Source organism: Arthrobacter sp. 18067, from assembly GCF_902706295.1.
GTDB lineage: Bacteria > Actinomycetota > Actinomycetes > Actinomycetales > Micrococcaceae > Arthrobacter.
Window position 1 is genome coordinate 173015 of record NZ_CACSJJ010000005.1, and the last position, 55732, is coordinate 228746.

General features: G+C 63.6%; 48 protein-coding genes (1 of these 48 only partly in view). 33 read left to right on the forward strand and 15 right to left on the reverse strand.

Annotated features, from left to right (window positions below; all coding sequences use genetic code 11):
* From GVL04_RS07085 to GVL04_RS07145, 13 genes are all read left to right on the forward strand, one after another.
* Positions 1-852 carry the final stretch of a dipeptide/oligopeptide/nickel ABC transporter permease/ATP-binding protein gene (locus GVL04_RS07085; protein WP_200846774.1) on the forward strand. 1137 nt of this gene lie to the left of the window's left edge, so the window shows 852 of its 1989 coding nt (coding positions 1138-1989); the start codon falls outside the window, past its left edge; its stop codon occupies positions 850-852.
* Positions 849-1838, forward strand: coding sequence for an ABC transporter ATP-binding protein (locus GVL04_RS07090; RefSeq protein ID WP_159701691.1), 990 nt, complete (start codon positions 849-851; stop codon positions 1836-1838). The genes GVL04_RS07085 and GVL04_RS07090 overlap by 4 nt, the downstream gene beginning before the upstream one ends.
* Positions 1835-3850 carry a S9 family peptidase gene (locus GVL04_RS07095; protein ID WP_159701694.1) on the forward strand — a complete coding sequence of 672 codons (2016 nt, stop codon included), beginning with the start codon at positions 1835-1837 and terminating at the stop codon, positions 3848-3850. Before GVL04_RS07090 ends, GVL04_RS07095 begins: the two co-directional genes overlap by 4 nt.
* Positions 3847-4185 (forward strand): hypothetical protein, encoded by a 339-nt coding sequence (locus tag GVL04_RS07100; protein ID WP_159701697.1) that lies wholly within the window; start codon positions 3847-3849, stop codon positions 4183-4185. The genes GVL04_RS07095 and GVL04_RS07100 overlap by 4 nt, the downstream gene beginning before the upstream one ends.
* Before the next feature lie 17 nt (positions 4186-4202).
* The gene (locus tag GVL04_RS07105; protein WP_159701700.1) at positions 4203-5315 is read left to right on the forward strand and encodes a mandelate racemase/muconate lactonizing enzyme family protein; all 1113 of its coding nucleotides are present in this window, start codon (positions 4203-4205) and stop codon (positions 5313-5315) included.
* Complete coding sequence (locus GVL04_RS07110; RefSeq protein ID WP_159701703.1) at positions 5312-6664, forward strand: diaminopimelate decarboxylase; 1353 nt, start codon at positions 5312-5314, stop codon at positions 6662-6664. The genes GVL04_RS07105 and GVL04_RS07110 overlap by 4 nt, the downstream gene beginning before the upstream one ends.
* 542 nt (positions 6665-7206) lie before the next feature.
* The gene (gene pdxS / locus GVL04_RS07115) at positions 7207-8118 is read left to right on the forward strand and encodes a pyridoxal 5'-phosphate synthase lyase subunit PdxS (protein WP_159701706.1); all 912 of its coding nucleotides are present in this window, start codon (positions 7207-7209) and stop codon (positions 8116-8118) included.
* A gap of 393 nt (positions 8119-8511) precedes the next feature.
* Positions 8512-9141, forward strand: a complete 630-nt coding sequence (locus GVL04_RS07120; protein ID WP_159701709.1) for a GntR family transcriptional regulator — start codon at positions 8512-8514, stop codon at positions 9139-9141.
* Between the two features lie 211 nt (positions 9142-9352).
* Positions 9353-10207, forward strand: coding sequence for a CoA transferase subunit A (locus tag GVL04_RS07125; RefSeq protein WP_159701712.1), 855 nt, complete (start codon positions 9353-9355; stop codon positions 10205-10207).
* Entirely contained in the window at positions 10204-10950 is a 747-nt protein-coding gene (locus GVL04_RS07130) for a CoA synthetase (protein WP_159701715.1), read from the forward strand. Before GVL04_RS07125 ends, GVL04_RS07130 begins: the two co-directional genes overlap by 4 nt.
* A 51-nt stretch (positions 10951-11001) precedes the next feature.
* Positions 11002-13251 (forward strand): acyl-CoA dehydrogenase family protein, encoded by a 2250-nt coding sequence (locus GVL04_RS07135; protein WP_159701718.1) that lies wholly within the window; start codon positions 11002-11004, stop codon positions 13249-13251.
* Between the two features lie 120 nt (positions 13252-13371).
* Entirely contained in the window at positions 13372-14130 is a 759-nt protein-coding gene (locus GVL04_RS07140) for an SDR family NAD(P)-dependent oxidoreductase (protein ID WP_159701721.1), read from the forward strand.
* Between the two features lie 10 nt (positions 14131-14140).
* Positions 14141-15337 carry a CaiB/BaiF CoA-transferase family protein gene (locus tag GVL04_RS07145; RefSeq protein ID WP_159701724.1) on the forward strand — a complete coding sequence of 399 codons (1197 nt, stop codon included), beginning with the start codon at positions 14141-14143 and terminating at the stop codon, positions 15335-15337.
* A 61-nt stretch (positions 15338-15398) separates the two neighbouring features.
* Here GVL04_RS07145 and GVL04_RS07150 read toward each other — a convergent pair whose 3' ends face one another.
* The 3 genes from GVL04_RS07150 to GVL04_RS07160 form a co-directional block, all read right to left on the reverse strand.
* The gene (locus tag GVL04_RS07150; protein WP_159701727.1) at positions 15399-15896 is read right to left on the reverse strand and encodes a MaoC/PaaZ C-terminal domain-containing protein; all 498 of its coding nucleotides are present in this window, start codon (positions 15894-15896) and stop codon (positions 15399-15401) included.
* A complete protein-coding gene (locus GVL04_RS07155; RefSeq protein WP_159701730.1) occupies positions 15893-16705 on the reverse strand; it encodes an enoyl-CoA hydratase/isomerase family protein in 813 nt (270 codons plus the stop codon). The genes GVL04_RS07150 and GVL04_RS07155 overlap by 4 nt, the downstream gene beginning before the upstream one ends.
* 81 nt (positions 16706-16786) lie before the next feature.
* Positions 16787-17959, reverse strand: a complete 1173-nt coding sequence (locus GVL04_RS07160) for a CaiB/BaiF CoA-transferase family protein (RefSeq protein ID WP_159701733.1) — start codon at positions 17957-17959, stop codon at positions 16787-16789.
* Between the two features lie 301 nt (positions 17960-18260).
* Between GVL04_RS07160 and GVL04_RS07165 the strand changes: the two genes are divergently transcribed.
* The 5 genes from GVL04_RS07165 (at position 18261) to GVL04_RS07185 (ending at position 24106) form a co-directional block, all read left to right on the forward strand.
* Positions 18261-19406 (forward strand): acyl-CoA dehydrogenase family protein, encoded by a 1146-nt coding sequence (locus GVL04_RS07165; protein ID WP_159701736.1) that lies wholly within the window; start codon positions 18261-18263, stop codon positions 19404-19406.
* A 29-nt stretch (positions 19407-19435) separates the two neighbouring features.
* The gene (locus GVL04_RS07170; RefSeq protein ID WP_159701739.1) at positions 19436-20191 is read left to right on the forward strand and encodes an SDR family NAD(P)-dependent oxidoreductase; all 756 of its coding nucleotides are present in this window, start codon (positions 19436-19438) and stop codon (positions 20189-20191) included.
* A gap of 64 nt (positions 20192-20255) precedes the next feature.
* The gene (locus GVL04_RS07175) at positions 20256-22427 is read left to right on the forward strand and encodes an acetate--CoA ligase family protein (protein WP_159701742.1); all 2172 of its coding nucleotides are present in this window, start codon (positions 20256-20258) and stop codon (positions 22425-22427) included.
* A gap of 36 nt (positions 22428-22463) precedes the next feature.
* Complete coding sequence (fdxA, locus tag GVL04_RS07180; RefSeq protein ID WP_159701745.1) at positions 22464-22790, forward strand: ferredoxin; 327 nt, start codon at positions 22464-22466, stop codon at positions 22788-22790.
* Complete coding sequence (locus GVL04_RS07185) at positions 22787-24106, forward strand: FAD-dependent oxidoreductase (RefSeq protein ID WP_159701748.1); 1320 nt, start codon at positions 22787-22789, stop codon at positions 24104-24106. Before fdxA ends, GVL04_RS07185 begins: the two co-directional genes overlap by 4 nt.
* A gap of 88 nt (positions 24107-24194) precedes the next feature.
* On the opposite strand, the gene GVL04_RS07190 is transcribed toward GVL04_RS07185, so the two are convergent.
* Positions 24195-24986: an HpcH/HpaI aldolase/citrate lyase family protein gene (locus GVL04_RS07190; protein ID WP_159701751.1), complete on the reverse strand. Its 792-nt coding sequence runs from the start codon at positions 24984-24986 to the stop codon at positions 24195-24197.
* A 117-nt stretch (positions 24987-25103) separates the two neighbouring features.
* Here GVL04_RS07190 and GVL04_RS07195 point away from each other — a divergent pair, with 117 nt between their 5' ends.
* The 5 genes from GVL04_RS07195 (at position 25104) to GVL04_RS07215 (ending at position 30887) form a co-directional block, all read left to right on the forward strand.
* Positions 25104-25913, forward strand: a complete 810-nt coding sequence (locus tag GVL04_RS07195; protein WP_159701754.1) for an SDR family NAD(P)-dependent oxidoreductase — start codon at positions 25104-25106, stop codon at positions 25911-25913.
* A gap of 11 nt (positions 25914-25924) precedes the next feature.
* Positions 25925-27184 (forward strand): cytochrome P450, encoded by a 1260-nt coding sequence (locus GVL04_RS07200; protein ID WP_159701757.1) that lies wholly within the window; start codon positions 25925-25927, stop codon positions 27182-27184.
* 42 nt (positions 27185-27226) lie between these two features.
* Positions 27227-28063 (forward strand): hypothetical protein, encoded by an 837-nt coding sequence (locus GVL04_RS07205; protein WP_159701760.1) that lies wholly within the window; start codon positions 27227-27229, stop codon positions 28061-28063.
* A gap of 91 nt (positions 28064-28154) precedes the next feature.
* Positions 28155-29639: an aldehyde dehydrogenase gene (locus GVL04_RS07210; RefSeq protein ID WP_159701763.1), complete on the forward strand. Its 1485-nt coding sequence runs from the start codon at positions 28155-28157 to the stop codon at positions 29637-29639.
* Between the two features lie 9 nt (positions 29640-29648).
* Positions 29649-30887: a cytochrome P450 gene (locus GVL04_RS07215; RefSeq protein WP_159701766.1), complete on the forward strand. Its 1239-nt coding sequence runs from the start codon at positions 29649-29651 to the stop codon at positions 30885-30887.
* A 483-nt stretch (positions 30888-31370) separates the two neighbouring features.
* Here GVL04_RS07215 and GVL04_RS07220 read toward each other — a convergent pair whose 3' ends face one another.
* Entirely contained in the window at positions 31371-31568 is a 198-nt protein-coding gene (locus tag GVL04_RS07220) for a ferredoxin (RefSeq protein WP_200846775.1), read from the reverse strand.
* Between the two features lie 221 nt (positions 31569-31789).
* Between GVL04_RS07220 and GVL04_RS07225 the strand changes: the two genes are divergently transcribed.
* From GVL04_RS07225 to GVL04_RS07255, 7 genes are all read left to right on the forward strand, one after another.
* Positions 31790-33040 carry an ABC transporter substrate-binding protein gene (locus GVL04_RS07225; RefSeq protein ID WP_159701769.1) on the forward strand — a complete coding sequence of 417 codons (1251 nt, stop codon included), beginning with the start codon at positions 31790-31792 and terminating at the stop codon, positions 33038-33040.
* Between the two features lie 29 nt (positions 33041-33069).
* On the forward strand, positions 33070-33900 hold the full coding sequence (locus GVL04_RS07230; protein ID WP_159701789.1) for a mycofactocin-coupled SDR family oxidoreductase: 831 nt from the start codon (positions 33070-33072) through the stop codon (positions 33898-33900).
* A 5-nt stretch (positions 33901-33905) separates the two neighbouring features.
* Positions 33906-35195, forward strand: coding sequence for a cytochrome P450 (locus tag GVL04_RS07235; protein WP_235036210.1), 1290 nt, complete (start codon positions 33906-33908; stop codon positions 35193-35195).
* 2 nt (positions 35196-35197) lie between these two features.
* Positions 35198-37183, forward strand: coding sequence for an ABC transporter permease (locus GVL04_RS07240; protein WP_159701795.1), 1986 nt, complete (start codon positions 35198-35200; stop codon positions 37181-37183).
* Between the two features lies 1 nt (position 37184).
* Complete coding sequence (locus GVL04_RS07245; RefSeq protein ID WP_159701798.1) at positions 37185-38801, forward strand: ATP-binding cassette domain-containing protein; 1617 nt, start codon at positions 37185-37187, stop codon at positions 38799-38801.
* 149 nt (positions 38802-38950) lie between these two features.
* The gene (locus GVL04_RS07250) at positions 38951-40606 is read left to right on the forward strand and encodes a thiamine pyrophosphate-requiring protein (protein WP_159701801.1); all 1656 of its coding nucleotides are present in this window, start codon (positions 38951-38953) and stop codon (positions 40604-40606) included.
* A 147-nt stretch (positions 40607-40753) separates the two neighbouring features.
* On the forward strand, positions 40754-41881 hold the full coding sequence (locus tag GVL04_RS07255) for an Mrp/NBP35 family ATP-binding protein (protein ID WP_159701804.1): 1128 nt from the start codon (positions 40754-40756) through the stop codon (positions 41879-41881).
* Between the two features lie 189 nt (positions 41882-42070).
* On the opposite strand, the gene GVL04_RS07260 is transcribed toward GVL04_RS07255, so the two are convergent.
* Genes GVL04_RS07260 through GVL04_RS07295 form a run of 8 tightly spaced genes read right to left on the reverse strand, consistent with a single transcriptional unit; the run spans position 42071 to position 50235 of the window.
* A complete protein-coding gene (locus tag GVL04_RS07260; protein ID WP_159701807.1) occupies positions 42071-42901 on the reverse strand; it encodes an SDR family oxidoreductase in 831 nt (276 codons plus the stop codon).
* Positions 42902-42955: 54 nt separating this feature from the next.
* The gene (locus tag GVL04_RS07265; RefSeq protein WP_235036207.1) at positions 42956-44014 is read right to left on the reverse strand and encodes a cytochrome b/b6 domain-containing protein; all 1059 of its coding nucleotides are present in this window, start codon (positions 44012-44014) and stop codon (positions 42956-42958) included.
* Positions 44015-44042: 28 nt separating this feature from the next.
* A complete protein-coding gene (locus tag GVL04_RS07270; protein ID WP_159701810.1) occupies positions 44043-45023 on the reverse strand; it encodes an electron transfer flavoprotein subunit alpha/FixB family protein in 981 nt (326 codons plus the stop codon).
* A gap of 49 nt (positions 45024-45072) precedes the next feature.
* Entirely contained in the window at positions 45073-45849 is a 777-nt protein-coding gene (locus GVL04_RS07275) for an electron transfer flavoprotein subunit beta/FixA family protein (RefSeq protein WP_159701812.1), read from the reverse strand.
* A gap of 41 nt (positions 45850-45890) precedes the next feature.
* A complete protein-coding gene (locus tag GVL04_RS07280; protein WP_200846776.1) occupies positions 45891-46664 on the reverse strand; it encodes an enoyl-CoA hydratase/isomerase family protein in 774 nt (257 codons plus the stop codon).
* A 40-nt stretch (positions 46665-46704) separates the two neighbouring features.
* Complete coding sequence (locus GVL04_RS07285; protein ID WP_159701815.1) at positions 46705-47910, reverse strand: acetyl-CoA acetyltransferase; 1206 nt, start codon at positions 47908-47910, stop codon at positions 46705-46707.
* Positions 47910-49376 carry a 3-oxoacyl-[acyl-carrier-protein] synthase III C-terminal domain-containing protein gene (locus GVL04_RS07290; protein WP_159701818.1) on the reverse strand — a complete coding sequence of 489 codons (1467 nt, stop codon included), beginning with the start codon at positions 49374-49376 and terminating at the stop codon, positions 47910-47912. The genes GVL04_RS07285 and GVL04_RS07290 overlap by 1 nt, the downstream gene beginning before the upstream one ends.
* Positions 49369-50235 (reverse strand): MaoC/PaaZ C-terminal domain-containing protein, encoded by an 867-nt coding sequence (locus GVL04_RS07295; protein WP_159701821.1) that lies wholly within the window; start codon positions 50233-50235, stop codon positions 49369-49371. Before GVL04_RS07295 ends, GVL04_RS07290 begins: the two co-directional genes overlap by 8 nt.
* Positions 50236-50917: 682 nt before the next feature.
* Here GVL04_RS07295 and GVL04_RS07300 point away from each other — a divergent pair.
* Together GVL04_RS07300 and GVL04_RS07305 are read left to right on the forward strand one after the other, a co-directional pair.
* Complete coding sequence (locus tag GVL04_RS07300) at positions 50918-53104, forward strand: malate synthase G (protein WP_159701824.1); 2187 nt, start codon at positions 50918-50920, stop codon at positions 53102-53104.
* Entirely contained in the window at positions 53101-53529 is a 429-nt protein-coding gene (locus tag GVL04_RS07305; RefSeq protein ID WP_159701827.1) for a heme-binding protein, read from the forward strand. The genes GVL04_RS07300 and GVL04_RS07305 overlap by 4 nt, the downstream gene beginning before the upstream one ends.
* Positions 53530-53885: 356 nt before the next feature.
* Here the strand turns inward: GVL04_RS07305 and GVL04_RS07310 are convergent, their stop codons facing one another.
* Together GVL04_RS07310 and GVL04_RS07315 are read right to left on the reverse strand one after the other, a co-directional pair.
* Positions 53886-54140 carry a hypothetical protein gene (locus GVL04_RS07310; protein WP_159701830.1) on the reverse strand — a complete coding sequence of 85 codons (255 nt, stop codon included), beginning with the start codon at positions 54138-54140 and terminating at the stop codon, positions 53886-53888.
* Positions 54137-54913: an RNA polymerase sigma factor gene (locus GVL04_RS07315; protein WP_159701833.1), complete on the reverse strand. Its 777-nt coding sequence runs from the start codon at positions 54911-54913 to the stop codon at positions 54137-54139. Before GVL04_RS07315 ends, GVL04_RS07310 begins: the two co-directional genes overlap by 4 nt.
* Positions 54914-55116: 203 nt before the next feature.
* Here GVL04_RS07315 and GVL04_RS07320 point away from each other — a divergent pair, with 203 nt between their 5' ends.
* Positions 55117-55323 (forward strand): hypothetical protein, encoded by a 207-nt coding sequence (locus GVL04_RS07320; protein ID WP_159701836.1) that lies wholly within the window; start codon positions 55117-55119, stop codon positions 55321-55323.
* Positions 55324-55732: the final 409 nt, after the last annotated feature.

Here is a 55732-nt window from a genome sequence, read left to right on the forward strand (position 1 = left end):
AGCGTCAGTGCGTCACGCCTTGAGTTCCTCGGCCAAGACCAACTGTCCAGCCCCTCCAGGGCCCAACGTCAGACACTCGGCACTTCCTTCGCGATGGTGTTCCAAGACCCCATGAAATCGTTCAACCCCACCATGCGGATTGGCGCACAGCTCGCTGAAGTGGCACAGCGGCATTTGGGAATGAACCGCCGCCAAGCGCTGGCCCGCGCGGCGGACCGTCTGCGGGCAGTCAGGGTGCCGGCCGCGGAACGACGCCTGCGGCAGTACCCCCATGAATTCTCCGGTGGCATGCGGCAACGGGCCATGATCGGGATGGGGATCATGGGAAGCCCTGCCCTGATTGTGGCCGACGAGCCCACCACCGCATTGGACGTGACAGTCCAGCAACAGGTCCTGCGGCTGCTGTCAGCCATCAAGGAGCAGGACAACGTAGCGATCCTCTTGATCAGCCATGACCTCACCCTGGTGGGGCAGGTCTGCGAGCGTGTCCTGGTCATGTATGCCGGACGCATCGTGGAGGACCTTCCGGCAACAGAGCTGGCGGAGAGGGCAATGCACCCCTATACACAGGCACTGCTGGCAGCAGTCCCGGACATGGAAACGGATCGGGACCGTCCTCTGGCCGTGGTCCCGGGGCGCCCTGCGGACCCGTCCCGAATACCGGCAGGCTGCGCGTTCGCTTCCCGCTGTCCGAAGGCCGACGAGCATTGCACACGCGAGGATCCGGAACTCCTCCAGCGGGATGATGGGCATCGGGTGGCCTGTTGGCACCCTTCCCGCGGAACAGGCTCCGAACGGGTTCCGATCGAACTCAAACTACATGCTGCGGCACTGCAAGGAGAGGCATCATGAGCGAACTTCGCTTCGAGCAGGTATCGGTACGGTTCGGTGGTCGCCGCGGGATGACTGCCGTGGACGGCGTTGACCTCATCGTGCCAAAGGGACAAGTGGTTGGCCTGGTGGGCGAATCCGGTTCCGGGAAATCCACGCTGGCCCGGGCTGCGGCAGGCCTTACGCCCTTGTCCGGCGGGCAAATCTTGTTCAATGGCCAGCCACTGCGGCCAAAACGGGGCGAGCACCGGCCCCTTCAGATGGTCTTCCAGGACCCGCACTCTTCACTGAACCCGCGTATGAGCATTGGTGACTCCATAGCTGAAGGCATCCCGCGTGCGGGCAGGGGAGGTACCGCAAGCCGGCGCTCCGAGGTCCAACGACTTCTCGGATTGGTGGGCTTGGATCCCCAGCGTGCCTTCAGCTACCCCGGACAGATGTCAGGAGGCCAGCTACAACGAGTCGCCTTGGCCCGCGCTTTGGCGGGACAGCCGAAGGTCATCATCGCGGATGAAATTACCTCAGCCCTGGACGTGTCTGTTCAAGGGACTGTCCTGAACTTGGTGCGGGACCTGCAACGGGACCTCAACCTGTCCATGTTGTTCATTTCGCACAACCTCGCGGTAGTGCGGTACGTGGCCGACGCCATCGCAGTGATGTATCTGGGCAGGATCGTCGAACAAGGTCCGGCAGAACAGATCCTTTCTGACCCACAGCACCCGTACACCAAGGATTTGCTGGCAGCTGTGCCCAGCCAGGGCAGTCCCAGCCTCACCCCGGCTGACATCGACCCGGCGGTACAAGCCGTCAACGATGCCGAGCCAGCGGACCCGCATCACCCCCCCAGCGGATGCCGATACCATCTGCGTTGCCCGATGGGGCCACTCGTGCTTCCAGACCGCGACGTCTGCCGGGAAGTGGACCCCCAGCCCGAGGGACATCGACAGGCCGCAGCATGCCACTTCGCCAATGACTTAACGATCTCCGGAAGGGTGGGACTGCTGTGACCCGGAGGTTACGCATAGACGATCTGCTGGACCTTGCGATCCCCGAGCAGCCCGCTCTCTCTCCCGACGGTCAGCGCGTTGCTTACGTGCTGCGGACTCTCGACGACGTCACGGACAGCACCGAACGCAACATCTGGTCGGTTGAAACTGCGGGCAGATCCGCTCGGCAACTCACGTTTAGCAACGCCGATTCGGCTCCGGCATGGTCGCCCGATGGAGCGCACCTTTCGTTTCTGCGTGAGTCAGGGGGCCAGATCCACCTCTGCATCATGACCCTCGCGGATGAACACGTGAAGCGCCTCAGCAGCCTACCACCGGGAGCCGGTAAACCGACGTGGAGCCCCGACGGGACCAAACTCGCATTCGCTGCCTTCGTCCCTGGGCTTGCCACCGGAGACGTGGCCGCACACGCCTCTGTGTACAGCACCGATGCGCCGGTGGTGACAGACGGCAGGGACTACCAGTCTGACGGCCTTGGTCTGTTGGGAACCATGAAGCGGCAGCTCCACGTCTTTGAACTGGCCACCGGGAAATGTATCCAGCTCACTCATGGCGATTGGCATGCCCGCGACCCGCAGTGGTCGCCCGATGGCAGCTATTTGGCCTTTGCCGCCGGCCCAGCAGCAGACAATGATGCCAGCTTGGCTGCTCCGGCCCACATCATCGCCGTCAACGTTCCAGACGCAATGCCGACTCGGGTAGGACCCACCGACCAGGTGGTCAGCGCTATTGAATGGAGCGCCGATGGGGACGCCCTCTTCGTGGTGACCAGCCGCCCGGTTGGCCACGCACACTTGGTCCGGCTTCCCTTGGATGGGAGTCCCGCCAGAAATCTCGCTGGGGCACTGGACCGCAACGTCATGGCCGGGGCTCCGGCCTATCCCGGGGCGCCGCCGCAGCTAAACCATGACGGCAACGCGCTTATTTTCTGCATTAGGGACCGCGGCTGCACACACCTCTATGAGGTAGACCTCGACGGCGGCGAGCCCCGCCCGATCCTACGGGGTGAGGGGCTGGTTGTCTCAGAGTTGTCAGTCGCAGGCAACACGGCCGTCACAGTCCTGAGGACACCTACTTCCTTTGGCGAGATCGTGAGCGTGGATCTTGCCGACGGCACCTCCAGGGTTTGGACCCACCATGGATCGAATGTCGCGGATACGGAGTTCTTCCCGCGACTGGAGCGCGGCTTTACCATCTCGGATGGCACCGTTGTGCAGGGGTGGATGATCCGTGACCCGGATAGTGCAGGACCCCAGTCCCTTTTGTTGGACATTCACGGCGGACCACATAACGCATGGAACAGTGCAGCTGACGAAGTGAACCTCTATCACCAGGAACTGGCCGCACGGGGGTGGACCGTGCTGTTGCTCAATGTCCGCGGCAGCGATGGTTACGGCGAGGAGTTCTACAAGGCCGCCGTCGGTCGGTGGGGCATCGCGGACGCCCCGGATTTCCTTGAGCCCCTGGACCAGCTTGTGGCCGAGGGTGTGGCAGACCCGGACCGACTTGCCGTGACTGGGTACAGCTACGGGGGATTCATGACCTGCTATCTGACCAGCCGCGACCAAAGATTCGCAGCTGCAGTGGCCGGCGGGGTTGTCAGTGATCTCCGGAGCTTTGCCGGAACCTCCGACAGTGGGCAATTCCTCAGCGACCGTGAACTGGGCGCCCCGGCGCTGCGCGATCACCAGGGGTACGAGGCAATGTCTCCGCTCTCCATGGTGGAACAGGTGACAACGCCGACGCTCATTCTCCACGGCGCGGACGATGTGCGGTGTCCTGTTGGCCAGGCAATGCAGTGGCATGCCGCCTTGCGCGAAAGTGGTGCGGTGAGCCGTCTGGTTCTATATCCCGGCGGCTCCCACCTCTTCACGGATGTAGGGCAGCCTTCACACCGGATCGACTTCAATCGCCGCATCGTCGAGTGGGTGGAGGAACACGCCAATGGTGTGGGCTCCGGGCTAGCGGGGTTGCCTTCCCGCCCCGCCATTGGGGTGGGGTTGAATGGATGACAAGCCTGCCCGCGCCAGCCTTGGCCGCGTTATCGACGACAGCCACGGGCCAGTTCTCTGGTCTCTACGCTTACGACGAGAAGCAAAACCCCAACCTGGTGAACACTCTGCGCACATGGCTGCATGCATTCGGTGACTTCACGTCCGCCTTTTACATCCACCCGAATACTTTCCGAAACAGTCTTCGTCGCCTTGCCATCGTGGGCGTTCTTGACCTCGACGATCCGAAGACAGGGTTGCCGCCATACTTCAGCTCTGCATCTTGGCCGCCCGCTCCGCGTGACCTCGTCATGCGGAAGCGTTCGGCCGTTATTCAGCACACCGCCCCTCACTAGTGGATAGGAAGCCACACTTGAAAATCTCTCGCGCCACAATTAGCTTGATCGACCTTCCACTTTTGGAACCCTTCGTGGTGTCCTACGCGTCCTACATGTCGATGCCCAGCGTGATGCTTACCCTGGAAACCGACGGCGGGCTGGTCGGGTACGGCGAAAGCGTGCCTGACGGTCACATTACCGGCGAGACACCAACTGGCGTGGTCGAAGCGCTCAAAACGGAACTGGTGCCCGCCGTTCTCGGTATGGATCCGCAGGACATCACCGCCATTCACCAGCGTCTCAACACGGTCCTTAAGGGTTGTGGCGCCGCCAAAGCAGCAATCGACATCGCCTGTTGGGACCTCGCAGGGAAAGCCGCGGGGCGCCCTGTCTACTCATTGCTGGGGGGGCGTCGGCCCGAACCGCCTACAATCGCCCGCGTGATGAGTATTCTGGCCCCGGAAGTTCTCGCGGAGCAGGCTATCGACGCTAAAAGCCAGGGCTACCGCCATCTCAAAATGAAACTCGGCGGCGGAGATGGGCAGGACGTCGAGCGAGTACGGGCTGTTCGTGCTGCCATCGGGAATGATCTGGGCATCCGTGTGGATGCCAACCAAGGTTGGGTGGACCCAGCCACGGCACGCAGCATGATCCGCGCATTGGAACCATTTGATATCGACTGGGTGGAACAACCTATCATCGCCGATGACATCGACGGCTTCCGTTTGGTGCGCCAAGACACCGGGATGCGGCTGATGGCCGACGAAGCGGTGGTGGACGCCCAAGATCTTGCCCACTTCGTCCGGGACCGCTCCGTGGACATGGTTAACCTCAAGCTGATGAAGAGCGGCGGCATCACCCCGTGCCATCGTCTGGCAACGCAAGCCGAATTAGGAGGGCTCAAGGTCCAGATCGGTTCAATGTTGGAGACCAGCATTGCCTCTTCCGCAGGCTTCCATTTGGCGCTGAGCCATCCGAATATCGTGTCCACTGAACTCTCCGGCCCACTGAAGTTCGCCAAAGAGCCTGGCGATTTGAAGTACGTGATTCCGGACGTCCACATAACAGAAAAACCGGGTCTGGGCGTGGACGTAGATGTGGATGTGCTGGCCGAACTCACCATCACCGAATGCGAGGTTTCAGCATGAACCAGGGAAAGGGAAATGTTCCAGCCAGTGCTGCAGCTGATCGGCGCGAAGCAATTCTGAGGGCCGCAGTCTCCCAAGGGCTGCTGCATCCGGAAGATGCCCTCGTTGCCGCCTTCATTGATTTGGACGGCGTTGCTGAGAACGTGGCCGCACTCCACCGTGAATTCTCCGACATCCCTGATGTTCTGCACGCCTTTGCAGCGAAAGCCAATTGTCTCGTCCCAGCGCTGGCAGCGCTGAAGGACCTGGAGATGGGCTGCGAAGTGGCCAGCGAAGGCGAACTTGCCCAAGCTCTGGCTGCCGGTTTCCCTCCTGCACGGATCGTGTTCGATTCGCCCGCCAAAACCGTAAGGGAACTTCGTCAAGCTTTGTCCCTTGGCGTTGCAATCAACGCCGACAACTTCCAGGAACTGGATCGAATCTCCCAAATCCTGGAGCATTCTCCCTCAGCATCAACCATTGGCGTGCGCATCAATCCGCAGGTCGGAGTCGGTGGCATCGAAGCCATGAGCACGGCTGGCGCAACGTCCAAATTCGGAATTGCGTTGAACGATGAGGGTAACCGTTCTCGCCTGCTCAACGCCTACAGGCAGTATCCGTGGCTTACCAGTGTGCATGCCCATGTCGGTTCACAGGGTTGCCCTTTGTCATTGATTACAGAGGGCATTTCACGTGTTGTTGAGTTCGCGGATGAAGTCAATACCGTTGCGGGGCGGGATCGGATCTCGACCATCGACATCGGCGGCGGACTACCGGTCGACTTCGAAACAGATGACCTGATTTCCCCGTTCGGGTCCTACGTCGAAGCGTTGCGGCACGAGGTGCCAGCACTGTTCAGCGGTCGATATTCCATAGTTACAGAGTTTGGCCGCACAATTATGGCCAAGTTCGGGTTCATCGCGGCGCACGTGGAATACACCAAGGAAGCCGGCGGCCAACAGATCGCCGTGACCCATGCAGGGGCGCAGGTGGCGATGCGCACGGTCTTCCTACCCGAGGTCTGGCCTGTTCGCGTTGTCGCACATGACGGCTACGGAGGGATCAAGGGCGGCGTCCTGGTCCCCCAGGATGTTGCCGGACCTTGCTGTTTCGCGGGTGATCTCGTGGCGAAGAACCGGCTCCTGCCTGTTCTCGAGCAAGGAGACATCGTGACGTTGTTGGACACTGGTTCCTACTACTTCTCAACACCGTTCAGCTACAACTCTCTGCCTGAGCCCGGCGTCTATGGAGCAACCGTTGAAGCAGACGGAACGGTGCGCTTCACCACGCTTCGCCTGCCCCAGACCATCGCGGACTTGTTGGAGCGCTCGGGGGCAAGCCAGCTTCCGGTTCCGGCTGTCCTGCCCTAATTCGACGAAGACGGTAGCCGGGTTCCGGAGGTTCCATGCGTAGATACGTGAAGACCCCCAGAACCCGGCGGTGGCTCCATCTATAGTGGACAGCTGATGCTTTGCCAGCTGCAGCAGCTGCCGGTTTCCAACTGCCTCGATTGCCACCTAACGCCCCGAATTAGGGGCTCTCCCAGCTTTCAGCCGTCGGAGTGAAGGACCAAGGGCGTCGCAGGCTCCGCAGCGGCTCATGAGGTGGGAGATCGGTTCCGCCTTCATCAGGGTAGGGCCGCCGGCCACCGGCTGGAGTGCGTTCGAGAACTCCGCTGCTGGTTACCTCTAGCAACAGGTACCTGACACCGCTGGCCTTGCCCTCACTTGTGGGTAAGAGCTGCAGCGAGCTCGTCGCTGCCCCGGTTCGGTTGCCAAGGAACTCTCAATAGCCCCGTTTCTTTAAAATATCGCCTAAGACACCCTATTTCGGCGCCTGTTGCAGGAGCCGAGCTAGGCGACCTAGCTTGAAGGCGAAACGCCCGTCAATAGGCCACATCAAAGGAGTATCAATGCAGATCCCCAACACATCGGAGCGAGCAGCGTTCACGGGCAGCAGTCGCGTTAAGCGGGGCATGGCTGAGATGCTCAAGGGCGGCGTCATCATGGACGTCGTTAACGTCGAGCAGGCCCGCATCGCTGAGGACGCCGGTGCCGTCGCCGTCATGGCGCTCGAGCGTGTTCCGGCCGATATCCGCGCCCAGGGCGGCGTGTCCCGCATGTCAGATCCGGACATGATCGATGCGATCATCTCCGCCGTGTCCATCCCGGTGATGGCCAAAGCCAGGATCGGCCATTTCGTCGAAGCCCAGGTCCTGCAGTCCCTCGGTGTGGACTACATCGACGAGTCCGAGGTCCTGACCCCGGCCGACTACATCAACCACATCGACAAGTGGAACTTCACCGTTCCCTTCGTGTGTGGTGCCACCAACCTCGGTGAGGCGTTGCGCCGCATCAACGAGGGCGCGGCGATGATCCGTTCCAAGGGTGAAGCCGGTACCGGTGATGTTTCCAACGCCACCGGGCACATGCGCCAGATCCGTTCCGAGATCGCCAAGCTCGCCGCCCTGCCGGAGGATGAGCTCTACGTTGCGGCCAAGGAACTGCAGGCCCCGTACGAGCTGGTCAAGGAAATCGCTGCCACGGGCAAGCTCCCGGTGGTGTTGTTCACCGCCGGTGGCATCGCGACCCCGGCTGATGCTGCGATGATGATGCAGCTCGGCGCCGACGGCGTGTTCGTCGGTTCGGGTATCTTCAAGTCCGGCAACCCGGCAGAGCGTGCCGCCGCCGTCGTCAACGCCACCGCCTATTACGACGATCCCGATGTCATCGCCAAGGTCTCCCGCGGCCTCGGCGAAGCAATGGTCGGCATCAACGTCGACGACATCCCCCAGCCCCACCGCCTCGCAGAACGCGGCTGGTAATCCTGACGCAAATGCTCCGCTTGAGAAACCCAAGATTAAGAGACCGGGTTCATATGTATCTACACGATATTCCGTTGGTGTTTGGGTGGATCTGTTTGACGGGAGCTGTCAGCTCAAGCAAGGGAAAATTACAGCAGGTACCTTTGACGCTATTTCTTGGGTTCCGGGGGAGGAATTGGCACCCAGAATCGCAGGGCCCCCTTCCACCTCCGGGCTCGTCGTTCGCCGAACCGAGTTCTGAGCAGTTACTTCTACTCACGGTTGCTAACGGGGTGCGCGGTTATTAATTGGACGAGAGTAGCAGAGCTACACGGGCGATCAGGCCGCAGCCAAATAGCCTTCGACGGAAATGTGCTGAGCGCAAGTGCTAAGCGTCCTGGGCTTTCGTCCCAGATGACCCTCCAGGCCGCCGCTCAGATCCGCGGACTCATTATTGATCGGGTGCTGCTACCGGGCGAAAAGATTCTCCAGGTCGAGTTGGCAGAGCAGATTGGCGTCTCGCGAAGTCCACTTCGGGAAGCGCTGCGGACCCTCGAGGCCGAGGACTTGGTTACTTATGAAGCGAACCGCGGCTATGTTGTGGCCAGATTCGATGACGATGATCTTATTCAGATTCTCGGAATGAGGTCTTTGCTCGAGGGCGAGCTGCTCAGGACGGTGGTGCGTCCTACTGCCGACCAGCTTGTAGAGCTTGAACGAATTAATACCAATCTCAAGGTCGCATTGGAGGCTCAGGATGTGACCGAGATTGTCGAGCTTAACCGCAGCTTCCATTTTTCGATTTTTGAGTTGTCGCCTTTGAAAATGGTGCGGCGGGAGGTGCTCCGGCTTTGGCAGTTGTCGGAGGCGCATAGCGCAGCTTGGTGGCGGGGCGTGCCTGAGGTGGTCTCTCGTATCGTTTCTGAGCACGAGGCGATCATCGAGACGTTGCGTCGTTATGACGTTGAGGATCTTGTGGTGGTGTGTGAGGCGCATCGTGTGGGGGGTCATGGGCATTCTCGGAGTGGGATGTTTGTTTCCTGATTTGTTGGTTTTTTGATTGTTCGTTGTTGTCGTTGGCGGGCAGGGGTTTGTCGGTGTGGTTGTTGCCGGTTTGCTCCTGGCCGCTTTCGTGTTGTTGGCCGGTTGTGGTGGGTCTGGCTGCTCTTTGATTGTTGTGTGTTGACGGTCTGTTGGCCCATCAGTATGCTCAAATGCATACAAAACTGTGGTCAAAATGAGGTGGTGGTGTTCCGTGGCGGTATCCGGTCCGAAGGTCACGTCCCTGGAAGCTTTTGAGGCTTCCTTGGGTGGGGTCAGGAGTGTCGCTCTGGGCGGGATGCTGCTGGAGAACCGGCCCAGCGCGCTCGTGCGGGCTCTGCTGCGGTCCGGGGTGAGCGGGCTTTTCCTGACGTCCGCGCCGGCCGCGTCGTGGGATGCGGATGTCCTGATCGGGGCCGGACGGGTCAGCCGTGTCCGTATCCCGCATATCTCGCTGGCCGGGATCGGGCTGGCTCCCGCGGCCCGGCACGCCGAGGGGTCGGCCGGGGTCGAGTATGAGCCGTGTGACGAGGCATTGCTGCTTGGCGGTTTCCTGGCGGCCAACCATCGGGCGCCGGTGCAGCCGCTGGATCATCTTGGCGTGAACGACCTCGTCGAGGGGAACCCGCTGGTCAGAGAGGTCGGGGGTTTCCGGGGCGTCGGGCCGCTGACGGTCGATGTTGCGTTCCTCCACGCTCCCGTGGGTGACCCGGCCGGTAACCTTGTTCACGCAGGCAGCCGGTGGGCTGACGTGCTCATCGCCCGGGCCGCCAAACGCGTCGTGGTCCAGGTCGACCGGCTCGTTCCCCGCGCCGAGCAGGTCGGAACGGTGTCCATCCCGGGGTACCTTGTCGATGAGATCGTGGAGGTCCCTTTCGGCGCCCATCCCCTCGGCAGCGTGGGAGGCTACGTCGCGGACCTGGACCATCTGGGCCGGTACGCCGAGCAGGTCCGTGCCGGGGGTTTCGCGGAGTATCTCGCGGATAACTGTCAGATCAGCCATGAGGACTACTTGGACCGGGTCGGAGACACTGTCCTGGCCGGACTTGTCGCGGAGGCGGCGGCATGAGCGCAACGATCCAGGAGCAGATGGCGATTGCGATGTCCCGCGAGCTGCGGGACAACGAAGTCGTCTTGACCGGGGCGGCCTCGGCGGTGCCCCTTGCCGCGAGCTTGCTGGCGCAGCGTTCCCACGCCCCGGGCCTGACCGTGCTCGGCGCTGGCGTTTACATCAACCCGCAACGGCTCGTTCCTGAGTTCTCCGCGGGATGGGACTGCAGACCGACCGCGGTCGGTGACCTCGGCGACGTCTTCGCGATCACTGAGCTCGGCATCGACGTCATGTTCTACGGCGGGATGCAGATCGATGAATTCGGTTGCGTCAACGTCCACGAAGTCGCCACGCCCAAGGGTCCTCTGCGCGGACCGGGGATGGCAAACACGATGCTCGGACACACCGCGAAGCGCACCATTCTCTTCACTTCACGCCATGAGCCGCGCACGCTCGTCTCGGCCGTCGATTTCGCCTCGGTCATCGGCCACGCCCGGCGTGGCCGGACCAGGTCCGAACTCGGGCTGCCCAACGGCGGCCCGGCAGCGCTGTTCACCCCTGCGGTGCTCATGCGCCCGAACGCAGAAGGTGCTTTCCGTCCGGACCTCACGTTCGATGACCGGCCGTGGCAAGAGGTCCTCGCGGGGACGGGGTGGGCGATCGACGAGCAGCGCCCGCCACGGTTCTACCCCACTGAAGAGGAACTGACGCTGCTGCGCTCCTCTGTTGATCCGGACGGCCTGCTCCGTGCTCAAGGCTGAGACGTTGCCGGCAACATGCCCCCCATCTGATACAACCAAGGAAGGCCCACGATGGTCACCGCTCGAAAACTCGGCTTCCCTCCTGTCGATCTGAGCGAGCACGAGCGCGACCTGGTCCGTTCGGTCCGCTCGTTTGCCCGCGCACGCAAGTTTCCCCCGTCCTCGGCGAGCCCGACCCGGGGAGGGTTCAGCCGGGAGTTCAGTGCCGAGCTCGCCGAGCAGGGCTGGGTCGGGATGACGATCCCTCTGCAGTACGGAGGCACGGAACGGACCACCGTCGAGCGGATACTTGTCGTCTCCGAGCTGCTCGCAGCCGGGGCCCCACTCGGCGCGCACTGGACAGCGGACCGCCAGACGGCACCGAGCCTGCTCATCAACGGCCCCGAGTCGCTGCGCCAGCTGCTCCTGCCGCAGATCGCGGCCGGACGCTGTCTGATCGCGGGCGGATTCAGCGAACCCGACTCCGGATCCGACCTCGCGTCCGTGCGAACCAGGGCCCGTCGCGTCGAGGGAGGGTGGCGGATCACCGGACGTAAGATCTGGACGACCGACGCGGACCAAGCCGACTACATCGAGGTCCTTTGCCGCACCAGCGACGGTGAGCGCAAGCATGAAGGACTGAGCCTCATTGTCGTTCCCATGGACACCCCGGGCCTTGAGGTCCACCCGATCGAGGGGATGGACGGTGAGCGGCACTTCAATGAGGTCATTCTCGAAGAGGTGTTCGCCCGTGACGACTGGCTGATCGGCAGCCCCGGTGCGGGCTGGGAGCAGCTTACTGCCGAGCTTGCGCTGGAGCGGGCCGGGCCCGAGCGTTATCTCACGACGATGCCCTTGTTCGAGGCCTTCGTCGATTCCCGGGCGCTGGCGCCGAACCCGGGCCAGGATTGGGAGCTTATCGGTCGTGTGGTCTCGCAGCAGATCGGGCTTCGTGAGATGACTTTGTCTATCGCCCGTCTCGTCGATGATGGCGGCTCGCCGGTGGCGGAGGCTGCCATGGCCAAGGACCTCGGGACCGAGCTTGAGCAGCTGCTTGTTGACGAGTTGTGGCCCTACCGGGCAGAGCCGCTCGCACCGGGCCCGGAGGGAACCCGGTTCCACGAGTTCCTTGACATCAACCGGCTACGGTCGCCCGTGTTCACCACCGCGGGCGGCACGAACGAGGTCCTCCGGTTGCTCGTGGGACGCCAGTTACGGGAGTGGTCCGACGGCCGGCGTTCCTGGGCTCTCTCATCCGATGTCGCAGCGACTGTTGCCACTGTCGCCGAGGATCTCCTTGAGCAGGGCACCGGTTCGGTGCCTCGCGATGCCGTCGACGCCCACTCGGTCGGGTTCGCTGGGCGGCTGGCGGGCGAGGGTTTCCTTGGCGTTGGCATTCCTGATGAGCTCGGGGGCGGCGGAGGAACGCTGGATGACATCCTGGACGTTATCGCCGCCGCGGCCTACAGCGGGGTGAGCCTGCCCGCTATCGAGGGCCCGCTGACCGCCGGTTGGCTCGCAGCTCAGGCCGGGATTGACCTTGACTGGCTCACCGAGCCGGCGGTCTTCGGCGGTGTCCTGGACTCAGCAGATCCCGCCGGGAATTCAGAGCTCTCCGGTTTGCCCCTGAACGGTCCCGGCGAGATTCCCTGGGCCCACGAGGGCACCCCGGTGGTCTTTGTCAGCGGCGCAGACTCCGGCCCGGTCACCGTGACCGTTGTCCCCGCCGGGGCTCTGGCCGGGACAGCCGGCGCGACGATTGCCGGGGAACCTGTGCTCAGGCAGGCACATCTGGCCGAGATGGCTGCCAGCCGTGTGGGCCGCATCGAGACTCCCGCGGCCGAGGTCATGCGAGAACTGCAGCTCCGCGCGGCCCTCGGGCGGTCGGTTGCACTGGCCGCGGCGATCCAACGAACCGCAGAGCTGGGGATCAGCTACGCCTACCAGCGGGAACAGTTCGGCCAGCCGATCGCCCGTTTCCAGGCCGTCCAGACCCACCTCGTCCGGGTGGCGTGCGAAGCCCAGCGAGTTGCCGTCGCCGTCGACGCCGCGCGCAAGCGTGCTTCGACCGGAATCCTCGACGCCGCCACGACCATCGCCGCTGCCCGCGTCCTGACCGGGGACGCGGCCATCTCCGCGGCCCGCACGATCCATCAGGTCCACGGCGCCATCGGCGTCACGATGGAGTACCCGCTCCAACGGCTCAGCCGCCGCCTGTGGGCGTGGTCCCTCGAAGACGGCGGGACGGCATCCTGGGCGCGCGAACTGGGCCAGGAAGCCTGTGCCCGCGGCGTCTGGGGACTGATCACGGGCGCCGACTGAACAGCGCAGGTGCTGGACGGTCCGGCCGATGACCTGCCCGTCCCGCCAGCGCCACCGGTAGCCCGAGGCGACCGGGGACAGGAACAACTCACTCATCTTTGACTAATGGAGGACAGATACATGGGATTCGAAGGCAAAGTAGTCTTCGTCACCGCAGCCGCAGGGGCGGGGATCGGCCAAGGCGTCGCCCGCGCATTCGCGGCAGAAGGCGCGACGGTAATCATCAGCGACCAGCACGCGGAGCGTACCGCGAAGGTAGCCCAGCAGATCCGCCAGGACACCGGAGCGGACGTGACCGGGGTAGCCTGCGATGTGCGCGACGAGAAACAGATCGACGACGTGATCGCCGACATCGTCGACCGGCATGGCCGGCTCGACGTCGTCGTGAACAACAGCGGACTCAACCAACTCGCCCCGATCCACGAGATGGAGACAGCGACCTGGCAGCTCGTCATGGATGTATCGCTGACCGGCCCCTTCCTCGTGACACGCCGGGCGTTGAACGTTATGCGGGACCAAGGCTCAGGCACGATCGTCAACATGGCCTCGATTGCCGGATGGATGGCTCCGGCCATCGGAGAATCCCACTACGCCGCCGCGAAAGCCGGAGTCATGGGCTTCACCCGGGCCGCCGCGATCGAGGCGGCACCCTTCGGAGTCCGCGTAAACGCGGTGGCTCCCGGACTGACATGGAACCCGTTCCTCGAGAAGATCTACAGCAAGGAATACGTTGACGAGATGGCACGCAAGACGCCGCTCGGCCGGCCAGGAATGCCCGAGGACATCGCCAACGCGGTGACCTTCCTCGCCAGCGACAAGGCGAGCTTCATCACCGGTGAGGTCCTCTGCGTCTCGGGCGGATACCACCTGCACACCTAGGAAACGGACCGTGGCCACACAAGACCTCCCCCTCGCCGGAGTCCGTATCGTCGATCTCAGCCAGATCGCCGCCGGACCCTTCGCGACGTCATTGCTCGGCGACTTCGGGGCCGACGTGATCAAGGTCGAGCCCCCCGACGGGGACCCCCTGCGTCAGGTCGACGAGGCCTTCGGCCCCGGCGAGAGCGCATACTCCTTCGCCGTCAACCGAAGCAAGCGCTCGATCAGGCTGGACCTGAAGACCGCTGACGGCAAGGCCGTCCTCCTCCGACTCCTCAAAACGGCCGATGTACTCGTGACCTCGATGCGGCCAGCGGCCGTGCGCCGGCTCGGACTCGACCACGCAAGCCTCGCCGATTCCTTCCCCGGGCTTGTCGTCTGCTCCATCACCGGCTGGGGCGGCGACGGACCCCTGGCCGACCGGCCCGGCATGGACATCCTCGCCCAGGCCCGCGGGGGCACCATGGGCACGACCGGCGAACCCGGGCGCTCGCCGGTTAAGGTGGCCCCGGCGGTCGCTGACTTCGTCGGCTCGTTCCTGGCCTGTAACGCGATCCTTCTCGGTTTGCGGGTGCGGGACCGTGACGGGGTGGGCCAAGAGGTTTCAGTGAACCTGTTGGATGGCCAGGTTGCGCTGTTGTCCAATCTCAGCGTCGCCTATCACCGGACGGGTACTCCTTTCGCGCCCCAGGGAGGTGCGACGAGCAACATTGTGCCTTATCAGGTCTTCGAAACGGGTGATGGCTGGATTGTCGTTGCCTGCCTGACTGAGAAGTTCTGGGAGGCGTTATGCCGCGCGCTGGAGAGACCTGATCTGTTCGATGATCCTCGGTACCGCACGAACGCTCAGCGGGTTGCCCACCGTGAGGAGCTCATATTCGACTTGTCGGCCACTTTCCGTGCTCAGGCGACGGGGCACTGGCAGGCGTTGCTGGACGCCGAAGATGTGCCGTGCAGCCCCGTGAATCGACTCCACGAGGTCTTCACTGATCCGCAGGTTGTCCACAACCAGATGTCTCTGGTGCTCTCGCATCCGCGTCACGGCGACATCGTGACGGTGAACAACCCGATCCGGATGCATGACACTCCCGCCCGGCCCTGGGGGTATCCGCCGGGGGCGGGCGAGCACACCGACGCTGTCCTGGGCGAGCTCGGCTATACGCCCGATGAAATCGGCCGGCTCCGGGACGGGGGAGCGGCTCTCTGATAGGCAAGGGTCGCCGTCGGGCGACCCTTGCCTATGCCCGGTGTCTTCCCGGGCCGTCAGGCTAGGCGGTTACGTTCCCTGCGTTGCGGGCCACAAGGAGCGACCAGGTGCTCTCAAGGACCACGACACCATCTTGGTTCCTCGCGGTCCGCTGTTCCGTGACCAGACCCTTGGTCCCGCTCCGGGTCACCGTGGCCTCCGTGAAGACGAGGTCGATGGTCAACGTGTCTCCGATCCGGGTCGGCGCGGGCCAGGAGCAGGTCACCGAGGTCATTCCGAGCAAGGCCGGCTGGAGCGCCGCGAACACGGGCAGCCGCGTTGTCATCCCTGAAGCGATGGACAGGACGAGGAGCCCGTGGGCAATACGTCCGCCGAACGGGGTCGAACGGGCGAAGTGCTCATCGACATGGAGGGGGTTGAAGTCGCCGGAGATCCCGGCGAAGCCGATGATATCGGCTTCGGTAATTGTCCTGCCCGGCGTGGTGAAGACCTGCTGGAGCGGGATGTCGTCGAAGTAGATCGGCTGGCAGAGCGCTTCGACGACCGCGTCACCGTTCATCGCTGGAAGGCGGGGGAGTTGCTCGGGAACACGGGACGGCGCTTCTCCTGCATGGCATTGAAGCCCTCGCGGGCGTCGGGACCGAAGAAACCGAGCATCTCCAGGGCAAGCGCAGATTCGAACATCGGAGCCGCCTGCTTGACCCAGAGGTTGAGGGACCGTTTCGTGGCGGTGATCGCGTGGGCGGGGCCGCGGGCGAGCTTCTCGGCGATCCGAAGCGCCTCGGCCTGGAGGTCTGCCGCGGGGACACATTTGCTGACGAGTCCGATCCGCTCGGCCTCGCGACCGTCGATGAAATCGCAGGTCAGCAGGTAGTACTTTGCTTTTGCGAGGCTCGTCAGCAAGGGCCAGATGATCGCGGCGTGGTCTCCGGCGGCGACCCCGAGGCGGATGTGTCCGTCGGTGAACCGGGCATCCTCGGCGATTATGCTGATGTCAGCCATCAGAGCAACCGCAAGGCCGGCACCGACCGCGACTCCGTTGATCGCCGAGATAACCGGCTTCGGGCAGTTCACGATGTCGTAGACGATCTCCGATGCTTCGGCGAAGAGCCGGTGGACGGTGTCGTAGTTGCCGAGGGTGTCCTCAACCATCTCGAAGTCGCCTCCGGCGGAGAAGGCCTCGCCCTCCCCGGTCACAATCACAACCCGGCACATCTCGTCGGCGGCGATGTCTCGCCATACTTTGCTCAGCTCAGCGTGGAGGATCGCGTCCATGGCGTTCTTCCGGTGCGGGCGGTTGATCTTCAACAGGAGAACCCCCTCGGAGGGGTACTCGAAGGTCAACCGGGTGTATGAGGACCAGTCCATGTCACATGCCTTTCGGGGGGCCCACTCGGGTGGGCGCTAGGGTTTGGGGTTCGGGAAGGGGTGGGGTCCCGCGCGACGAGCTCAGGCCCCGTGAACGATCCCCTCGGCGAAGAGATGACCGACCTCTTCGGGCGTCCGGCCGAGCTGGCTCAGGATCTCCCGACTCTGCTCTCCGACCGTGGGCGCCGTAGTGAGGAGCCGGTCGTCGGTGAAGGGTGCCAGAGCCAACGGCCATTCGGCGATTCGGGGTGTGCCGCCTGGCCCGTCGTCGCGGACCATGCCGCGGGCGAGGAAGTGCGGGTCCTTGGCCGGCTCGAGTAAGTCGTTGAGCGGGGCGACAGGGACGTCATGGCCGATGAGCAGCTGGACGAGCTCATCGCGTCCGAACCGGGCCACGCGCGGTCGCAGGATCGCATCGATCGTTGTGACTGCCTCGCGGCGTTGGGCGAATGTGCGGAACTCCTCCGATCGCAGGTCAGGCAGATCAAGGGCCTCGGTGAGACGGACCCAGAAGTGGTCCTCAAGGGCACCTATCGAGACGTACCCACCGTCGGCGGTGGCGTAGATGCCGTAGCCGGGACGGGCCAGGGCCGCGTCATTGGTCATGAGATGGATCGACTCAGCCAGCCGCGGCTCCATCATGGCGAGGGCACAGTCCGCCATCGCGACATCGATGTGCCGGCCGGTGAACCCGGCGGGGTCCTGCTGCTTCTGCAAGAGGGCGAGAACGATGCCGAGACTCGCGTACAGCGAACTGCCCAGGTCGGCAATGGGCAGGGTTGTTGGCACATAGTCCGCCACTGTTCCTTCGGCCGGCCTGGGGATCGCGCCCGCGAGTGCCAAGTATTGGAAGTCGTGTCCCGGTAGGTCACGGTAAGGGCCGAAGGAGCCGTACCCGGAGATCGAGACATACACAATCTTCGGGTTGACCGCGAGAGCGGCGTCGAACCCGACCCCCAAGCGTTCCATCACCCCGGGGCGGAACCCTTCGACGAGGACATCCGCCTGTGCGATGAGATCCAGGGCGATGCCGCGTGCTTCCTGGGTCTTAAGGTCTAGGGCGATGCTCCGCTTTCCGCGGTTCTCGGCATTGAAGATGGCCTCGCGCAGCCGGATCGCGTCGCCGCCTGGCCGCTCCACCTTGATCACATCACAGCCGAGCGCCGTCAGAAGGCGGGTGGTATGGGGCCCTGGCACCTGCTCGGAGAAGTCGACGACTTTCAGTCCGGCCAGAGGGGGAGTGGGGGCAGACATTCAGATACCTCGTACTGTTGGGCGGCGGTGCCGAAGAGTGACGGTCGAGACGCACGCAGTTCTCGTGTTCAAAAGTGTATGTATTATCGCATGCAAAGTTATACCATGGGTACTACCTGATCAATGAGGAGGCAGCGGTGCACGGTAGTCCGCCATCGGATTTGGACTGCCATCCCTCGCATGCGACAGGACATACGGCGGCATCGTCCGCTGGCCCCAACCGGACCTTCCATTGTGAAGACGGCACCTTGATCACCCGAAGTGAAGCGCGCTGCGCCCCTCTTGCCCAAAGGAAGACCTCATGACCTCGACTTACGTCTCCCCGTGGATGGATCCCGAACTGGCTGCCCTGCGCGACATGGCCCGAAAGTTCTTCACCGACGTCGCGGCCCCCGCTATGCCCAAATGGTCCGAGCAGCGGTTCGTTGACCGCGACTTCTGGCTGGCCGCCGGCGAACTCGGGCTCCTGTGCCCGACCGTTCCCGAGCGGTTCGGCGGAGCCGGCGGAACGATCCTGCACCAGATAGCCATCGTTGAAGAGCAGTCCAGCGTTCTCGAGAAAGGCTGGGGGAACAACGTCCACAGCGGTGTCGTCACCGACTACCTTCTCAAGTACGGCACCGAAGAGCAGTGCGAACGCTGGCTCCCCGGCATGGTCGAGGGCCGCCTCATCGGGGCGATCGCGATGACCGAACCGGGCGCCGGCAGCGACGTCCGGGCGATGGTGACCCGAGCCAGGCGCGAAGGTGACTCTTACGTCGTCAACGGGACCAAGACCTTCATCACCAATGGCCTCACCGCCGACCTCGTCATCGTCGCCGTCAAGGTGGAAGGGGCGGAGGACCCCAAAGCGATCACACTACTGGTCGTCGAGGCCGGGACCGAGGGCTTCCACCGCGGCCAGCCGTTGCGGAAGATCGGCCAGCACGCGGCCGATACCGCCGAACTGTTCTTCGATGAGTGCCGGGTTCCGATCGAGAACATGATCGGCGAGGAAGGCACCGGATTCCCCGCGCTGATGACCCAGATGCCCCAGGAACGGCTGATCCTCGGGGTCAACGCCGTCGTCCAGACTGAGAAGGCCGTCCGGCTCACCGTCGATTACGTCAAGGAGCGCAAGGTCTTCGGCAAGCCGCTCTTCGAGCAGCAGAACACCCGCTTCGAGCTCGCCGAGTGTCAGACAAAGGCCAAGGTCGCCCGAGTCTTCCTCGATCACTGCATCGTCGCCCACGGCTCCGGAACGCTCGATAACGAGACCGCGGCCATGGCCAAATGGTGGCTCTCCGACATTCAGTGCGAGGTCATCGACCGCTGCGTCCAACTGTGGGGCGGATACGGCTACATGGAGGAGTACCCGATCGCCCGGATGTATGCCGACGCGCGCGTGCAGAAGGTATACGGCGGGGCCAACGAAATCATGAAAGAGATCATCGCCCGGACCCTTTGAGCGATCACCACGAACAGGAGAAGCACAGTATGGCCAACCAACTTGACGGTCAGATTGCCGTTATCACCGGCGGTGCCGGCGGGCTAGGGAGCACGACAGCGATCGAGCTCGCCCGGGAGGGCGCCGGCGTCGTCATTGTCGACATCAACCAAAGCCGGCTCGACGCCACCGCCGACCGTATCCGGGACGAGGTACCAGGTGCGCAGGTCGATTCCCGGGTCGTCGACGTCACCGACTCCGCGTCGGTCGAGGACGCCTTCGGCGGCATTGCGGGAGCGCACGGCAGACTCGACATCCTGGTGACCGCACATGGATTCCCGCGGGACGCGCGGCTCCTGTCGATGTCCGACCAGGAATGGTCCGACGTCATCGCGGTCTGCCTGACCGGCACCTTCGTACCGATCCGGGCCGCGGCCAGGCACATGGTCGAACACAGCTACGGCAGGATCGTCACCGTCGCATCCCGGGCCTGGCACGGCAACCCGGGGCAGGCAAACTACTCCGCCGCCAAGGCAGGCGTGGTAGGCCTGACCAAGTCCGTCGCCAAGGAACTGGGCCGTAGCGGCATCACGGCCAACGCCATTGCACCCGGCCTGGTCCAGACAGAATCCCTGCGCGGACTCGAGCGCTTCGAGCAGATCGCCGAGCGGGCCATCCGGGACAACTCGGTCAAGCGCCTCGGCGAACCAGGCGACGTAGCCGCCGCCATCCGGTTCCTGGTCTCACCCGACGCGGGCTTCATCACCGGCGAGGTCGTTCACGTGTCCGGCGGCCGCTTCGGATAACCAGACAGAACGACCACCACAGACCCGGCATCCGACGCCGGCACCGCTCACATGAAAGGCAAACATGACAACTCTTGCATCCGCGCCCGAGTTCGCCGACCTGAACTATCTGGTGCGACCCCGCAGGGTCGCCGTCGTCGGCGCCTCTGGCCGCGAAGGGTCGCTCGGCCGGTCGACCTATGAGAATTTGCGGGACAACTCGGAGATCCCGGACGGAGTCTTCGCCGTCAATCCCGGCTGCACGGAAGTCCTTGGCGACCCCAGCTATTCCGCCGTGTCCGATATCCCGGGCGATCCGGTCGACGTCGCTGTCGTCCTCGTCGCTGCCGGACGTGTCCCCGCCGTCGTCGATGACTGCGCCGGCAGCGGGGTGAAACACCTCGTCCTGCTCAGCTCCGGATTCTCCGAGGCAGGCCCCGAAGGCAAGCTCCTCCAGGCGCAGGTGCTCGAGCGAGCCCGGGAAGCCGGCATCCGGGTCTACGGCCCCAACTCTCCAGGGCTGGCCAATGTCGCAGACCGTGCACTTCTGAGCATGTCGCCGGTCGCCTCGCAGGACCGGACCAGCGGTTGTGTCGGACTCGTCACCCAGGGAGGCGGAATCGGCCGGGCGGTCATGCAATGGATGGACCGCGGCCTCGGGATCGGACTGTGGTGCTCACCCGGAAACGAAGCAGATCTCGACGTCGCGGACTTCATCAACCACATGCTCGACGACGACCGGCTCAAGGTCGTCGGCGCCGTCGTCGAAGGCTTCAGCCAAGGACCGAAGTTCCTCGCCGTGGCAGCCAAGGCACGCCGGATCGGCAAACCCATCGTCATCCTCAAGATCGGCCGCTCCGAGTACGGACAGGAATCAGCTGCCTCGCACACTGCCTCGATCGCCGGAAACGATGCAGTCGCTTCGGCGGTCTTCGACCAGCACGCCGTGGTCCGGGTGGACGATATGGACGAGCTCGGTGAGACGCTCATGCTGTTCTCCCGCGCCGCACAGCTTGAGGGCGCGGGTTCCGCACTCGGCCGGCCCGGAGTCGATCCCGGCCAGACATGTGTCTTCACCTTCTCCGGCGGTGCCGCGTCGCTGGTCGCCGACCAGATCGGTGCCGCCGGGCTGACACTGGCCGAGTTCTCGGACGAGACGCTGACCGTGATCCGGGACCGCGCTCCGGACTTCGGCTTCGTGGACAACCCGGTCGACCTGACCACCGACGTCTTCACCGATCCGGACCTGAGCCGGGCGGTCCTGAACTCCATCTGCGCCGACCCGTCCGTCGGGTCAATCCTCTTCGCCGTCCCCGCAGATTATGGGCGGAACACTACCGAGGTCAGCAGGGACGCAGTCGAGATCTGCGCCGCGACCGGGACACTGCTAGTACCGGTCTGGATGTCCCCGCGCCGTGGTGAGGGCTACGAGCTTCTCGAGAAGGCAGGGACAGCTCCCTTCGCCAGTTCCCGAAGCGCGGTCCTGGCTCTCGCTCGGATCAGTCAATGGCGCAGCCTCGTCGACCCCCAAACCGGATCCTCGAAGGCCGCCCCGGAGCCCAGCGCGCACGGCTCAGCACACAAGTCGACGGCAGAAGGCGCGTTCTCCTACCCGGACTCGGTCACGCTGCTCATGCCGACCGGCGTACGTTTCCCCCAGGAGACCTTCGAGACGGACGCCTCAGGCGCCGCCGCAGCAGCCGAGCGGATCGCCGGGCCGGTCGCCATCAAACTCTCCGCCCCCGGCCTCATCCACAAAACCGAGGTCGGCGGAGTCCGGCTCGGAGTCCTCGGCGGCCCGCAGGCCAGGGCGGCATTCAGCGAAATGACTGACCCAGGACGCCTCGCACCCTACGGCTTCGAAGCCGATGGGGCCTACATCCAGGAAATGATCGGCGACGGCGTCGACCTTCTGCTCAGCGCGCACAACGACGAGGTCTTCGGCCCGGTCATCACCCTCGGCGCCGGCGGAGTGGACACGGAGCTGGCCAAGGACGTCCTCCACCTCGCCGTCCCCTTCGATACGGAACAGTTGGACCGGGCCCTGCACGCTTTACGGATCTTCCCCCGCATCCAGGGCTTCCGCGGAGCACCGGGCTACGACACGACGGTACTCGCCGACATTGTCGCCGCGCTCGCCGAAGTGTTCACCTCGCGCCCTGACATCGCGGAGATCGAGATCAACCCGCTGCGCCTGGTTCGCCGTGGTGACCGGACCGAATGTTTTGCTCTTGATGCCGTAGTCCTCCCGGCGTAAAATGTATGCAAAACTGAAGCCAATAAGGAGGCAAAGATGCCATACGTCGTAACCGAAGCCTGTGTCGACATCAAAGACAACAGCTGCATCGCCGAATGCCCGGTCGACTGCATCTACGAGGGCGAGCGGATGATGTACATCCAACCGGCCGAGTGCATCGACTGCGGGGCGTGCGAGGCGGCCTGTCCCGTGCAGGCGATCTACTTCGCTCCGGAGGTACCGCCGGAGCTGGAGCAGTTCGTCGGTTTCAACGAGGAGTTCTTCGCCGAGATCGGCTCACCCAGGTCATCCCGGAAATTCGGGAAGTCGGCCCGTGACGTTCCCGGGGTCGCAGCACTTCCGGCAAAGGGGACAGATTCATGAGCGGACGTCTCGAGGTCGCCGTCGTAGGTTCCGGACCATCCGGGGCGTACTGTGTCGGTGAATTGTGCGAGACAGCCGACCTGGATGTCCGCATCGATGTCTTCGAGCGCCTCCCGACACCGTTCGGGCTTGTGCGCTATGGCGTCGCCCCGGATCACGAGAAGATCAAGTCGATCACGTCTTCGTTCGACGAGATCTTCGAAGACCCGAAAGTGCGTTTCTTCGGAAACGTCAGGATCGGTGCCGATGTAGCGCTGGAGGAACTCCGCCAGCGTTATGACGCGGTCATCCTCGCGCACGGTGCCCGCTCCGACCGCACTCTCAACGTCGATGGCGAGGATCAGGAGGGGATTCATCCGGCCCGTGCCCTCGTTGACTGGTACTCCGGTCATCCGGACGGCCGGCCGGATGCACTGCGCTTCACCACCCGGAGCGTGGTGGTCATCGGGGCTGGAAACGTGGCCCTTGATGTTGCCCGGATGCTGTGCCGGACCCCGGAGGAACTTCGCCAAACCGATGTCCCCGAGTATGTCATCGAGGCCTTGGCGGCGAGCTCGGTGACCGACGTCCACGTCCTTGCCCGCCGAGGACCCGCCTTTGCGAAGTACTCGAACAAGGAGCTTCTTGAACTCGCGCACATGGAAGACGCGCGCGTGGTCATCGAACCGGCCGAGTTTGAGCTCGATGTCGAACAGAAAGCGCTATCGGACGCCAACGCCCAGGTGCGACGCCGGATTGAGATCATCAAGGAGGTCGCGGAGTCCGGACGACCGGACGCGTCGCGGCGGATACACCTGCGCTTCGGGCTCGCTCCGGAGACCTTCCTCGGCGACGGGCATGTCTCCGGCGTCCGCTGCACGTCGCCTCGTGGGGAGGTCGACATCGACGCCGGCCTCGTCTTCCGGTCGATCGGATTCCGCAGTGACCCCCTGGAAGGGGTTCCCTTTGACCCGCGGACTGCGACAGTGCCCAACGAGCGGGGCAGGGTGCTCGATGGCTCCGATACCGCGCGCGGTCTCTACGTCACCGGATGGGTCAAGCGAGGACCCAGCGGTGTGATCGGAACGAACCGTCGGTGCGCCATGGAAACGGTCGAGGCCTTACTCGAAGACTGGCGCTCCGGAGGGATCGGCGGGGCTGGACGTCCGCCGCACGTATCGGAGGTCGTTACCGACGGATCCGGCGTCGTCGACTGGGCTGGCTGGCGCGCGATCGACAATGCGGAAGTTGCCTATGGCGAAACGCTCGACCGTGGGCGGGTCAAGATCCACGATCTCGATGACCTGCTCGAGCACGCGCTGCGGGCAAAGCCGTGAGGATCGTCTGATCGGAAGGTGGGGCCGGCCTGTCTCGCCCGATGTGGTGTGCCCATCTTGGAGGGCACGCCACATCGGGGAGTGATGCTCAATCGGACACTGGTGACGCTGGCACTGGTCGGAGGTCGGCTGCCAGCGTTGTGACCCGGCCCAGGCCCTGGTCGAGGAACTGCAGATCGGCGCCGATGACGACGAAGGCGGCCCCGAGTTCGGTCCACCGCCGTGCATCGGCTTCCGCGGCTGCAAAGATGCCGAACGGGACTTTGTGGCGGGCGCAGGCCGCCGCTACGGTTTCGATCGCCGCGTCGACGTCAGGGTGCTTTAGCTGCGTGAGATGACCCATGGACACGGCCAGGTCTGCCGGGCCAACCATGATCAGATCCAGGCCAGGGGTTGCAAGGATCTTGTTGATGTTCCGCACCGCGACCGGGCTCTCGACCATGACCACGGTCAGGATCTCCTCGTCCGCCCGTATGAGGTAGGAAGACCGTCCGCCCTCGAGCCGCGCCGCGCGCCGGGGTCCGAAACCGCGGACACCGGCTGGCGGATACCGCGTTGCCGCCACCGCCGCCGCGCACGACACTCCGTCGACCACCCCTGGAATGACAACGCCCTCGGCGCCGAGGTCGAGGGCGAGGCCGATGGCTACCGGGTCGCAGTGGGGGACCCGGACGAGACTCGTGCTTGAGGCGCTCCGGAGGGCGATGAGCTGATTCTGGAGCGTCTCGCTGTTCACCGGGGCATGTTCGGTGTCGATCATGACGAAGTCGAGGCCGGCGCCACCGATCATTTCAGCGACGAGCGGATCGGTGACGGTCAGCGCAACCCCGAAGGCGGTACCTCCCGTGCGGATCAGTGACTTCACCCTGTTGTCGCGCATATCTGTCTGCCTTTCTTTCTGGACGAGGAACGCAGTTGCATTTCCAGTTGACGCCTTGTTCGGGTCAACCATATAGTCAAGTGTATGCATTTTTGCATGTAACGAAGAGGATGTGATGTGGGCAAAATCGGTGAAGGTCGGTTGGCCGGGAAAGTCGCCTTGGTCACGGGCGCTGCACAGGGGATCGGCGCTGCCATCGCGCAACGGTTCTGGGAGGAGGGCGCAAGCGTCGTCGTAACCGACCTCGCCCTCAATCTGGCTGCCGTGCTCCTCCATACCCGGGAGGACCGAGTCCTACCTGTCGATTTGGACGTTCGCTCCGCAGAAGGTTGGCAGCGGGCTGTCGCAGCGACGGTGCAGGCATTTGGCCGCGGACCGGACGTGCTCGTGCACAATGCCGGCGTCATGGTCCCGGGCACGGTGGAATCCCCGGACCTCAGCGCCATCGCCAATGCGTGGGAGGTCAACCTCCTCGGGCCAGTGCTCGGGACGGCAGCCTGCGTGCCTGCCATGAAGAACGCCGGAGGCGGGGCAGTGGTTGTCCTGTCGTCGATAGCGGCGACGACCGGAGCGGCCGGGTATATGCCGTACGCGGTGAGCAAAGCAGCCAGCATCCGCTACGTGAACCTGGCAGCTCATGAGCTTGGCGAGTACGGGATCCGGGTCAATGCCATTCTCCCCGGTGGGGTGGAGACCGCGATGAGTTCACGGGCCGACTTCCTTAGCCGGGACCTTGATGCGCTCTTCGGGCGAATGGCCGTACCCCGTATCGGGCGACCTCGTGAAATCGCTGACGCCGCTCTCTTCCTCACCAGCGAGGAATCCAGCTATGTCACCGGCACGACGCTCGTCGTCGATGGTGGGCAGACGCTCGGTCCGGTCCGCTCTGAGCGGTCCACTCCCATCAGTACAAACGCCAACGGATAGTGAGGGACGAAATGTCTGCACTCAACAGCGACGTGGTCCGCCTCGAATCGCCCGACTTCTACATCGAGGACCGTGAGACGGTCTATCCCCGGCTGCACGCCGAAGCCCCTGTTTTTCACTACGAACCGCTCGATATTCTCGTCCTGTCCAAGCAGGAAGACATTCGGCATGCGGCCCGGGAGGCCGAGATTTTCTCGTCTTCGCGTGGACTCCACCTCCACGAACTCCGGCTGGACCCGGCCGAGAAAGCTGTCTACGCGACGATCTACCACGAGGACGGAGAGCAGTTCGCGTACGCGGACCCGCCGCGCCATCGTGAGTTGCGCGGGATCGCCTCACGCAGTTTCGCTCCACGTTCCCTGGCCCGTCTGACGGCTCGGATGCAGGAGCACACCACCCGGCTCCTCGATAGCATCGAGCCCGGCGAGCCGATGGACTTCCTCGCCGACGTTGCCGCCATCCTTCCCATTCAAGTCGCCCAAGACTTCATTGGCCTGCCGGAGGGCAACGAGCCACAGGTCCTGCGGTGGAGCAATGCGCTTGAGTCGCTCAAGCTCGTGCGAGGACCGGATAACCTGCGTGCCGCAGTTGCCGAGCTCGGGACGATGAACGACTACTTCCGGGAACAGATCGCCTACAAGCGAGAGCATCCCGGCGAGGACCTCATCTCTTCGTTGCTTCAAGCTGAACTGGACGGGGCGCCCCTGTCCGAGGCAAACCTGCTCATTTACTGCGGAACCTTCCTGGCCGCGGGTAGTGATACGACGCGATCGCTCCTTTCGGGCATGCTGCACGCCCTGATCCAGCACCCGGCACAATGGGAGCTGCTGCGTGCGGACCGGTCCCTGGTTGAAGCTACGGTCGAGGAGTCCCTACGGTGGACGACCCCGGCGCGCGGATTCATGCGGACAGCCCTCCAGGACACGCAGATCCGGGACGTGGAAATAGCTGCCGGCAAGCGCGTCTATCTGCTCTTCGACGCAGGCAACCGGGACGCCGAAGCGATCCAAAACCCATGGATCTTCGATATCACCCGACCGCTTCCGATCCCACATCTGGCCTTCGGCTACGGCATTCATCAGTGCATCGCCGGTAACCTCGCCCGTCTTGAAGCGCGAATCCTGCTTTCGGCACTTCTCGACAGGTTCGAGCGGGTGGAACTGGCAGGGGAGCCGCAGGAGATCCGGCAGTTGCTCCGCGCCGGTTGGCACGACATGCCCGTCGTCTTCGATCCGGCCCCCCGTCCTCAGTCTCTCTGCCCGTTTAGCTGACTCACAACGATCACCCAACACCCAGACGAAGGAGATCCAATCATGTACATAGTCGACACCGATGCCACGCCCTATGAGCTGGTCTCGAAGGCCAACCGGCCCGGACGGATCGTCCGCAAGTTGGTCAAGGAGGGCGACGTCTCCCCGGGTATCGGCTTCACGGCCGACCTCGTCCGGTACGAGGGCGGGCAGGGCGAGCCGTTCTCGACGCCGCGCCACCGGCATATCTTCAACCAGATCCGGTACATGGTCAGCGGTACGGCCGACTTCGGAAACGGCCAGGAGGGCTCGGGTGGCCAGTCGGGATACTTCCCGGCCGGAGCGTACTACGGTCCCCAGGTCATCAACGAAGCTGAAGTCATGCTCATCCAGTGGGGCCCGGACTGGATGAACAGGGCCGACCATGATGCCACCTACGCGAAAATGCTCGAGAGCGGGGAATTCAAGGACGGCTATTACGTCACCAAGGACGAGCAGGGCGACGAAGTCCGTGCGGACGGCCGCAACGCCGTCTGGGAAACCTTCACGGGGAAGACCATCGTCTATCCGACACCGCACTATGGGCAGCCGATTCTCATGGACCCGCAGGGCTTCGGCTGGCGCTCAGCCGGGGAAGGCGTCGATGGAAAAATTCTGGGCACGTTCTCCGAGGACGAGGTTTATGTCGCCAACTACCAGTGGCATGACGGCGGCGTCCTCGAGCTGACACCGGAACGGCTTCAGCTCATGTGGATCATTTCCGGAAAAGCCCAGATTAACGGCGAGTCGGTCGGTGCGCGCACTGTTGTCTTCTCCGAGATCGGCGAGAACCTCCGCGTTGAGGGAACGGCTGAAACCCAGGCCGTTGTGTTCGGGCTGCCAACGCCCCAACACGCCTGAGCCGAGACCCCACCAACCAACATTTGCTACACGAACGAAGCGCCGCAGCCGATTGGCGGCGGCGGATGCCTGATTACAGGAGAGATGCTTGATGACCACGGTTACCGGCACGTCCGTGCCCTTGACACACCTCGACGCGTTCTACATCGGAGGAGAGTGGGTGAGGCCATCGAGTGAGGACTCGGTCGACGTCATCCACCCCGCCACCGAGGACGTCTACGCAACGGTCCCCTTCGCCCGCGAATCGGACATGAACCGTGCCGTGGCGGCAGCGCGGGAGGCTTTCGACAACGGGCCCTGGCCCCGTCTGACCCACAAAGAACGCGCCGGGTACATGCGTGCCATGGCCGACGAGTTGCGCAGGAGAACCGACGACCTCGCCGGAATCTGGGCCTCAGAGATGGGCATTCTCCACGTCGATGCCGTGACCCGCGGAGCGCGTATCCCGGGCATCTACGAGACCTACGCCGGATTCGCGGACACCTTCGACTGGACCGAACGGCACGAACCGGCAGGCGGCGGCTTCGGCATGCTGCTCCGGGAACCTGTCGGTGTCGTCGGCGCGATCATTCCGTGGAACGCTGCGATCGTTGCGATGAGTTTCAAGATTGCTCCCGCCCTGATCGCCGGCTGCACCGTTGTCCTCAAATCGGCTCCGGAGGCGCCGGTAAGCGCGTATCTGCTCGCTGAGGTCGCCCACAGCGTCGGACTTCCTCCCGGCGTGCTGAACATCGTCACTGCCGATCGCGAAGTCTCCGAGCTCTTGGTCCGCAACCGGGGCATCGACAAGATCAGCTTCACCGGCTCGACGGTGGCAGGCAAGAAGATCGCTGAGATCTGCGCTCAGCGTGTCGCTCGGGTCAACCTCGAACTCGGCGGAAAATCGGCCGCTCTCGTGCTCGATGACTACGACATCGCAACCGCGGCAGCCTCATTGGCCGGGTCCGCGACCGAACTCACAGGCCAGGTCTGCTCGGCACTGACCCGCGTCGTCGTCAGCCGGCACCGACACGACGAGCTCGTCGAGGCGCTCAGCGCCGAGTTCGCCAAGGTGCGGGTCGGGAACCAGTTCGATGCGAATTCTGACATGGGCCCGATCGCGATGAAGCGCCAGCTGGACATGGTCAATCGCATTGTGGCCCAAGGCGTAGAGCAAGGTGCAACCTTGGCCGCGGGTGGCCGTCGACCTGAAGGACTTGACCGTGGCTACTTCATCGAGCCCACGGTCCTCGGCAACGTCGACAACCAATCCGTCGTCGCGAGCGACGAGATCTTCGGCCCGGTCCTGAGCGTCATCCCGGCGGACAACGAACAGGACCAGATCCGCATCGCGAACGACAGCCGGTACGGCCTGAACGCCGCCGTCTTCACCAATGACGAAGAACGGGCCTGGGAGTTCGCCCGGCAGATTCGGTCCGGCACTGTCGGCCACAACGCCCACAGGAATTCTCACGCGATTGCCTTCGGCGGCTTCAAAGAGTCCGGCATCGGGCGTGAGGGTGGACGCGAAGGCTTGATTCCCTACACCGAAACGAAGGTCATCATCCTGGATCGAGAGCCGAAGAACGCGATCTAAGGAGCATCGATGACCATCTCCTCCCTGCCTGAGCTCACGTCAGAGAACGTGCAGATTGAGAGCCCCGAGATGTACCGGGAGGGTCGTGAACGCCTCTACGGGCGCCTCCAGCAGGAGGCGCCCGTCTTCCACTACAGGCCCCTGGACGTCTTCGTGCTCAGCAGGCATGAGGACGTCCGGTTCGCCGCGCGCACACCGGAAGTGTTCAGCTCAGCTCACGGACTCAACCTCTCCCAGCTGCGGCTCACCGAACCGGAGAAGGATGCCTATTCGGCCTTCTACGGCGCCGGCGAGCAGCTAGTCTTCGCGGATCCGCCGCGTCACCGGGACCTGCGCGCAGTCATCTCGCGTAGTTTCGCCCCCGGGCGAACAAAGAATGTCGACGCGTATGTCGCCGCGGAGGCCGAGCGGCTTGTCGCCGACCTGCCCGTCGGCGAGCCGGTCGATGCCGTTGGCAAACTCGCTGCGAAGCTTCCGGTGCGCATGATCGAGTACTTTTTGGGGCTGCCGCCCGGCCAAGATGACCGCGTTCAGGTCTGGAGCGACGCACTCGAACAGGTCAAGCTTGTGAGGGGCGCTGAAGCCATCAAAGCCCTTGTCGGTGTTTTTGCGACGATGGATGACTTCATTCGCGAACAGATCGAGAAACGACGCTCCTCACCCGGCGAGGACTTCATCTCCGGACTCCTTACGGCTCGGCTTGACGGTTCCCCGGTCCCTGACGAAACCCTCCTCACCTACTGCAAGACACTCATCGCCGGGGGAAGTGACGTTACCCGGGGATTATTATCCGGAATGATTCACGCGCTCGCCGAACGGCCCGATGCGTGGGCGCACCTTCGGGCGGCCACCGACCTCGTTGACGGAGCGGTTGAGGAGTCCCTGCGGTGGGTCACCCCGGCCCGAGGGTTCCTTCGCACGGCCCTGGAGGACACGGAAATCCGTGGAGTGCCAATCCAAGCCGGCCAGCGTGTCTATCTCCTTCTTGACGCGGCGAACCGTGACCCTGATGTCTTTCATGATCCGTGGATTTTTGACGTCGCACGACCTGAGGCGAAGCAGCATCTTTCGTTCGGCTTTGGAGTCCACGCATGTGTTGCTTCGCACCTGGCACGAACCGAGGCACGGTCGCTCTTGGCTGCTTTGGTGCGTCGCTTTTCGACGCTGGAGATTTCTGGCGAGCCGGAGCGAATCCACCAGGTCCTCAGGAACGGCTTTCATTCGCTCCCGATCGTCTTCTCGACCTGATAGCCATGCCCGGTCAGGGCTTTCGGCCGCGAACTCATGGCCGCGAACTCATGGCTGGGAAATGCCAGGGCTCGCGTCGTTCCGACTCGGAAATTGGATCACATCGCCCAGATTGAGGCTCTTGTGCATGGACTCATAGCCGAGGTTTATGGCTTCGAGCTTGCACTTCGGGTCATCAAGTCATCCAGCGGGATGCCTCCGGCGCCGGAACACCGCGTGGACCAGTCGATGTCGGCGGTAGGGCGGCTGGGCCCTTCTCCGACATGGCGATTCGACCAGGAAGATCAACGCGGTGTTCTCGGTGAGCGGTCTCCGGTCATGGTCGGAGAATGTGCTCTCGGAAATGCAGTGCGGATCGGCGCACGAGAGTAACGCCCTGATCAGGCAGATCTAGCGTGCCGAGGCACATCGTGGGCGCTTTCGATGCGACTCGTACATCAGGCCGCTCCGGCGAAATGACTGCCGGAGCGGCCTTCTGGCCGACTACTCGGAAAGTATGATCGCCGCGGCCGGGCAACCCTTGGCAGCGGCCCGGACGAGGATCTCGACTTCGCTTGAAACCGGCGTATCGATCGCAGTAGCGATCCCGTCGTCGCCGAGCGCAAAGATGCCGGGGGCATCGATGGCACAGAGGCCATGGCCCTCGCAGATATCGGGGTCGACCCGAATTTGCATTGTCATCTTCCCAGTGTACGCAAAGATGTGTACATTTATGAAACGTAATGTGATCGGCTTCACCCAAAATCCTGAGATCCCGCGGCGAGCACGAATCGTCTGCGGCGACCGGGCTGGCGGCGTGAAGAGTCACGAGGCTTGGGACGTAGGGTTTGGTCGCGGGCGGCGAAGATGCCCTGCGTGATCGCCCTCGCGGATGCTCACACCATTCAATTGGAAGGAAAGACATGAGCTCGACAAAGATGTTGACCATGGCAGTAGCGGCCGTGGTAGTTGGCGGCATGCTCAGCGCGTGCGGCTCTGCCGGCTCTGCGGACACAGTCGGCGCTGACGGAACGAAGACGGTCACAATTGGCATCATGACGCCCCTGACCGGACCGGCTTCCGCCTCATTTGGCCAGCACACGCTCGATGCCGCGAACGCTCGCATTCAACTCGCGAACGACACCAACGAGATACCCGGTGTGAAGATCAAGCTCGTCACCCAGGACGAGGGAACCAGCGTCGACACCTCGACGAATGCGCTCAAACGTCTCGCGGAACAGGACAACGCTCTTGTCGTCCTCGCGGCCGGCGTCTATTTCTGGGGCTCGTACCGGTACGCGGTCCAGCAGAACATTCCGGTCGTGGGTGACTGCATTGATGGGCCCGAGTGTGGGTATGCCGAGAACAAGACAATTTTCGCGACCTTCGGAAGCTCGGACAACGACTTTAAGAGCTACAAGGGCCTGCCGGAGTTCTTCAAGAAGCAGGGCGGAACGAGCTACTGCGGGATCAGCTACGACGCGCCCTCGCCCTCGGCGAACGGAAAGGCGATGGCAGGGTCAGCCGCGGCGGCGGGTCTTCCGGTGAAGTACACGAACTTCGCGATGCCCCGTGGGGCGGCCGATTTCTCGTCGATTGCCTTGTCCATCAAGCAGGCTGGCTGCGACATTGTCGGCGCCCAGGTTCAGGTCGCTGATGCGATCGCGCTTTACACGGCAGTGAAGAGCGCCGGCGTCACCCTGAAGAGCACGTTCGTTCAGGGCGCCTACGGCCAGGAACTGCTCAATGACCCCGCCTCGCGTGCAGCCGCGCAGGGTTTGACGGCCACCTCCGGGACGATGCCGTGGTCACAGAACACTCCAGGTGTGCAGAAGATGAAGGACGCACTCAAGAAGTACGCGGGCTGGGACTCTCCCTACCCGGCTGCGGGTTTCCAGTGGGGTTGGTTCACCGCCGACACAGCAATCGCCGGGCTCAAGAAGGCCGGCAAGGACGTGACCCGAGAGTCCTTCGTCGAGGCGCTGCGAACGGTGACTGACCACGACCACGACGGCCTCACCTGCCCGGTCGACTACTCCAAGTTCGGGACGACCTCACAGCAGTTCCCCGGGAATTGCACGTGGATGGTGAAGGTCCAGGACAACGACTTCGTGTCGATCACCGGTGACGATCCGATCCACATCGAGCCGATCCCAGGCACGAAGAACTCCTAGTTGGTACCAGAACGATAGGACTCCATACCATGAATACCCTTGCAGGCAAGGTTGCCTGCATCACCGGGGCAGCTCGGGGGCAGGGGCGTAGCCACGCCCTCGCGCTCGCCCAAGAAGGCGCGGCAATCATTGCCCTCGACATCTGCGAGCAAGTGTCCACCGCCCCCTACTCGCTCGCCACGGAGGACGATCTCGCCCAGACAGTCGCCGAAATCGAGGCGATCGGCGGGCGAGTCATCCCGGCCGTCGTCGACGTCCGGGACGCGGAGGGTCTCAAGTCCGCAGTTGATGGCGCTGTCGCCGAACTGGGCAGACTCGACATCGTCGTCGCCAACGCCGGGATCAGCACCCCATCGCCGACCCTGACCATGGACGAGCAAGTCTGGCAGGACACCATCGACATCAACCTGACCGGAGCCTGGAAGACCTGTCGGGCAACGATCCCGCATATCGTCGAGGCCGGCCGAGGGGGATCGGTGATCCTGACGAGCTCGGCTGCGACCACCATGACATCCGAGAACATTGCGCACTATACGGCGTCAAAGTACGGACTAGTAGGTCTGATGAAGGTGCTCGCCAAGGAGCTCGCACCGCAAAACATCAGAGTCAACACGATCCACCCGAGCGGGGTACAAACACCAATGATCCTCAATGAACCGATGTATCGACTTTTCCGGCCAGACTTGGAGAATCCGACGCGCGCGGACTTCGAGGAATCGGCACGCAGCCACAATGCGATGGGTCTGTTCGCACTTGAACCGGCGCAGGTCTCTGCGCTCGTTCTCTTCCTCGTGTCTGAGGCGGCGCGATGGGTCACCGGCAGTACGTATGCCATGGATGGCGGGGGGTCGGTCTCTTGAGTACCGTGACATCTGCGAATGCATTGACTGGCGATCTGGCCGGGCTCGTCCGGGTCGAGGATCCTGCCTTCTACGACGACGACCAGTACGCGGTCTATTCCCGGCTTCGTGACGATGCCCCGTGCTTCTGGTACGAACCGCTCGATATCCACCTCATTTCGAGGATGTCCGATATTCGCTTTGTTTCGACACATCCCGAGATCTTCTCCAACACCGGGGGCCTCACGCTGAACCAGGTCCGGCTGGCCCGCGGTGGCTCGGTGGAGGCCTTCGAACGGTTCAACGACCCTGAAGGCGAGCTCGTCATCACGAAGGACCCTCCTCGGCATGGTGCCGTGCGTAAGATCATGACCCCGGTCCTCGCTCCACGCTACCTCTCCGGCTTCCAGGAGACTCTGGAGCGGCTATGCCGCGAGGTCCTCGATGGCGTGCCGGTCGACCAGCCATTCGACTTCGTCACAGTGGTCGCTCAGCGCCTCCCGTTGCTCGTCGCGGCCGCTCTCCTGGGCGTAGCCGAGGCCGACATCGACATCTCTAAGATGCAAGCCTGGGTGGACGCCCTTGAGGATCTCACTCGAGTGGAGGACGCCTCCGACTTGGAGGAGCCGGGCCAGCGGTTCGACGAGATGAAGCGGTTCCTTGCAGGACAGATCGAAGCGAAGCGTAAGGCACCCGGCAATGATCTGATGTCGACGTTCCTCACGGCACATCTCGATGGCAGTTCGGTCTCCGACGCCGTCGTTCTCGCGCATATCTCGACGCTTATGTCGAACGGTGGGACGACCCGGCTCATGTTCACCAGCCTCGCGGCGCGGTTTGCGGACAACCCTGAACTCATCGCTCAGTGCCGTGCCGAGCCCGACCTGCTCCACGCGGTCATTGAAGAGTGCCTGAGGATGGATCCACCCGCTCGCGGGTTTGTCCGGACCGTCCTTGCCGACGTCACTGTGGGCGGAGTCGACCTGGTGCCCGGTGATCGCGTTTACATGCTCTACCCGTCGGCAAACCGAGATCCGGAGGCGTTCGATCGCCCCGACGAGTTCGACCCTCGAAGGACGTGGACGGCAAGTCACGCAACCTTCGGTTTCGGATCGCACTTCTGTCTCGGGTCCGGGTTGGCCCGCATTGAGGCCCAGCTGCTATTCGCCGAATTCATCCGGCGCTTCGATGCCATCGAGCGCAGCGGTCCTGCAGAGCAGTACTCGCATGTTCAGCTCAATGGCCTGGCATCCTTGCCGGTCACCGTCCGCCCGCACTCTGAAGCGCTCGCGGACCTCCCGGGAACGGAATCGTAATTATGCTTGGATTTATATTGGCTGGCCTCGTCCTGGGTGGCATCTACGCCATTTCGGCCGCGAGCATCGTTGTGACCTACGAGTCGGCCGGCGTTCTCAACTTCGCCTTCGGCGCACTCGCGTTCTTTATTGCGAGGACGTACTACTTCCTCTGTGTGACCTCGGGGTGGGACCCCATCCTTGCGGCGGTGACGGCGATCCTTGTTATCGCCCCGATCCTTGGAATTTTTCTCCAGTTCGCACTGTTCCGGTTTCTCACTCAGGCGTCGCAGCTGACGAAGGTTGTAGCGACCATCGGCATCGCAGTCACTCTGCCCGCCGCGGCGGAGCTGCTCTATGGCAACCAGGCGATTCTGACATCGCCTGGTCTCGCGCCGCGCCCTGTACCCGTATATCAGTTTGGTGAAGTCGTCGTTACCCTTGACCAGCTGCTCACGTACGGCTGCGTGCTGCTCGTCCTCGGACTGGGCACCTATGTCCTCCGCCGGACGACTGTTGGGCTGCTCGTTCGGGCCACTGTTGACTCCGAAGCGATGACGTCCCTGTCCGGAATCAGTCCCTCGCGGATTTCCTACGGCGTATGGGCTGTCGGTACGACGCTGGCAGGACTCGCCGGAGTCCTTGCTGCACCGATCCTCAACGTCAGTTCGGTGGAGAACTACACGCTGCTTACGGCGTCCGCCTTCGCTGCTGTAGTGGCGGCGCGGCTGACGAGTCTTCCTCGCGCCGTCGCCGTTGGCCTTCTCATGGGCATCGTCGGTTCACTGCTCCAGTGGCTCCTGCCGACCTCGCAGGGCTGGTCCGCGAACGTTATCGCCAGCGTCCCCTTCATCATGGTTGTCGTCTTCCTCCTCTACTACTCAATCCGCGGACGAGTCGGAGATGCGAGCCGCGGCGGGAAGCTTGATGCAGCGATCAGAGTCGACAGCACCCCGTCGGTCGCGCAGCAGGTCACAGCGAGACGCCGGACGCAAGAGAGCAAGTTCGGGCGGACCCTGCGCTTCGGTGTCTCTCTCATACCGAACAATCTCTTCGTCGTCGTAGCGTTGGTCCTGCCCCTACTGCTCTCGGGATATAGGGTCGGGCTTGTCGGTCAGGCCTGCGCGATGGGTGTCATCTTCCTCTCGTACACATTGTTGACTGGACAGGGCGGCCTGATCTCCCTATGTCAGATCACTTTCGCCGGGGTCGGTGCGATCACCACCGGACAAGTCGCGACAGTCCTGGGCATGCCTCCCCTTCTCGGGGTGGTGCTCGGCGCCGTCATCGCCGGGATCGCTGGACTCATCGTCGGAGCCCTCACCGTGCGGATGGGCAACTTGTACGTCGCGCTCGTTACGCTCACTTTCGGGCTCATGCTCTCGGCCGTCGTGTTCCGTATGGACCGCTTCACCAAGGGTGGGGGCGGAGTCGATGTTCCGCTCCCCGGTTTCCTTTCAGGCAACACCATGATGGCCTACTTCATGCTCGCCATCTTCGTCGCGGTGAGCCTGCTTATCACCGCGATCCGTTCCTCGACGTCGGGGATGGCGTTCAGCGCGATCCGCGACTCCGAGAGCGGGGCCCGGGCCACCGGCGTCAGCGTGCAGCGGATGAAGGTGGCGGCGACTGCCCTCGCGGCGGCGATCGCCGGCCTCGGCGGTGGGCTGCTCGCGATCTTCAACGGTGTTGCGCTGCCGAGCTCGTACGATGCGATCATCGGGATGGTCTGGTTCGCTGTCCTTGTCACCAATGGCGCCAAGACGGGCAACGCGGCTTTGGCCTCAGGGCTTTTCCTCGTCTTCCTCCCCGATATGTTCTCCAGCCTCATGCCGGTCCAATTTGGGCCCGTCCCGACCGTCCTGTTCGGCCTCGGAGCCATATTGCTCGCCCGCAACCCCGGTGGCGTGATCAGCCTGAACGGGCAGCAGCTTCAGGGCCTCGGCCGCCGCATCCTGGCGCTCGGGAACCGGCCCGAACCCGCCGTCTCTGTCCGAAGAGGGGCTTGAAATGACTTCAATTACACAAGTTATCCGCGATGCGTCGACCGTGCTCTCGGCCGACTCAGTCACTGTCCGCTTCGGCGGCATCCATGCCCTGCGAGGCGTCGACCTCAAGGTTCAGGCAGGCACTATCGTTGGGTTGATTGGACCTAATGGGGCGGGGAAGTCGACACTTCTCGGCGTCCTATCCGGCGATGTCCGTCCCCAGTCGGGTCAGGTCCAGCTCGACGGCGAGCCTGCTACCGGCATGCCACCGCAGGTTCGGGTCAGGCGTGGCGTCGGCCGAACCTTCCAACAGCCTGAGGTGTTCGGGGCACTGACGATTCGCGAACACCTCAGCTTGGCTCGTCGGCTCGATGTCAGCCCTTTGCGTGTCTGGACTGATCCCCTCACCGGCGCCCACCTGCGCCCTGATCCAGCTGAAGACGCTGCGGTCGGCGAGCTGATCGATATGCTCGGCCTGGCGGAGCTTGCTAATCGACACGTCGGAGGGCTCCCTCTCGGAGTCTGCCGACTCGTGGAGATCGGCCGTGCGTTGGCGACCGGCCCCAAGGTCGTCCTGCTCGATGAGCCCTTCTCTGGGCTAAACGCGGTCGAGTCACGCCGGCTGACCGACGCGCTCGCGCGCGTCGTCGCCTCCCAGGCGGTGGCGATGCTCCTGGTCGAGCACGATGTGGATATCGTCTTCGAACTGTCCAACCGGGTCTATGTGCTGGACTTCGGCAAGATCATCGCAGAGGGCACGCCAGACGAAATACGCCGCAACGCCGCCGTCCGGGCAGCGTATCTTGGGGAGGAGCAGGATGCTTCGAAGAGCGCAGCGCTCACGGTAAACCCCCGTGAGGAGAGTCTGGCAGCGCGCGAGGCGCCGGTGCAGCTCCGCGTCGAGGGCCTCACGGTTCGCTATGGTTCGGCGCAGGCCCTCGAGGAGGTCACCTTCAGCGTCCAGCAAGGCTCCGTGACCGCACTGCTGGGTGCGAACGGTGCCGGCAAGAGCACCCTGGCCCGAGCCCTCTCCGGTCTGATCGCCGTCGACTCCGGCCGGATTGAGTTCGAAGGGGAGGACCTAGCCGGCCGCCCCGCCCACGAGATCCGACGGCTCGGGCTCGCCTACCTTCCGGAGGGGCGCGGCGTCTTCCCGGCGCTCACCGTCAAGGAGAACCTCGACATCGCAGTCCAACACGTGGACAAGAGGGGGAGGGTGGACGCGATAAGTGGCGCCATTGAGATGTTTCCGGTCCTTGGCGACCGCCGCAATCAGCTCGCTGGGACCCTCTCGGGCGGTGAGCAGCAGATGCTGGCACTGGCAAGGGTCCTTGCCGACCCACCCAAGCTGCTCATCGCGGACGAGGTGTCTCTAGGCCTCGCGCCGAAGATCGTCGACGAGGTCTTTGCCGGTCTCGGCCGAGCGATCGACATGGGCGTCTCGCTCATTGTCATCGAGCAGTTCGTCCACAAAGCCCTTGAACTGGCTGACCGATGTCATTTCCTGCGGCGCGGCAGCCTGCTGTGGAGCGGCCCGGCTAGCCAAGCCCGCGGCGAGGTCATGGACCTGTATCTCGGTACCGCTGCCGAGACCCCGGTGGAGGCGGCTGAGGTGCGGCAAGAGCTGCCGGCCTTGTAACAACACGTTTTACCGATGGTGTCGTAGGGGAACGCCGACATATAATGTATGCAAAAATGGATAAAGAGATTCCACGGACGAGAAAGCTGCGCTGAGCGCAGACGACAAACGGCCGAGGCATTATCAAAAGATGAAGGGAACCTAATCTGATGCGAGCGAGTCTGGCCGTCGCGGAGGTGCTCCGACGCGAAGGCGTCGAGTACGTATTCTGCATTCCGGCAAACAAAATGATCGACGCCGTCGCCGAAGTCGGCATCCGGCCGATCGTAGGACGGCATGAGCGTGGCGTGATAAACATGGCCGACGCCTATAGCCGTACATCGAACGGCGAGAAGATCGGCGTCGCCATGGTCCAGCAAGGCCCTGGCGCAGAGCACGCCTTTGGCAGCATCGCCCAGGCGTACTCTGATTCTGTCCCCCTGCTCTTTCTGCCCCAGGGCGACGCGCGGTCAGCCCGAGGGCTGCGAACGAGCTTCGACACCATCGAGGCCTTCAAACCGATCACGAAGTACGCAGCCCGGCTCGACGACCCACGGATGATCCAGGAGCATTTGCGCCGCGCGTTCCAGCTCATGCGTTCGGGTCGCCCAGGTCCGGTCGTCCTTGAACTGCCGCTCGATGTAGCAGACGAGACCGTAGAACAGGTGTTGAACTACGAGCCCCCGATCCGTTACCGCAGCGCCGCCGACCCCAAGGACATCGAGAAGGCGGTCGACCTGCTGCTTGCGGCGGAGCGTCCCCTCATCCGGGCAGGCCATGGCGTCCTGTGGGCTTCGGCAACCGAGGAACTCGCCGAGTTCGCCGATCTCCTTGGTGCGCCCGTGGCCACGACCTACGTAGCCAAGAGCGCCTTCCCGGAAGACCACCCGCTCTCGATCGGCTCCGGCGGAACAGCAGTCAGCCCCGGAATCAAGCACTTTGTGCCCGACGCTGACGTTTTCCTCAGCATCGGTGCGAGTCTGCTCAATACCCTGGGCTCCTTCCACCTCCCCGCAGGCCGCACCATCATCCAGTCGACAAACGATCCGGATGACCTCTCGCTGCAATACCCGATCGCGAGCGCTCTTGTCGGAGACGCGAAGCTCGTCCTCGGCCAGCTCACCGACGCGCTTCGTGAGCGGCTCAAATCCTCGAAGGCAACGAGTGCAGGTCGCGACGTCAGGGCCGAGATTGAGAAGCTCAACGAGGACGTCAAGCAAGAGTGGGCCCCGCTCTTCACCTCCGACGAGGTCCCGATCAGCCCGCTCCGTGTCGTCTCCGAGCTCATCGAAGCACTCGACCCGGACAAGGCCGTTGTCACCCATGATTCCGGATACCCACGTGACCACCTTGCGCCTCACTATCGCGCGACCAAGCCGCGTGGATACCTTGGTTGGGGAAACTCCACTCCTCTTGGTTCCTCGCTCGGCCTCGCTCTCGGCGCAGCCATGGCAGCCCCCGACAAAGTCTCCGTATGCTTCCTCGGTGACGCCGCGTTCGGACAGTGCGCGATGGAGCTCGAGACCGCCGTCCGCAACAAGATCCCCGTGCTCGTGGTTCTCGTGAACAACTCCGAGATGACTGGCTACGGTGACCACCAGCGGATCGCACAGGAGCGCTTCGGTCACAAGGAGCTCTCCGGGAGCTACGCGGAGATCGGTTCGGCGCTGGGCGCGCAGTCGTACCGGGTCACCGACCCGAGCGATGTCGGTCCGATGCTGCGTAAGGCGATCGGCGACGTGGAAGCCGGCGGAACCGTCTTCCTCGAAATCATCACGGCACCGCTGCGCCACCGCATTGCAGCGGTCGATGTGATCCCGCGCTAACGACCGCATAAGCCGTTACGCCCGGGAGGCCTCGCCTTCACCACGGCGGCGAAAAAGAACAACAGCACCGCCCATAGTCGTCATGGGCGGTGCTGTTGCCATTTGCACCGAGCAGCCGACTAACCCCGAAAGACGGGTTCTACCTCAATGAGCGCCAGCCTGGAACAGACAGTCCACGCAGCACTGACCACCGTGATCGATCCTGAGCTCCGCCGCCCCATCACTGAACTGGGCATGGTGGACTCCGTGGAGATTTCCGACGACGGCCGCGTCCGTCTCGCGGTGCTGCTCACCATCGCCGACTGCCCTCAGCGCGGGACCATCACAGCTGATTCCGAAAAGGCCCTGTCCGGTGTTGCCGGCGTGACTTCCGTCGAAGTTGAACTGAAGGTCATGAATCAAGCCCAGCGGGACGCCCTCAAGGAACAGCTCCGCGGCCCCGGCGACCGGCGCGGCATCCCGTTCAACAAACCGGGATCCCTGACCAAGGTTTTCGCCGTGGCCAGCGGAAAAGGCGGCGTCGGCAAGTCCTCCGTCACTGTAAACCTGGCGTGCTCGCTTGCAGCGCGCGGCCTCCGGGTGGGCATCCTGGACGCAGACGTCCACGGCTTTTCCGTGCCGGCGCTGATGGGTATCACACAGGCCCCCACACGAGTGGACGACATGATCCTTCCTCCAGTCGCATACGGCGTCAAGGTCATCTCCATCGGCATGTTCGTCACCGGCAACCAGCCTGTTGCCTGGCGCGGACCGATGCTCCACCGCGCCCTGGAGCAATTCCTCACCGACGTGTACTTCGGGGACCTCGATATCCTCTTCCTGGACCTGCCCCCGGGCACCGGCGACATCGCCATCTCGGTAGCCCAGCTCCTGCCCAACGCGGAGATCCTTGTGGTCACCACCCCCCAGGCCGCTGCCGCCGACGTCGCAGAACGCGCCGGTGCCATTGCCACGCAAACGGGACAAAAAGTAGCCGGCGTCATCGAGAACATGTCGTATTTAGAAATGCCAGACGGCAGCCGAATGGAACTATTCGGAAGCGGCGGCGGGGAAGCCCTCGCCGGCAGGCTCAGCGCCACCCTCGGCGCCGATATTTCATTACTCGGCGCGATTCCGCTGGACATCCGGTTACGCAAGGGGGGCGATACCGGCTCCCCGATCGTGCTCGGGAAAACCTGGACGCCGGCAGCCACCGCACTGGCGGACATCGCCGACAAACTCGCTGCCCGACCACGTGGCCTGACGGAACTGAAGCTGGGCCTGCAGCCACGCTGACGCAGCGCTCGCTGTCAAAGGGCGACGGCTGACCCCTGCGGCAGGTTTGGGTAACGCATTCGGTGCGAATCGCAGCTGCGGCTGATGCGATTCGCACTCCGGCCATGACGGTTGCAGCCGCGGACCCCGGCCCGGGTGGTAGTGGAAAGGTTGCCTGTGGTGACAGGCCCCGTTTCTGGGCAGCGTCAGTCAGATGACTCCGCGCATCGCGTCCTTGCCGAACATCGGTTCCACCCAGGGTGAGGCGTCGAAGGCGCGCACCAGGGTCTGGCCGCCGTCGACGCTGAAGACCTGGCCTGTCAGCCAGCCCGCTTCCGGGCCGACAAGGAACGTCACGATTCCAGCGATGTCGCGGGGTCTGCCCAAGCGGCCCATGGGGATGAGTTCGAGCCAGTCCTGCTTCATGCCTCCTGGCATGGGGCCCTGTCGCTCCACCTCTACGAGACCAGGTCGTATCGCGTTGACGGTGACGTTGCTGGGGCCCAATTCGTGGGCAGCGATCCGGACCAACTGTTCGAGCGCTGCCTTGGCGGCGGAGATAGGACTGGCGAAACGGGCGGTCATGACACCGCTGATAGAGGACACGGCGACGATGGAGCCGCCGCCACTGCGCACGAGTTCGCGGGCACCATGCTTGAGGGTCAGCATCGTGCCGAGCACGTTGTTGTCGAAGGTGCTTTTCCATTGGTCGACGTCCAGATGCGTGACCGGCGCCATCTGTCCGCGTGGCTCGCCGGCACAGGCGACCACACTGTTGAGTTGGCCGGTGACGGAGGTTGCCGCGGCGACCGCCGCGGCAACCTCGTCCTCAATACTGATGTTGGCAGCCACTGTGTGGAGCTTCTCCACTGGGAGGTCCTCGCCGGCGAGCTGTTGGCGCGCATTGGCCAAGCGTTCGTCACTACGACCGACGATCGTGACGTGGGCACCTTCGCCCAGCAGCTTTCGCGTGACGTCCAAGCCAATGCCCGAGCCACCTCCGGTAACCAGAGCGTTCATGTTCTTCCAGTCGCGTACCATCTGCGTCTCCTTCACGTTGTTCGAGCTTCTGTATCCCGGCAAAAGATGGTGGTTCTACTTGGTTACTGAGCCTGTCAGCGCGGCGAGGGGCCGCAGGAAAAGGGGCCTAGCGAGCAGCCAGGCCGCGGCCACAACGGCCAGGGAGGCGGCGAAGACCCAAAAACCCGCCCACGACGCGCCGTCGTTGGAGGCGTACATGTGGTTAAGGTTCGCCAGCACTCCGGTGAAGAATACGAGGAACACGTGGACTGCGATGAAGGCGACGAAGTAGCCCATCACGGGGAAGTGGACCGCTCGCGCGAGCTCCACCGGGTAGAACCTGTTCAGCCGCTTCGCATCGGCGGGCCACACATTGGACATTCGCAGCCCCGTAATCAGGGACAGCGGCGCCGCGATGAAAACCGTGGCGAAGTAGGCCAACACCTGGAGGCTGTTGTAGTTGACCCAGCCGTTCTCCGTGGGCCAGTCCAGAGAAGCGTATTGCAACAGTGCTGAGGCGGCGTTCGGGAAGACGTCCCAACTGGTCGGCGTGATCCGCATCCACTGCCCCGTCGCGAACAGTAAGACCATGAAGACGATCCCGTTCAGCGCCCAGAGGAAGTCGAGCGTCAGGTGCAGCCAGAGGTCGAGGCTGATCTTCTTGGGCGGGCGCCTGGTCTTCAGCAGCCCCGTGTTCTTCCGGGTCCAGTAGGCTGCCGGACGCTGGGTACGGCGCACTTGGATCCCGGTCCGGATGATCAGCACCATGAAGAACATGTTCAGGAAGTGCTGCCACGCCAGCCACGCCGGGATGCCCGTTGGCGCGGACTCCGGCAGAGCAACGTGCCCTGGATACTGTCCGATGAAGCCGTCGATGGCGGGCAGGGTCCGCAGCCACCGAGCAACCAGGACCACCAGGAGTGCTGCGACGAGAGCGACGGCCGCGGTCAGCACGGGCTTGACCCATACCGGACGATTCGGGGCCGGCGGCTTCGCCGCGGGGGGCGTCGGGCTGGAGGCTGCCACCGGTGAGGGCGGGGTTGCTGTCTGTTCCGGGGTTGGTGCCGGGGCACCCATGCGTTTCCTCACCGGTGCGGCCGATGGTGCGGCGTCCGGGGTTTCAGGTGACGGCATGGCTTCACTCATCTTCCATCGCCGCCAGTCAGTTCCCGCCCTTGCGGGCGCCGATGGCCTCGATGAGTTGGGGCACGACGGTGAACACGTCGCCGACGATACCGAAGTCTGCTACGTCGAAGATCGGCGCGTCGCCATCTTTGTTGATGGCGACGATCGTCTTCGAGGTCTGCATCCCGGCACGGTGTTGGATGGCTCCAGAGATCCCGAGGGCAACGTACAGCTGCGGAGAGACTGACACACCGGTCTGGCCCACCTGGTGGGATTGCGGTACGTATCCGGCGTCGACCGCCGCCCGTGAGGCCCCGATTGCTGCGCCGAGGACGTCGGCCAGCTCCTCGACCAGGACGAACTGCTCTTGGGACCCGAGCCCCCGGCCACCGGACACGACGGTACGTGCGCCACGGAGGATCGGCCTATTCGTCGTGGACGCTGACGGCGTGGCAGCAGTGATGGTGGCGCCGGGAGCGACGGCTGTGGTCACCGGGTTCATCACCACTTTCGGAGCCGCGACGGCCGCGGCACGCTGTTCGACGGCGCCCGGGCGGACGGTGACGATCATAGGGCCGTTCTCGATGGTGGACTCGGTCGTGTAATCGCCGCCGAAGATGGAATGCTGAGCGATCACCTCGCCGTCGTCAATGCGCAGCCCCACAGCGTCTGCCGCAACCGAGCCGCCGGCGACGATCGCGAGGCGCCCTGCGACCGACTTCGAGTCGTTCGTGTTGGACAGGAGCACTGCCACGGGAGCGTAGACCGCCAGTGCGTCCGCGAGAGCCCCGACCTGGGCTGAGCCTAGCTCCGAGTCGGCCTGGTCAGACTCAGCAAGATAGATCTGCTCTGCCCCCAAGGCCCCGAGCTCGGAGACGAGCTGTCCGCCGTCGCCTGGGGGAGTGACGACGACAGCGACAGGGGCTCCGACGAGGGAGGCAGCGCCCAGAAGGCTAGCCGCTGTCGGTTTCAGCGCGCCGTCGATGGTGGTTTCGATCAGTGCCAGGACGTTGGCCATATCGGTGTTCCTTTACGATCCGAAAGAGTCTGGTGGGCTAAGGGGCGGCTCAGAGGAGCCGGTTCGATGCGAGGAAGTCAGCCAGCTTGTCCGCTGCGGTGCCGTCGTCGACGATCTTCGGGCCGGCCTGCTTGGCGGGCCGCTCAAGGGCGGAGACCATGACGGAGCGTGCGCCGGGCGCCTCGGGACCTGCCACGATGCCGAGGTCCGCGAGTGACAGCGTGGTCACCGGCTTCTTCTTCGCCTGCATAATGCCTTTGAAGTTGGGGAATCGGGCCTCGGCGGACCGCTCAGTCACCGACGCCACAGCCGGCAGAGGAGACCTCAGTGACAGGGAACCTCCGTCGACCTGGACTTCACCCGACACGGCGTCGACGGCAATCTGGATCTCGTCCAGGGAGGGCAGCAGGGGGAGGCCTAGAAGCTCGGCGAGCATCGCGGGGACGACGCCGCCGCGCCCGTCCGTGCTTTCGTTCCCGGCGAGCACGAGATCGAATCCGATCCTCCGGAGGGCTGCTGCCAGAACCTTCGCCGTCTGGACCATGTCCGCTCCGGCCAGGGAGCCATCCTCGACGATAACGGCAGAGTCTGCCCCCATGGACAGAAGCTTCCGTGCGGACTTGGTGACGTCGTTCCCTATCGTGAGCACAATGACCTCGACGTCGCCGCCAGCGTCTCTGTACTTCAGCGCTGACTCCAAGGCGCGCTCGTTGATCTCGTCGGGGACCGGATCCGAAGCATCCCGCTCCGTCAGTCCTGTCGTGAGATTGAGCTTTCGGTCGGAGTTGGTATCCGGAACCTGCTTCGTCAATACGACGATCTTCATCGTGGTCCTTTCATATGGGGATTAGTGTGTGCCGGATCCGGTCATCGACCGTGAAACTCCGGGCTGCGCTTCTCGGCGAATGCGGCGATCGCCTCCGCGCAGTCCTCGGACCGGGCGAGGGCGGCGGTTTGGCTCTGCTCGAAGCTGTACCCTGCGTGCACTGACATTTCTTCGGAGACAGCGAATGACCGCTTTGCTGCAGTGACTGCGAGCGGCGCATTCTTTGCGATTTCGGAGGCTAGGGAATTCGCCGCAGCCAGAAGCTCGGCATCCGGTACACAGGCCGACACCACGTTCATCCGCAACAGTTCCGGTCCGCTGATGCGGCGGCCCGTGAACATTGCGAGGCGGGCATCGGACTGGCTGAAATGCCGCAGGACGTGACGGACCCCGCCGGCCAGCCCCACGGCAACCTCGGGCATCGAGATCCAGGAGGATTCTGAGCAGATCATGATGTCGCACACCGAGGCCAGAACGAATCCGGCAGCGATCGCGGGACCATTGATCGCAGCAATGACCGGTTTCGGACACGTTAGGATCGCGTCGAAGCAGTCCCTGATCGTCCGGTTGTGCCGCCGGTATGCGCCCGGCGTCTCCAGATCAGGACGGTCAGTGAGGTCAGCTCCGGCCGAAAAGGCCTTGCCTTGTCCTATGAGGATGATCGCACGCACGTCGTCGCGGTCGCTGAGATTGTCGAACACTTCGATGCAGCGTTGGCGGAATGCGGTGTTCTGGGCGTTGACCGGCCCACGGCACATTGTGACAGTTGCGACTCCGGCCTCGACGGTGACCTCAAAGTACTTAGGTTCCATCATTGTTCCCTTCCAGATGTGCATTGATCATGGCGGCCCACCTCTAGTCGCCTAGCCTGCCGATGATCGACACCGCGGCGACGCTTTGGCTCGGCATCCCTCCGAGATTGTGGGTCAGGCCAAGACGTACCCGACCCGCTCGCTGACGATCCCCTGCACGGCCCAGGAGCTGGAGGTACATCTCGTAGATCATCCTGAGGCCCGATGCGCCGATCGGATGCCCGAAACATTTGAGCCCACCGTCGATCTGAACGGGCAGGCGTCCGTCCGAATCAAACACGCCACTTAGAACGTCGCGGTAGGCCGTACCGGGCTCGCTGACGCCAAGATCCTCCATGGTCACGAGTTCTGTAATGGAAAAGCAATCGTGTACCTCCATGAGGTCGAGGCTTTCTTTCGGGTTCTCGATGCCGGCCTCAGCGTACGCGCGCTTGGCTGCCACCCTTGTGGTGTTCACGTAGCTTCCGTCCCAGTCAGAGGAACGCGTTTCCCACCCGTTAGACGTCGCCAGCTGCAGCGCCTTGACCGTCACGATGTTGTCTAGCCCGAGTTCCTTGGCCTTCTCGGGCGTGGTCACGATCGCACACGCTGCTCCGTCGGATACGCCACAGCAGTCGTAGAGCCCCAGGGGGTCGGCGATGAGCGGAGCGTTCAGTACGGTCTCGACTGAGATGGCCTTCCTGAGGTGAGCTTTCGGGTTTTTCAAGGCGTTGTCGTGGCTCTTGACGGATATGTGGGCCATGGCCTCCTTGAGGTCGCGGCGTGACACTCCGTTCTTCGACTCGTAGGCCATTGCGAGCTGCGCGAAGTTTCCCGGCGCTGATCCGGTGACCCCGAAGAGGTCGTAGTTTGTGCCGCGCGAGCGCACGGGCAATCCGCCGTACCCGGTGTCCTTGAGTTTCTCGACCCCGATTGCCAGTGCGATGTCGCTCGCGCCGCTTGCGACGGCGTAGACGGCCCCGCGGAATGCGTCCGTTCCTGATGCGCAGTAGTTCTCTACTTTCGTCACGGGTATTGAGTCAAGTTGCAGGGCCATGGCGGCTGGGATCCCTGAGGGACCGACATTGATCGAGTCGAATCCTACGGAGAGCCATGCCGCGTCAATGTCGTCGCGGCTGATCCCCGCGTCGGTGAGGCTCTCCTGAAAGGCCTCCACCATGAGGTCCTCGGCGCTCATGTCCCAGCGTTCTCCAAAGCGGACGCAGCCCATCCCGATGATGGCGACCCTGTCTTTGATTCCTTTGGGCATTAGCCGTCCTCTTCCTCTTGTGTGCTCGTGTCCAGTTCCGGCGCAGCCTTCCAGAAGTAGCTTCGGAACCCCCGGCGGCCGTCGAGCGTCTTGATACGGAACATCATCCGGACTGTCGAGCCCACTGCGAGCGTGCCGGGCTCGACATCGCAGTACTCGGCTGTCATCCGGCCGCCGCCGTCGAAGTCGATGACTCCGTAGTGGGTCGGCGGATCGAGTGAGTAGGCGAGCCGGTCGGCGGTCAGAGTTGTCACCGTGGCCGGATGATCGGCAAGGAAGACGCCCGAGAAGCTGTCTTCAGTTGGACGGCTCCCGGCTGGTGGTGGGAAGACTACTTCGCCGGTGGCCTCGTCCCTTACTCCAGTCAGCGATAGGAGGGCGCTCTGGTTCCGCCACAGTGCAGGCATCGACTGCTTCTCGTCGAATTCTGCCCTCATGCCGCCGCTGAGGTGCACCATCTCTCGCGCTGCCAGGAATTTCAGGTAGGTATTGTCGGTCGTCCTTCTGGCCAGCCATCCGGAAACGCCGCGTCGCGGCGCTCTTAGCGGGGCCTGCGTCCGCCGCAGGACGAGCGCGTCGCAGCCGGAACCGAATGATGCGACCACCACACATTGTCCTGGGAGGAGGCCCTCGAGGGCGTGGGCCAGCTCAAGCAGCGGGGCTGCGGTTCCGCAGTGGCCCACGACGGTGTCCAGACCAGCGACTACAGCATCCGCCCGGATTCCGAGCTTTTTGGCGACGGAGGCCGCCGCGCCCTTCATGGGGACGGGAAGGATGAACCGGTCGACGTCGGCGGCGGTGAGGTCGCTTTGCTTAAGAGCCTCCTGCACTGCGGCGGGTGCCAGTGACAGCACACCCTCGTCGCGGGCCCACCGAGATTCCCAGGCGTAGTTGACCACACTGTCGCGAGGGCGGAAATGGTCAACGAAATCAGTCGCGATGGAGTGCGATCCGAGGTACTCGGCAATCACCGTGTCCCCGACCCCGACGACGAAAGCCGCGGCGGCGTCCCCCGACTGGAGTTCCTCAGCGGACGAGGGCTCAGAGGTGACCCGTTCGGAGGCGACGCACAGTGTCTGGCCACCCTGGCCAGCTGACATACGAAGGGCCGTCAGAAGAGCCGAGGTGCCGGCGCGATAGCTACCGCCGACGTCCAAACACAGTGAGTCGCCGGAAGCATTGATCGCTTGGCGGACAATCGCAGCTCCGGAACGGTCGGCGAACGGTGCGGTTGTTGACGCGAGCAGGACCGCGGAGACGTCGCGTGTCCCCGGCTGGGGCAGGCAGTCCCTGGCCGCTTCGACGGCCATGGTGAGCACGTCTTCGTCCCACCCGCACCAAGCACGTTCACCGGACGCTCCAGCGGCCTTCTGATACCAGGAGGTGTGTTTCGCCATTTCCCGGCGATCGAAACGTCGCCAGGGGATGTAGCTGCCGAAGGCAGTGATACCAACGGTGTTACTCATCGAAGGTCACCGTCCCGGAATCGATGACGAGCGATTCTCGCTCCTTTACCCAGCAGCGGAATGCTCCGGTGCCGACGCCGGTGCGCCACACCTCGGTGAGGATGGAGTCTCCGGGGAACACCGGGGCCGTGAACCGTCCGCCGATGCTGCGCAGACGAGCGGCACTGTCCCCGCACAGTAGGCGGAGGATGGCTCGTGAGGCTACACCGAAGGTGCAGAGACCATGCAGGATCGGCTGTTCCAGACCGCCTGCTTTCGCAACCTCGGGATCGATATGAATCGGGTTCATGTCGCCGTTCAATCGGTAGAGCATCGCCTGCGCGGCGGACGTGGGCAAATCGAGGCTGTCATCTGGTGTGCGATCCGGGACCGGTGTCGGCCTCGGACTGGACTGCGTGGTTCCGCTGAAGCCGCCGTTGCCCCTCAGGAACGATCCTTGGACAACCGTGGCCAGCAACTCGTCGGTGTCGCAGTTTCGAATTTCCCTTTTGACGTACAGCAAAGCGCCTTTGTCTGGACCTTTGTCGTAGAGGCGGTCAACGGACGTAACTCCCCGGACTCTTCCCTCCTGCGCGAGCGGCTTGTGGAAGAACACCTGCTGCTCGGCATGCAGGATGCGTTTCCAGTCCATTCCGAACTCCGGCCGCTGCTGCCAGAACCCGGGATAGGAGAGCACCACCGCCATCGTTGGCAGAGCCTCTAGGTTCTCCTCGTACACATACTGAAGGTCACCCTCATCACCGGTGGACCCGGCGCCGACGCTCAGTGCGTAGAGGATCGTGTCGTGGGAGGTGTAGGTGTGCTCGGTGACGAGCGGCATGTTGCTTTCAAGCTTTTCGAGGTCGAGGGGAGTCCCCATGCCGGGTCCAGCCGTGCTTTTACCTTGCCCCGTCTCACGAAGCTTCTCGGTTTTCATCTGCTCACTCCGTCGACTTTGACGATCTTCAAACTTCGGGGACGATCCCTCGGTTGGAAGGTCAAGAATGATGTGGCGCGACCGATGAGCGATCCGCACCGTCACGGATCCACATCATTACATTTTGACCACAGTTTTGTATGCATTTGAGCATACCGGTGGACCAATCGTCAAGACACTTGCGGTTCAACGGATCACTTCCATCCGCCACGGAAGAGCCTGCACGCCGGGCTTCGAGGCCTACTCGAACCTGCCAATCGTTGGGCGGACCAGTTGCGCCTCAACAACGCCCTGGCGCAACCGGAAGGCCTGGCCTCCAAGGTTCAATATCGCCCTATCCCGCCGGCAGGCCACCGTCGATCGCACGGTCATCATCGGAGCCCTCGACAGCAGGTCGCACATCAAAATCCAGACGACAGCAGCCCGGGAATTCCCTTGCCGAATGGATCCACAGGGCGTCCCTAGAGGGCCGTTGCGGCGCACCATGAGGTCGCGGTCAGGCCCACGACCCTCCTCAGATTCTGCCGAATGGGCAGTGTTGACAGGCGCTCGCAGTACCCGCTAGGTTTTCTTACTATTCGACATATGAATTCCGCATTGCGGAAAAATGAAGGGCTGGGCAAGCATGCGGAATCATGTGAAGACGAACGGGCTCACAGTCGCCGAGGAGCTCTTTGCCTTCGTCCGGGACGAGGCTCTGCCGGGCACGGGGATCGGGGAAGACGCATTCTGGGCCGGTGCCGCTGGGCTCATCGCGGAGTTCTCGCCGCAGGTGAGCGAGCTGCTGGACATCCGTGAGCGTCTGCAGGAACAGATCGACGAGTTCCACCGCTCGGCCGGTGCCGGGCCCGTGGACCCGGAAGCCTACGAGGAGTTCATACGCTCGATCGGCTACCTCGTCGAGGAGCCCGGGGACTTCACCATCGAGACCGACCGGGTCGATCGCGAGATCGCCACCGTCTCCGGGCCGCAGCTGGTGGTTCCGCTGCTGAATGCCCGCTTCGCGACCAACGCTGCCAACGCCCGCTGGGGCTCTCTGTACGACGCGCTGTACGGCACCGATGTCATCGACGAGGCTGAGGGGCGCAAGCGAACTGGCGGGTACAACGCCGTCCGTGGTGCTGCCGTAGTCGCCCGCGGGCGGGCGTTCCTCGACGAGCACGCGCCTCTCGCAGGCGCTTTGCACGCGGATGTTACGGCCTACCGGATCGATGGCGGCGAATTGGTTGCAGTTACTGCCTCCGGCGCGGCTGGCTTGGCCGATGCTGCTCAGCTCGTGGGCTACCGCGGTTCCCCCGCGGAACCTGAGGCCGTGTTGCTGGTGCACCACGGACTGCACGTGGAGATCCAGATCAACAGGACCCACCCCATCGGCGCAGCAGACGCCGCTGGAGTGAAGGATTTACTGCTCGAGTCCGCGGTCACCACGATCATGGACCTTGAGGATTCCGTGGCGGCCATCGACGCAGAGGACAAGGTGGTGGGCTACCGCAACTGGCTCCAGCTCATGCAGGGCACCCTGACTGCCGAGGTCGGCAAGGACGGCCGCACTTCAACCCGACGGCTCAACCCCGACCGCGTCTACACCGCTCCCGACGGCTGCGAGCTGTCCCTGCCAGGGCGTTCGCTGCTGCTTATCCGCCACGTCGGCCACCTCATGACGAGCGACGCTGTCCTTGATCCGGCAGGGAACTCGGTGCCGGAGGAAATCCTCGACGCGCTCTTTACTGGCCTAGGCTCTGTGCACGATCTCCGCGGGCCGCACGCCGGCGGCAATTCCCGGACAGGGTCGGTGTACATCGTGAAGCCGAAAATGCACGGCCCCCGTGAGGTCGCTGTGGCCTGTAATCTCCTGGCTGGCGCCGAGTCCGTGCTGGGCCTGGATCCGCTGACTCTTAAGATCGGGATCATGGACGAGGAACGCCGGACCTCGGCCAACCTTAAGGCCTGCATCTGGGAGGCCCGGGATCGGGTGGTGTTCATCAACACCGGCTTCCTGGACCGCACCGGTGACGAGATCCACACCTCGATGCTTGCCGGCCCCATGGTCCGGAAGGCCGCCATGCGTTCCACAAGTTGGATCGCTGCGTACGAGGACGCCAACGTCGATATCGGACTGGAATGTGGATTCCGAGGCCGGGCCCAGATCGGCAAGGGAATGTGGGCGGCTCCGGACAACCTGGCGGACATGCTGGACCAGAAGATCGCCCATCCCCTCGCCGGCGCGAACTGCGCTTGGGTTCCCTCCCCGACAGCAGCGACCCTGCACGCCATCCACTACCACCAGGTCGATGTGGACGCCAGGCAGGCCGGGCTCGGTGTGTCACGCCGCTCCACTCTGCGTCAGCTGCTCAGCATCCCGGTCGGCGACCCGGCCTCTTGGGATGCCGAGGCCCGCCGCAACGAGCTGGACAACAACATCCAAGGCACCCTTGGTTATGTCGTGCGCTGGGTAAATGCCGGCGTGGGCTGTTCCAAGGTCCCCGACATCGACGGCACGGCCTTGATGGAAGACCGGGCCACCTGCCGCATCAGCTCCCAGCATGTCTCGAACTGGCTCCTGCACGGCGTCATCACCGAAGAGCAAGTGGAGGACTCGCTGAGGAGGATGGCGGCGGTCGTCGACGAGCAGAATGCCTCGGACTTGGACTACCTGCCGATGTCCCCCGGCTTTGACACTGAGGCATTTTTCGCGGCCCGCGAACTCGTGCTCGAAGGTGCTGTCCGGCCCTCCGGGTACACCGAGCCGGTACTGCACCGCCGCCGTGCCGACCAGAAAAACACCGACCGCCTCGCTAGGAGCGCAACATGAGTATTGACCTGACCACAGCACAGTCCATCGTCACCGAAGCCCTCACAGCTGGAAGTGAGCAGGGCTTCAAACCACTTACCGTCGTTGTGCTCGACGTGGGCGGCCATCTCGTCGCCGCCGCGCGCCAGGACGGCGCCTCGAATAACAGGTTCGAGATCGCCCATGGCAAGGCCTACGGGGCCCTCGCCCTCGGGATGGGCTCACGGGCACTGATGCAGCGCGCCGAGGATCAGGCATACTTCATTGCCGCGGCGACCGCAGCTCTCGGCGGCCGGCTGATTCCCGTTCCGGGCGGCGTGCTTATCCGGGACGAAAACGACAAGCTACAAGGTGCTGTCGGCGTAAGCGGCGACAGTTCCGACAACGACGAGACCGCAGCGTCGAAGGCTATTCATGGTGTAGGCCTCAGAGCCCAAATAGCCTGACTCGTAGATAAGCAAGCCTCACTTTCCAAACCTTCGAAAACCAAGCCTCTGAGGAGTTTGGGGAGCTTCTTTTGGACTTCGTCTTCACGAACAGCAACCCTGGAGTTCACCCAAGGGAGTGACTTTCGTGCAGTCGTATAGTTTTAGATCAAGGTTTGGGGTCCCCAAGAATAGTGCATCTGCACTATTTCGGCCCGTCCGGGCACCCAGACACTCGAGTGGGTGGATAGCACGCCGAGGGGCAAGGGTAAGGGCCTTGGTATCCAAAACGGGGCTCGTGGTTTCTTCCAGACATCCGCATACGACGTGGCAATTCTGTGGGTGTTCCTCACGGCCAATAGGCGCGTCTTCCTTGGCTACTGCTGATGGGACACCTTCTTGAGGGACTTCCGCGCCTTGGAGATGGCCCACAGTACCGGGATGGAACCGAACCCCACCGAGAGCACTAGGTTTCCTCCGGACAGGGCAAGGACCGTCGCGAGGAGCGCGACCAAAACCACGGTGCAACAAGTGATGGTGACGATGAGTGACTGGAGCCTGGCCGTGCGCTTTTGGTTCCCCAGTGCCCGGTCAATAACCGAAAGCACTGTGGGGTGGTCATGCTTGCTCATAGCATCACCGGTCCCTTGGCTTGTTCCGGGGTGGGAACGGATGTGAAGCCTGCCGGTGGCGTGATCTTGCCTGCGCCTACAGCAAGGACAACTTGCCTGCGGAGCCGATAAACGTGGCCTTCTACCGCCCTTGCGGTGAGCCCGAGATGCTCGGCCACTTCCACTTGGGAATAGCCCTGGTACAGCAACCCGAGGATCGGCAGTTGCTTGGGCTTAGCCAGGGCGAACACCTGCTGGACCGTCTCTTCCATGTCCACCTGGTCAGTGAAAGCCAACGACCTATTGGGATCCAACCACGGCGCAGCGGCTGTCTGATATGCCGTGAGCCATCGCCGGTCCCGGGCCTTCGCCCAATCCCGGTAGGCGTTGGCAAAATTCATGACACAGGCGCCAATAAAGTACGTCGTCAGTGCAGCACCCTTCTCGGCCTTCCAAAAGCGCACGCTCTCAAAGAAGAAGGGGACAGCCCGGAGCAACACTTCTGCTGCCAGCTCGTCTCGATATTCCTCCGACTCACGAAGTAGGCGCTGGTCATCAAAATCGAACATGACGGAGCGCCCCTTGGCCAGAGATGCCTTGACCAACTCTCCAGTTCGCAGTTGGGACTTTACGACCTTGAAGCCGTAGATCCAGAAGTGGTCGTGCACGAGCTTCTTCTCTGCCGGAGTCAGTGTCTCCTTCACGATGGCCTCTGCCAGCTCCGCGTGGGGCCACGCCCGCCGGCCGATCATCAAGGGCAGAGGGCTGGTTTCGCCTGCTTCAAGGGGGTTCATTTCGTTCAAATCTTCACTTGGGGCCACAGCCCCTCCAATCTATCGTCTCTTGCGTTCTACGCCTCAGAGTCGTTATATGCAGAAACTTTGGATTACCCCACAAAACGAATTCCGGCCCGTTTCCACGGGATAAAGGGTTGCTGACGTATCTTTCTGGTTCCCATATCCGAGCGAGGCTTTTGCCCGGAAACATAGGTATAGAGATGCGGCACCTTGCACTTGCCTGGGTGCGCCGTCGCGCTGGGGCTGCCCGTGATGTTCGTCTAGACTCGCGGGCTGCCCTGGCTGCTGCTGCCGACGTCGCGGGCCGGCTCTTTGTCTGGGCTTTGTCCTGGCTGCGCTTCGTGGTTGGTTCCGGGCGTGTGGGTGGTGCTGTGGCGGCCGTCGTGGGGCTGCAGGAGCTGGCGTGAGCCCATGGGTGGGTAGTTGGTGCCGCCCCCGTGGCGGCCCGGGAGGGCTGTAGGGCTGCTGTGAGGGCGTGCAGCGGGCGTTGCGCGCCCGTCGCGGGTGTGAGTGCCTGTCAGGACGGGGGAGAGGGGCGCCGAAGGCAACACAACACTTCCCAAAGGGGCCGAGCTGGAACCGGGGGAGAGGCATTCAAAGGGTGCAGGGCCGGCGCGCCAGCGTTTCCGGCACAGCACCACCACCTACCGCCCAACCCGGCCACCCAACAAAGCCAGCGCCGCGTACAACACCCAACCACCCACCACCACGCACCAACCGTGACGCCCCCACACCACCCAGCCACCCACCGCTGGCCGCCAGGCCAGCCAGGAGCGCGCCAGCGCTCCCTCACGAGACGGGGCGCCAGCCCCGGCC

Bases quoted from the DNA above. Each gene is read 5' to 3' on its own strand.
- GVL04_RS07265 (WP_235036207.1), bottom strand. From the start codon at position 44,014: ATGCCGTCACCTGAAACCCCGGACGCCGCACCATCGGCCGCACCGGTG.
- GVL04_RS07275 (WP_159701812.1), bottom strand. From the start codon at position 45,849: ATGAAGATCGTCGTATTGACGAAGCAGGTTCCGGATACCAACTCCGAC.
- GVL04_RS07295 (WP_159701821.1), bottom strand. From the start codon at position 50,235: ATGGGGACTCCCCTCGACCTCGAAAAGCTTGAAAGCAACATGCCGCTC.
- GVL04_RS07245 (WP_159701798.1), top strand. From the start codon at position 37,185: ATGACTTCAATTACACAAGTTATCCGCGATGCGTCGACCGTGCTCTCG.
- GVL04_RS07150 (WP_159701727.1), bottom strand. From the start codon at position 15,896: ATGAACGGTGACGCGGTCGTCGAAGCGCTCTGCCAGCCGATCTACTTC.
- GVL04_RS07260 (WP_159701807.1), bottom strand. From the start codon at position 42,901: ATGGTACGCGACTGGAAGAACATGAACGCTCTGGTTACCGGAGGTGGC.
- GVL04_RS07100 (WP_159701697.1), top strand. From the start codon at position 3,847: ATGACAAGCCTGCCCGCGCCAGCCTTGGCCGCGTTATCGACGACAGCC.
- GVL04_RS07215 (WP_159701766.1), top strand. From the start codon at position 29,649: ATGACCATCTCCTCCCTGCCTGAGCTCACGTCAGAGAACGTGCAGATT.
- GVL04_RS07300 (WP_159701824.1), top strand. From the start codon at position 50,918: ATGCGGAATCATGTGAAGACGAACGGGCTCACAGTCGCCGAGGAGCTC.
- GVL04_RS07140 (WP_159701721.1), top strand. From the start codon at position 13,372: ATGGGATTCGAAGGCAAAGTAGTCTTCGTCACCGCAGCCGCAGGGGCG.
- GVL04_RS07185 (WP_159701748.1), top strand. From the start codon at position 22,787: ATGAGCGGACGTCTCGAGGTCGCCGTCGTAGGTTCCGGACCATCCGGG.
- GVL04_RS07320 (WP_159701836.1), top strand. From the start codon at position 55,117: ATGCGGCACCTTGCACTTGCCTGGGTGCGCCGTCGCGCTGGGGCTGCC.
- GVL04_RS07200 (WP_159701757.1), top strand. From the start codon at position 25,925: ATGTCTGCACTCAACAGCGACGTGGTCCGCCTCGAATCGCCCGACTTC.
- GVL04_RS07170 (WP_159701739.1), top strand. From the start codon at position 19,436: ATGGCCAACCAACTTGACGGTCAGATTGCCGTTATCACCGGCGGTGCC.
- GVL04_RS07285 (WP_159701815.1), bottom strand. From the start codon at position 47,910: ATGCCCAAAGGAATCAAAGACAGGGTCGCCATCATCGGGATGGGCTGC.
- fdxA (WP_159701745.1), top strand. From the start codon at position 22,464: ATGCCATACGTCGTAACCGAAGCCTGTGTCGACATCAAAGACAACAGC.
- GVL04_RS07255 (WP_159701804.1), top strand. From the start codon at position 40,754: ATGAGCGCCAGCCTGGAACAGACAGTCCACGCAGCACTGACCACCGTG.
- GVL04_RS07090 (WP_159701691.1), top strand. From the start codon at position 849: ATGAGCGAACTTCGCTTCGAGCAGGTATCGGTACGGTTCGGTGGTCGC.
- GVL04_RS07290 (WP_159701818.1), bottom strand. From the start codon at position 49,376: ATGAGTAACACCGTTGGTATCACTGCCTTCGGCAGCTACATCCCCTGG.
- GVL04_RS07305 (WP_159701827.1), top strand. From the start codon at position 53,101: ATGAGTATTGACCTGACCACAGCACAGTCCATCGTCACCGAAGCCCTC.
- GVL04_RS07240 (WP_159701795.1), top strand. From the start codon at position 35,198: ATGCTTGGATTTATATTGGCTGGCCTCGTCCTGGGTGGCATCTACGCC.
- GVL04_RS07250 (WP_159701801.1), top strand. From the start codon at position 38,951: ATGCGAGCGAGTCTGGCCGTCGCGGAGGTGCTCCGACGCGAAGGCGTC.
- GVL04_RS07315 (WP_159701833.1), bottom strand. From the start codon at position 54,913: ATGAACCCCCTTGAAGCAGGCGAAACCAGCCCTCTGCCCTTGATGATC.
- GVL04_RS07280 (WP_200846776.1), bottom strand. From the start codon at position 46,664: ATGATGGAACCTAAGTACTTTGAGGTCACCGTCGAGGCCGGAGTCGCA.
- GVL04_RS07230 (WP_159701789.1), top strand. From the start codon at position 33,070: ATGAATACCCTTGCAGGCAAGGTTGCCTGCATCACCGGGGCAGCTCGG.
- GVL04_RS07160 (WP_159701733.1), bottom strand. From the start codon at position 17,959: ATGTCTGCCCCCACTCCCCCTCTGGCCGGACTGAAAGTCGTCGACTTC.
- GVL04_RS07120 (WP_159701709.1), top strand. From the start codon at position 8,512: ATGACCCTCCAGGCCGCCGCTCAGATCCGCGGACTCATTATTGATCGG.
- GVL04_RS07135 (WP_159701718.1), top strand. From the start codon at position 11,002: ATGGTCACCGCTCGAAAACTCGGCTTCCCTCCTGTCGATCTGAGCGAG.
- GVL04_RS07165 (WP_159701736.1), top strand. From the start codon at position 18,261: ATGACCTCGACTTACGTCTCCCCGTGGATGGATCCCGAACTGGCTGCC.
- GVL04_RS07190 (WP_159701751.1), bottom strand. From the start codon at position 24,986: ATGCGCGACAACAGGGTGAAGTCACTGATCCGCACGGGAGGTACCGCC.
- GVL04_RS07210 (WP_159701763.1), top strand. From the start codon at position 28,155: ATGACCACGGTTACCGGCACGTCCGTGCCCTTGACACACCTCGACGCG.
- GVL04_RS07310 (WP_159701830.1), bottom strand. From the start codon at position 54,140: ATGAGCAAGCATGACCACCCCACAGTGCTTTCGGTTATTGACCGGGCA.
- GVL04_RS07110 (WP_159701703.1), top strand. From the start codon at position 5,312: ATGAACCAGGGAAAGGGAAATGTTCCAGCCAGTGCTGCAGCTGATCGG.
- GVL04_RS07205 (WP_159701760.1), top strand. From the start codon at position 27,227: ATGTACATAGTCGACACCGATGCCACGCCCTATGAGCTGGTCTCGAAG.
- GVL04_RS07175 (WP_159701742.1), top strand. From the start codon at position 20,256: ATGACAACTCTTGCATCCGCGCCCGAGTTCGCCGACCTGAACTATCTG.
- pdxS (WP_159701706.1), top strand. From the start codon at position 7,207: ATGCAGATCCCCAACACATCGGAGCGAGCAGCGTTCACGGGCAGCAGT.
- GVL04_RS07220 (WP_200846775.1), bottom strand. From the start codon at position 31,568: ATGACAATGCAAATTCGGGTCGACCCCGATATCTGCGAGGGCCATGGC.
- GVL04_RS07130 (WP_159701715.1), top strand. From the start codon at position 10,204: ATGAGCGCAACGATCCAGGAGCAGATGGCGATTGCGATGTCCCGCGAG.
- GVL04_RS07225 (WP_159701769.1), top strand. From the start codon at position 31,790: ATGAGCTCGACAAAGATGTTGACCATGGCAGTAGCGGCCGTGGTAGTT.
- GVL04_RS07270 (WP_159701810.1), bottom strand. From the start codon at position 45,023: ATGGCCAACGTCCTGGCACTGATCGAAACCACCATCGACGGCGCGCTG.
- GVL04_RS07155 (WP_159701730.1), bottom strand. From the start codon at position 16,705: ATGGACTGGTCCTCATACACCCGGTTGACCTTCGAGTACCCCTCCGAG.